The 57,671-nt window shown below is 33.7% G+C and carries 37 protein-coding genes (1 of these 37 running past the window's edge); 13 read left to right on the forward strand and 24 right to left on the reverse strand.

The window, feature by feature from the left end:
• Positions 1-128 precede the first annotated feature (128 nt).
• Together PMI10_RS18420 and thrA are read right to left on the reverse strand one after the other, a co-directional pair.
• Complete coding sequence (locus PMI10_RS18420; protein ID WP_007810727.1) at positions 129-1,049, reverse strand: homoserine kinase; 921 nt, start codon at positions 1,047-1,049, stop codon at positions 129-131.
• Between the two features lie 75 nt (positions 1,050-1,124).
• Positions 1,125-3,572: a bifunctional aspartate kinase/homoserine dehydrogenase I gene (gene thrA, locus PMI10_RS18425; protein ID WP_007810728.1), complete on the reverse strand. Its 2,448-nt coding sequence runs from the start codon at positions 3,570-3,572 to the stop codon at positions 1,125-1,127.
• A 635-nt stretch (positions 3,573-4,207) separates the two neighbouring features.
• Between thrA and hutH the strand changes: the two genes are divergently transcribed.
• The 4 genes from hutH to PMI10_RS18445 all read left to right on the forward strand — a co-directional run bounded on the left by hutH (position 4,208) and on the right by PMI10_RS18445 (position 9,343).
• Positions 4,208-5,722 carry a histidine ammonia-lyase gene (hutH, locus tag PMI10_RS18430; protein ID WP_007810730.1) on the forward strand — a complete coding sequence of 505 codons (1,515 nt, stop codon included), beginning with the start codon at positions 4,208-4,210 and terminating at the stop codon, positions 5,720-5,722.
• 48 nt (positions 5,723-5,770) lie between these two features.
• Positions 5,771-6,415 (forward strand): DUF47 domain-containing protein, encoded by a 645-nt coding sequence (locus PMI10_RS18435; protein WP_007810732.1) that lies wholly within the window; start codon positions 5,771-5,773, stop codon positions 6,413-6,415.
• A 32-nt stretch (positions 6,416-6,447) separates the two neighbouring features.
• Positions 6,448-7,779, forward strand: a complete 1,332-nt coding sequence (locus tag PMI10_RS18440) for an inorganic phosphate transporter (RefSeq protein ID WP_007810734.1) — start codon at positions 6,448-6,450, stop codon at positions 7,777-7,779.
• 172 nt (positions 7,780-7,951) lie between these two features.
• Positions 7,952-9,343, forward strand: a complete 1,392-nt coding sequence (locus tag PMI10_RS18445; protein WP_007810735.1) for an SMI1/KNR4 family protein — start codon at positions 7,952-7,954, stop codon at positions 9,341-9,343.
• Between the two features lie 53 nt (positions 9,344-9,396).
• Here PMI10_RS18445 and PMI10_RS18450 read toward each other — a convergent pair whose 3' ends face one another.
• The 3 genes from PMI10_RS18450 to PMI10_RS18460 form a co-directional block, all read right to left on the reverse strand.
• Complete coding sequence (locus PMI10_RS18450; RefSeq protein ID WP_007810736.1) at positions 9,397-9,915, reverse strand: DUF421 domain-containing protein; 519 nt, start codon at positions 9,913-9,915, stop codon at positions 9,397-9,399.
• A gap of 106 nt (positions 9,916-10,021) precedes the next feature.
• On the reverse strand, positions 10,022-11,389 hold the full coding sequence (gene rimK, locus PMI10_RS18455) for a 30S ribosomal protein S6--L-glutamate ligase (RefSeq protein ID WP_007810737.1): 1,368 nt from the start codon (positions 11,387-11,389) through the stop codon (positions 10,022-10,024).
• A gap of 143 nt (positions 11,390-11,532) precedes the next feature.
• The gene (locus PMI10_RS18460; RefSeq protein ID WP_007810738.1) at positions 11,533-14,079 is read right to left on the reverse strand and encodes an ATP-dependent Clp protease ATP-binding subunit; all 2,547 of its coding nucleotides are present in this window, start codon (positions 14,077-14,079) and stop codon (positions 11,533-11,535) included.
• 258 nt (positions 14,080-14,337) lie between these two features.
• On the opposite strand from PMI10_RS18460, the gene gyrA reads away from it, so the two are divergent.
• On the forward strand, positions 14,338-16,959 hold the full coding sequence (gyrA, locus tag PMI10_RS18465; RefSeq protein ID WP_007810739.1) for a DNA gyrase subunit A: 2,622 nt from the start codon (positions 14,338-14,340) through the stop codon (positions 16,957-16,959).
• Between the two features lie 40 nt (positions 16,960-16,999).
• Positions 17,000-18,268: a tetratricopeptide repeat protein gene (locus tag PMI10_RS18470; RefSeq protein ID WP_007810740.1), complete on the forward strand. Its 1,269-nt coding sequence runs from the start codon at positions 17,000-17,002 to the stop codon at positions 18,266-18,268.
• 194 nt (positions 18,269-18,462) lie between these two features.
• Here the strand turns inward: PMI10_RS18470 and PMI10_RS18475 are convergent, their stop codons facing one another.
• The 8 genes from PMI10_RS18475 to PMI10_RS18510 all read right to left on the reverse strand — a co-directional run bounded on the left by PMI10_RS18475 (position 18,463) and on the right by PMI10_RS18510 (position 25,627).
• Positions 18,463-18,960 (reverse strand): hypothetical protein, encoded by a 498-nt coding sequence (locus tag PMI10_RS18475; protein WP_007810741.1) that lies wholly within the window; start codon positions 18,958-18,960, stop codon positions 18,463-18,465.
• 184 nt (positions 18,961-19,144) lie between these two features.
• A complete protein-coding gene (locus PMI10_RS18480) occupies positions 19,145-20,968 on the reverse strand; it encodes a hypothetical protein (protein ID WP_007810743.1) in 1,824 nt (607 codons plus the stop codon).
• A 60-nt stretch (positions 20,969-21,028) separates the two neighbouring features.
• The gene (locus PMI10_RS18485; protein WP_007810745.1) at positions 21,029-22,129 is read right to left on the reverse strand and encodes an AI-2E family transporter; all 1,101 of its coding nucleotides are present in this window, start codon (positions 22,127-22,129) and stop codon (positions 21,029-21,031) included.
• Between the two features lie 115 nt (positions 22,130-22,244).
• Positions 22,245-22,775: a mechanosensitive ion channel domain-containing protein gene (locus tag PMI10_RS18490; protein WP_007810747.1), complete on the reverse strand. Its 531-nt coding sequence runs from the start codon at positions 22,773-22,775 to the stop codon at positions 22,245-22,247.
• Positions 22,776-22,785: 10 nt separating this feature from the next.
• Complete coding sequence (locus PMI10_RS18495) at positions 22,786-23,370, reverse strand: Maf-like protein (protein WP_007810748.1); 585 nt, start codon at positions 23,368-23,370, stop codon at positions 22,786-22,788.
• The gene (locus PMI10_RS18500) at positions 23,363-24,289 is read right to left on the reverse strand and encodes a geranylgeranylglycerol-phosphate geranylgeranyltransferase (RefSeq protein ID WP_081491472.1); all 927 of its coding nucleotides are present in this window, start codon (positions 24,287-24,289) and stop codon (positions 23,363-23,365) included. The genes PMI10_RS18495 and PMI10_RS18500 overlap by 8 nt, the downstream gene beginning before the upstream one ends.
• Positions 24,290-24,354: 65 nt before the next feature.
• Positions 24,355-24,882 carry a KdsC family phosphatase gene (locus PMI10_RS18505; protein ID WP_035632200.1) on the reverse strand — a complete coding sequence of 176 codons (528 nt, stop codon included), beginning with the start codon at positions 24,880-24,882 and terminating at the stop codon, positions 24,355-24,357.
• Positions 24,866-25,627 (reverse strand): Rossmann-like and DUF2520 domain-containing protein, encoded by a 762-nt coding sequence (locus PMI10_RS18510; RefSeq protein WP_007810751.1) that lies wholly within the window; start codon positions 25,625-25,627, stop codon positions 24,866-24,868. Before PMI10_RS18510 ends, PMI10_RS18505 begins: the two co-directional genes overlap by 17 nt.
• A gap of 257 nt (positions 25,628-25,884) precedes the next feature.
• On the opposite strand from PMI10_RS18510, the gene ccsA reads away from it, so the two are divergent.
• Complete coding sequence (ccsA, locus tag PMI10_RS18515) at positions 25,885-29,163, forward strand: cytochrome c biogenesis protein CcsA (RefSeq protein ID WP_007810752.1); 3,279 nt, start codon at positions 25,885-25,887, stop codon at positions 29,161-29,163.
• A gap of 414 nt (positions 29,164-29,577) precedes the next feature.
• Here the strand turns inward: ccsA and PMI10_RS18520 are convergent, their stop codons facing one another.
• The 7 genes from PMI10_RS18520 to glyA form a co-directional block, all read right to left on the reverse strand.
• On the reverse strand, positions 29,578-29,952 hold the full coding sequence (locus PMI10_RS18520) for a DUF4258 domain-containing protein (RefSeq protein WP_007810753.1): 375 nt from the start codon (positions 29,950-29,952) through the stop codon (positions 29,578-29,580).
• A 36-nt stretch (positions 29,953-29,988) separates the two neighbouring features.
• Positions 29,989-31,188, reverse strand: coding sequence for an alanine dehydrogenase (locus PMI10_RS18525; protein ID WP_007810754.1), 1,200 nt, complete (start codon positions 31,186-31,188; stop codon positions 29,989-29,991).
• Positions 31,189-31,269: 81 nt separating this feature from the next.
• Complete coding sequence (locus tag PMI10_RS18530; protein ID WP_007810755.1) at positions 31,270-31,743, reverse strand: GNAT family N-acetyltransferase; 474 nt, start codon at positions 31,741-31,743, stop codon at positions 31,270-31,272.
• Positions 31,744-31,812: 69 nt separating this feature from the next.
• A complete protein-coding gene (gene tsaE / locus PMI10_RS18535; RefSeq protein WP_007810756.1) occupies positions 31,813-32,220 on the reverse strand; it encodes a tRNA (adenosine(37)-N6)-threonylcarbamoyltransferase complex ATPase subunit type 1 TsaE in 408 nt (135 codons plus the stop codon).
• Positions 32,221-32,298: 78 nt separating this feature from the next.
• Positions 32,299-33,852, reverse strand: a complete 1,554-nt coding sequence (locus tag PMI10_RS18540) for a T9SS response regulator signal transducer PorX (protein WP_007810757.1) — start codon at positions 33,850-33,852, stop codon at positions 32,299-32,301.
• A gap of 192 nt (positions 33,853-34,044) precedes the next feature.
• Complete coding sequence (locus PMI10_RS18545) at positions 34,045-34,638, reverse strand: tRNA-(ms[2]io[6]A)-hydroxylase (RefSeq protein WP_007810758.1); 594 nt, start codon at positions 34,636-34,638, stop codon at positions 34,045-34,047.
• A gap of 135 nt (positions 34,639-34,773) precedes the next feature.
• Positions 34,774-36,048 (reverse strand): serine hydroxymethyltransferase, encoded by a 1,275-nt coding sequence (gene glyA / locus PMI10_RS18550; RefSeq protein ID WP_007810759.1) that lies wholly within the window; start codon positions 36,046-36,048, stop codon positions 34,774-34,776.
• A 108-nt stretch (positions 36,049-36,156) separates the two neighbouring features.
• Here glyA and fahA point away from each other — a divergent pair, with 108 nt between their 5' ends.
• A complete protein-coding gene (fahA, locus tag PMI10_RS18555; RefSeq protein ID WP_007810760.1) occupies positions 36,157-37,440 on the forward strand; it encodes a fumarylacetoacetase in 1,284 nt (427 codons plus the stop codon).
• Between the two features lie 249 nt (positions 37,441-37,689).
• Here fahA and PMI10_RS18560 read toward each other — a convergent pair whose 3' ends face one another.
• The 4 genes from PMI10_RS18560 to PMI10_RS18575 form a co-directional block, all read right to left on the reverse strand.
• Positions 37,690-39,498, reverse strand: coding sequence for an alpha/beta hydrolase fold domain-containing protein (locus PMI10_RS18560; protein ID WP_007810761.1), 1,809 nt, complete (start codon positions 39,496-39,498; stop codon positions 37,690-37,692).
• Entirely contained in the window at positions 39,482-42,448 is a 2,967-nt protein-coding gene (locus PMI10_RS18565) for a glycoside hydrolase family 2 protein (protein WP_007810762.1), read from the reverse strand. Before PMI10_RS18565 ends, PMI10_RS18560 begins: the two co-directional genes overlap by 17 nt.
• A 113-nt stretch (positions 42,449-42,561) precedes the next feature.
• Positions 42,562-43,686 (reverse strand): glycoside hydrolase family 88/105 protein, encoded by a 1,125-nt coding sequence (locus PMI10_RS18570; RefSeq protein WP_007810763.1) that lies wholly within the window; start codon positions 43,684-43,686, stop codon positions 42,562-42,564.
• Positions 43,687-43,713: 27 nt separating this feature from the next.
• Positions 43,714-46,515, reverse strand: a complete 2,802-nt coding sequence (locus tag PMI10_RS18575) for a glycosyl hydrolase (RefSeq protein WP_007810764.1) — start codon at positions 46,513-46,515, stop codon at positions 43,714-43,716.
• A 433-nt stretch (positions 46,516-46,948) separates the two neighbouring features.
• On the opposite strand from PMI10_RS18575, the gene PMI10_RS18580 reads away from it, so the two are divergent.
• From PMI10_RS18580 to PMI10_RS18600, 5 genes are all read left to right on the forward strand, one after another.
• Positions 46,949-50,110 carry a SusC/RagA family TonB-linked outer membrane protein gene (locus PMI10_RS18580; RefSeq protein ID WP_007810765.1) on the forward strand — a complete coding sequence of 1,054 codons (3,162 nt, stop codon included), beginning with the start codon at positions 46,949-46,951 and terminating at the stop codon, positions 50,108-50,110.
• Between the two features lies 1 nt (position 50,111).
• Positions 50,112-51,656 carry a RagB/SusD family nutrient uptake outer membrane protein gene (locus PMI10_RS18585; protein WP_007810766.1) on the forward strand — a complete coding sequence of 515 codons (1,545 nt, stop codon included), beginning with the start codon at positions 50,112-50,114 and terminating at the stop codon, positions 51,654-51,656.
• Between the two features lie 576 nt (positions 51,657-52,232).
• Positions 52,233-55,352 carry a SusC/RagA family TonB-linked outer membrane protein gene (locus tag PMI10_RS18590; protein WP_007810767.1) on the forward strand — a complete coding sequence of 1,040 codons (3,120 nt, stop codon included), beginning with the start codon at positions 52,233-52,235 and terminating at the stop codon, positions 55,350-55,352.
• A 24-nt stretch (positions 55,353-55,376) separates the two neighbouring features.
• A complete protein-coding gene (locus PMI10_RS18595; RefSeq protein ID WP_007810768.1) occupies positions 55,377-57,320 on the forward strand; it encodes a RagB/SusD family nutrient uptake outer membrane protein in 1,944 nt (647 codons plus the stop codon).
• A gap of 266 nt (positions 57,321-57,586) precedes the next feature.
• Positions 57,587-57,671: the 5' portion of a sialate O-acetylesterase gene (locus PMI10_RS18600; protein WP_007810769.1), read on the forward strand. 1,448 nt of this gene lie beyond the right edge of the window; only the first 85 of its 1,533 coding nucleotides appear in the window; its start codon is at positions 57,587-57,589; its stop codon lies beyond the right edge, outside the window.

The raw sequence follows: 57,671 nt of genomic DNA on the forward strand, positions 1-57,671 counted from the left end.
CTTTACAGAAATGACAAACTGTATGGATGTTTGTGTGTCTATACTTTGCGGGACTTCGACTTCGCTCAGTCTGACAAACAATAAGAGAATTTTTAATTCTAAATTTTTAATTTTTAATTCTTTTCCAGTTACAATATCCTAACTCCATCAGGATTGATTTTCGAAACGTGAATTTCATACGGTAAATTCATTTTTTCGTAAACATCACTCATGGCTTTGGCGATTTGGTCTGCGGTATCTTTTCCTCGGCTTAAAGCAAAAATCGACGGGCCTGAACCTGAAATTCCGGAACCTAAAGCACCGTTTTCCAGAGCCGTTTGTTTGATTAAATCGAACCCCGGAATCAAAACGCTTCTTAACGGTTCTACGATTTCGTCATGAAGCGATCTTCCGATCAAATCGTAATCTTTGGTGTATAATCCTGCGATTAATCCGCCTACATTTCCCCATTGCATAATGGCGCTTTTCAGGGAAACGGTTTGTTTCAATACCGAACGCGCATCAGATGTTTTCAATTCAATTTGTGGATGAACTACCGTAGCGAACAATTCCTCAGGACTGTCAATTCTGATAATATCAAGTGGGCTATAACTTCTTACCAATGTAAAACCACCCAAAAGGGCAGGAGCAACGTTATCGGCATGAGCGTTTCCGCTGGCTAATTTTTCGCCCTGCATCGCAAACTGTACCAAATCTTTACGGGAATACGGTCTTCCTAATAATTCATTGATTCCGAAAACCGCTCCGGCAGAACTGGCAGCACTGCTTCCGATTCCGCTTCCGGCTTTGATGTTTTTATAAATTTCGATTTCAAAACCACAATCAACATCCAAAGTTTCCAGCATTGCTAAAGCCGCAACTCCCGAAACGTTTTTCTCGGTTTCCAAAGGCAAATCGGCACCTACAATTTTAGTAATACGAACTCCTTTTTCAGCTGTTTTTCGAACAATCATTTCATCGCCCGCAGTGTCTAAGCAAAGTCCAAGAACGTCAAATCCGCACGAAAGGTTCGCAATAGTTGCCGGGCAAAATAGTTTTATTTCTTCCATTATTTGTTGTTTCAGGTTTCAGGTCTCAAGTTTCAAGTTGTTGGAACGTGAAACTTGAAACTTGAAACAAAAAAATTATATATTCCCAATTCTAATTACATCCGCAAAAATTCCTGAAGCGGTAACGGCTGCACCGGCTCCCGCACCTTTGATCAATAAAGGCTGATCTACGTAACGATCGGTGTAGAACAATACGATATTATCTTTTCCTTCCAGATTGTAAAAAGGATGATCTTTTGGAATGAATTGTAAACCAACGCTGGCTTTTCCGTTTTCGAATTGTGCTACGTATTTCAATCTTGAATCCTTGCTCAGTGCTTCTTCATAAATCTTTTCAAAATGAGCAGCATGTTTAATTAACGATGCAAAAAAGTCTTCGTTATTGGTTGTAGCTAAACATTCGGCAGGCAAAAACGATTCGTTGGCGATGGCGTCAATATCCATTTCGTAACCGCTTTCACGAATTAAGATTAAGATTTTACGTGCAACGTCAATTCCGCTTAAGTCAATTTTCGGATCCGGTTCTGTGAAACCCTGAACTCCGGCTTCTTTCACCACATCGTGAAAAGAATTATTCTTGTCAAAATTATTGAAAATGAAGTTTAAACTTCCCGATAAAACGGCTTGAATTTTATGTACTTTATCACCAGAAGCGATTAAGTTTTTTACAGTATCGATAATTGGTAATCCGGCGCCCACATTTGTTTCAAACAAAAACGGAGCATTATATTGGCGGGATAAGCTTTTTAATTTTTTATAATTATCGTAAGCAGATGAACACGCAATTTTGTTACAAGTTACAACGGCAATACTTTGTTTCAGGAATTGTTCGTAAGTTTCAGAAACACTTGCATTTGCTGTAATATCCACAAAAATACTGTTACGTAAATTCATTTCTTTGGCACGTTCGATAAAAGCTTCCTTGTTAGCTGTTTCTCCTTTATCCAAATCGGTTTGCCAGTCTTTTAGAGAAATTCCGTCTTCATCAAAAAGCATTTTTCTTGAATTTGACAAAGCAATTACACGAACATTGATCTTTAGATTTTCTTTTAGGAATTTCTTTTGGTTGTGAATCTGCTCGATGAATTTTTCACCCACATTTCCAACACCCATTACAAATAAATTCAACTGTTTGGTGTTTTCTTCAAAGAAGTTTTCGTGAAGTGTATTTAATGCTTTCTTAACATCTCTTTCGTTGATTACTGCAGAGATATTTCTTTCGGAAGCTCCTTGTGCAATCGCACGGATGTTCACGTTGTTTTTTCCTAAAGTACTGAACATTCTACCGCTCAGACCCTGGTGATTTTTCATGTTTTCACCCACCAAAGCAATAATGCAAAGGTCTTTTTCTACAATACAAGGATCAATTTTGTTTTGTAAAATCTCAACTTCAAAAGCTTTATTAATCGCAGCTTCGGCATTATCAGCATCAGAATTCAGGATTCCGATACAAATCGAATGTTCAGAAGATGCCTGAGTGATAAAAATAACATTGATTTTTTCGTGTGACAGTACTTCAAACAAACGTTTTGAAGAACCTGAAACTCCAATCATTCCCGGGCCTTCAAGAGTTAATAACGAAATATGATCAATATGACTGATTCCTTTTACAGGCGTAGTTTGTGCTGAAACCTGATCAGAAATTAAAGTTCCTTCTGCTTCCGGTTCAAAAGTATTTTTGATAAGAATCGGAATATTTTTTCTTAAAACTGGCTGAATAGTTGGCGGATACAAAACTTTTGCCCCAAAATGCGACAATTCCATCGCTTCCTGATACGAAATGTTTGCAATTGGGTGAGCCTGTTTCACAATTTTTGGGTTGGCAGTAAACATTCCGTTTACGTCAGTCCAGATTTCCAATTGGTCAGCTTCAAGTGCTCCGGCAATAATAGCTGCAGTATAATCAGAACCGCCACGGCCTAATGTTGTAGTGATTCCATCAAGGGTTAATGCGATGAATCCCGGTAAAATATTGATTTTCGATTGATTTTCGGCGAAATATTCCTGAATCAATTGATTTGAAATTTCAAAATTTACAACCGCTTTTCCAAAGTTATTATTGGTTTTAATTAATTCACGGCTGTCTTTGTAACTTGAATCCTTATCGATTTGCTTGTATGCCTGAGCAATAATATAAGACGAAAGCAATTCACCAAAACTTAAAATAGTATCTTCTGTTCTTGGTGATAATTCGCCCAGTAAAAAGCATCCGTCCAATAATGTTTCTAAATGATTGATGATTCTTTTTATGTGACTCAATAAACTGCTTTGTTCGCTAACCGGAATTAATTCTTTTAGTGTGTCTAGGTGCTTTTTTTCAATTTCTGCTACAATTTCACGGAAACTTTCGTCATTTTCAGCTGCTTTTGCTGCAGCCAGTTGCAGTAAGTCTGTTACTTTGCTTAAAGCTGAAACAACAACGACTAATTTATTTCCTTTAGAATTTTGGCTTATAATTTCGAGAACGAGTTTTATATTTTGTGCATTGGCAACCGAAGTTCCGCCAAATTTTAATACTTTCATTTTGATGTTTTTTTTCTTTTATGCAAATATTTTTATGTATCCAAAGACTTTCTTCTTTTGGGAAAAAAGTATAGATAATCAGGATTATATGTAAAAATGATACCCCTAAGGGGTAGTAGTTGTTGTAGTAGAAATTGTTGTAGCAGCAGTTGCAACTCTTGTTTGAGCTGTCATTGCAGATTGATATTTGTTGCTGTTACTTTTCATTTTTGATTTTCCAAAAGTACTGTTTTTTATAAAAAGTTAAAAACTATAATTTTCTTTTTACGAATATTTTAATAATTTATGACTTGAGAATTTAATATTGAGCATTTGTTAAAATTAAATTCAATAAACTGTCTTATTCGTATTACGAAGACGTTTTTTAGGAATACCCAGCTAATCCATAAAAGTCTTTATAATGTATCGAATCAGTAAAAGACAGTAATTTTAAAGCTATACATGGGTGAATTGTGCTTTTTATTACAGTTTTAAGCAGGTATTATTTGGAATAATGATGTGCTGTTCTTGTCTGATTAGGATTGTCAAATAAATAACAGAGTTGAATTAAAAAGGTTAAAGTTTTTATTATTATGAACAAATGTTGCTTTTTAATATTGATTTGTTGAATTTTGACGTTTTAAATTACAAATAACATGAGTGAAATCCATTATATAAGTACTGAAACCTTAACTTTAGAAGCTTTACAGGAAATAATTGTCAATCAGAAAAAGCTTGAATTATCTGATGAAGCTAAAATTAATGTTCAGAAATGCCGCGATTATCTGGATAAAAAAATGGCTTCACATTCAGAACCTATTTATGGGATCAATACAGGTTTTGGGTCACTTTGTAATGTGAAGATTTCGAATGAAAATTTATCTAAACTTCAGGAAAACCTTGTAAAATCACATGCTTGTGGTACCGGGGAAGAAGTTCCTGCTGAAATTGTAAAATTGATGCTGTTTCTTAAAATTCAATCTTTAAGCTACGGTCATTCAGGAATCCAATTACAAACACTGAATCGTTTGGTAGATTTTTATAACAATGATGTTTTACCAATTATCTTTACGCAGGGCTCACTTGGTGCTTCAGGTGATTTAGCGCCTTTAGCACATTTATCCTTGCCTTTATTAGGAGAAGGAGAAGTTCTTTTTGAAGGTAAAAAAGTGGCTTCAGGCGAAGTTTTAAAACATTTTAACTGGGAACCGATTGTTTTACAATCCAAGGAAGGTCTGGCATTGTTAAACGGAACTCAGTTTATGGGGGCTTATGGTGTACATATTTTAATGAAAGCCTATAAATATTCATATCTGGCAGATTTAATCGGAACTATTTCATTAGAAGGTTTTGATGGTAGAATAGAACCTTTTAATGAGTTGATACATTTTATTCGTCCACACAAAGGACAAATTATTACAGCACAGCGTATCAATGAATTTTTGGAAGGAAGTGAAATTATTGAACAGGAGAAAAAACATGTTCAGGATCCGTATTCTTTCCGTTGTATGCCTCAGGTTCACGGTGCTTCAAAAGATGCTATTGATTATGTTAGAAAAGTATTCAAAACAGAAATTAATTCGGTAACAGATAATCCAAATATATTTATTGAATCCGATCAGATTATTTCAGGCGGAAATTTTCATGGACAGCCTTTGGCATTAGCTTTGGATTTTATGGCAATTGCCTTGGCTGAATTAGGCAGTATTTCTGAAAGAAGAACCTATCAGTTAATTTCAGGATTGCGTAATCTTCCGGCTTTTTTAGTTGATAATCCGGGATTAAATTCCGGTTTTATGATTCCGCAATATACGGCGGCGAGTATTGCAAGCCAGAACAAACAATTGGCAACTCCGGCAAGTGTAGATAGTATTGTATCAAGTAACGGACAGGAAGATCATGTTAGTATGGGAGCAAATGGGGCTACAAAAGCCTTACGTGTTATGGATAATCTGGAACGTATTCTGGCAATCGAATTATTAAATGCTTCGCAGGCTATCGCTTACAGAGAACCTTTGAAATCAAGCGAATTCATCGAAATGTTTCTGAGCAGCTACAGAGAAGTAGTTCCTTTGGTAAAAGAGGACAGGATTTTACATTATGATATCGAAAAGACAGTTTTGTTCCTGAATAGTTTCCAAATTGAAAATGATTTGTTAACAATGGCTTAACATTGCAAAACAATAATGAAGTAATTTTGCACTATCAAAAACATAAAAATGTCAATAAACAGTATTTTCCAATTTTTAGTGCCGAAAGACAAAAAATTCTTTCCACTTTTTGAAGAGGCTTCAAGTAATTTAATTGAATTAGCTTCTAACTTACACGAAGCCGTAAATCTTCCATTGAAAGAAAGAGAAGTTCTTTTTCAGAAAATTGATGAATTAGAGCAAAAAGGAGAAGACATTACACGTCAGACCAATCTGGAGTTGAGCAGAAACTTTATTACTCCGTTTGACAGGGAAGATATTCATACCTTGATTACTTCTATTGATAACGTAGCGGATTATTTACACGGTGCTGCAAGCAGAATGAGATTGTATCAGGTTGATAAGATTACGAAATCAATCAGAAAAATGACAGAAATCAATCTTGAGGCTTGTCAAAACATTGATAGTGCTGTAAAAGAACTAAGAAATTTAAAGAATTTTAAAGTCATTAAAGATGCTTGTGCCAGAATTAATAAACTGGAAAACAAATCTGATAACGTTTATAACAAAGCAGTTTTTGAAATTTTTGAAAACGAAACAGACGCTAAAAATATTATTAAATACAAAGAAGTGTTATCTGTTTTAGAATCTGCAACAGATAAATGTAAGAGTGTTGCCAATATACTGGAATCTATTTCTGTAAAACATTCTTAAATTCAATTTATTTCATTCTGAAGTTATAATTTATGACGCTACTTATAATTATTATAGTATTAGCTTTAATTTTTGATTACATCAATGGTTTTCATGATGCGGCAAATGCTATTGCTACAGTTGTTGCGACAAAGGTATTAACGCCTTTTCAGGCCGTACTTTGGGCAGCATTTTTTAACTTTCTGGCATATTGGGTTTTCGGATTTGGTGTTGCAGATACTGTTGCAAAAACGGCGCACACCATGGAGATTAATCTGGTTGTGATTCTCGCCGGAGTTATTGCAGCAATTTGTTGGAATTTATTGACCTGGTGGCTTGGAATTCCTTCAAGCTCTTCACATACCCTGATTGGTGGTTTTGCAGGAGCAGCAGTTGCTCACGCTATAGCTGTACACGGTTTTTCAGGTTATATAGGCGAAGATGGTGCTACTCATTATTGGTACGAAATCGTAAGCTGGTATAAAGCCGGAAAAGACGGAGGAATGCCTTCAGGAGTTATTATCATTATTGCTTTTATTGTTTTAGCGCCATTATTGGGAGCATTAGTTTCTTATTTAATTTCGATTTGGTTATTAAATGCTTCTCGAAAAATTATCGGCCCTAAAATATTCACAGTTGTTTTAATGATTGCAACGATTTGGGTTGTTAGCAATCTGATGGTGCCTTATGCTGATATTGAAAAGCCTCGTTTTGATTCTCATTTTTGGAGTGTGGCTTTTGATTCGCACAATATAAAATGGTTTTTAGTTGCTTTTATTATCTTAACAGTTAGTACTTTTTGCTTAATATTCAGTAGTCTGAACCTTCATCAGGCTGATGCAGCTTTGAAAAAAATGCAACTACTGTCTTCTGCGGCGTTTAGTTTGGGTCATGGAGGAAATGATTCACAAAAAGTAATGGGTATTATTGCTGCTGCTGTTGCGGTTTATATCAATACAAATCCGGGTGTTCATATGGATTCCTGGTTAGATGTTGTATTGCCAAATGATGATTTAGGTATAAAAGGTGTAATGCCTGGATGGATTCCGTTAGCATGTTATTCTGCCATTGCAGCTGGAACTTTGAGTGGAGGATGGAAAATTGTAAAAACAATGGGTTCTAAAATCACAAAAGTAACTTCGTTTGAAGGTGTTGCTGCTGAAACTGCAGGAGCTTTGACACTTTATTTTACAGAGCATTTAAAAATTCCGGTAAGTACAACACATACCATTACAGGATCTATTATCGGGGTTGGATTAACAAAACGTGTCTCTGCTGTTCGCTGGGGTGTAACCGTAAGTTTGATTTGGGCATGGGTATTAACGATTCCTATTTCAGCTATTTTAGCAGGTGTGGTTTACTTTTTATTGAGTGTTTTTATCTAAAAAATAAAATTGGTAAAATGTGGTGAGATGTAAGTTTCACGCTTTAAAACATACAAAGGATAATTTCGAAAGAAGTTATCCTTTTTTGTTTTGATGTTGTTCTGTTATGTAGATTGTTTATGAAATAAATATATTTGTGATATGATTAAAAATAGCTAAAGGAGATACTATTATGAGTACCCAAATACAGAGAATAAAAGATAAGCTTATCAAGGCAAAATATACTGATGTAAAATTAAAAGTTTTTGGTGCAGAAAGTCATAAATATATTTTAGGGAAACCTTTATATGATGAAGACATTTTAAAATTTGAAAAAGAATATGATTTAAAATTACCGGAATCTTATAAAGCATTTTTACTTCATATTGGTAATGGAGGAATCTCATATTCAGATTCAGGATCCGGACCATTTTATGGTATTTATCCACTTGGAAAAAATGTAGATGAATTAGTTGAAAATACAAAATATTTAAAAAGAGATTGTGTTTTATATCCTGACATGACAGATGAATATTGGAAAGACTTAACAAAAAAAGTTGATGAAAAAGATATTTCTGATGAGGATTATGAAAACGAATTAGGAAAAATCTATTCAGGGATTTTACCACTCGGTTCACAAGGCTGTACTTATATTCATGCACTTGTTTTAAACGGAGAGCATAAAGGAAGGGTTGTTAATATTGATCTTGACCAGCAAAAGCCAAAATTCACCTTTGAATTAAATTTTTTGGATTGGTATGAAAGATGGCTTGATGAAGTAATTTCCGGTGATTTGATAAAAGACACGCCCAGCTGGTTTGGTTATAAAATGGGTGGTTCAGAAGAAAAGATACTAAAACTCTATTTTTCAACTTCAGATAATAAAATAAAAATTGATTGTTTAGAAGGTCTTTTAAATAAACAAAAACTTAGAAGTGAAACGATGCAAATAATTGAAGAGCAATATAAAATAACTTCAATCGATCAAAAGAAGGCTGCATTGCAAATACTGACTAAATTCGATTATGAAAAAGCACAATCATATTTAATTGAGTTCTCAGAAGAAAGCTTGTTAAATGTTTTTCAATTTATATTTTGGTATGCAAAAGATAAAAGCAGGGATTGGCTTTCAATTATTGAATCAAATATCGAAAAAATAAATAATGAAGAAACTTTTAGATTTTGTAGTTATTTGCTAAAAGAGATGAATATAGATTATGGACATTTGATTGTTCCTTTTACCTCTCATGACAATGATAATATTAGAGTCAGTGCTTATTATTCACTTAGTCAATTAAAAAATAAAGAGGAATATCTTGAAACTTTTATTATAGGTTTAAATGATAGGGCAAATAGAGTTATTCATACTGTATTACAAGCTTTAGAAGGAATAAAGGATAAAAGACTTTTAAGGCATTATAAAAATATAGCTGTACGTTTTCCTAAAGAGCAAGATTATATTTTAGTAAATTTAAATCACAGACTTAAATCATTGGGTTTAACAACAACCACAATTAAAAACATAGATATTGAGACTTATGAAATTACAAAAGCTAAGAATAAGTGGTATCAGTTTTGGAAATAAGGTAAATTCAGATTTATAAAATGACCAAAATTAATATTTTAGAAATATAAAATTTACTTTCGAAAGTTTTTATGATTGTGTTTTCGCTTATAATGCGTTTGTTTTAATTTTTTTTGATCTTCTGAAATTACACTGATTGTACCGTCAATTTCTAACATACAAAGCTTTACATCGGTAAAATGTTCTAAGCCATGTTCCCGCATGGCTTCTTTTAGTTCATCGTGCGAAATGTCTAGTTTGCTTAAAGATTTAAAATCCAATTTTCCGTTGTGAATCAGGATTTCAGGTTTGTCTAATAGTAAGTCATTGAGTAATTTATATTTGTGGGTGAGTTTCTTTATTATAAAGTTAATCACAAATAAAACCAAAGCAGCGACCAAACCACCCCAAAGGCTGGTATCCGGGCCAACCATTGCATTCTGAACTGAATTGCTAATCAACAAAATCAGAATGATATCTGCTGTATTAAGCTGTGAAAGTTCTTTTTTGCCGAAAATTCTCAATGCAATCGTCATAAAAAAATAAACGGCAACACTTCTAAAAGCTATATCTAAATAGGGGATTAGTATCATTTTTTATTATTTGAATTAAAAAAACTTTGTCAAAGATTTAAGCCTTTGACAAAGTTGCTAAAATAATTATGTGATATTAAGTTTAAATGAATTTTGAAATGAAAATTTAGAGCTTAAAATTTTTCTCAATTGCTTTAATCATTTCACCGGCAACATCTTTGTTTGTAGCACCTTCGATTCCCTCAAGACCTGGTGATGAATTTACTTCTAGTAATAAAGGTCCTTTTGAGGAACGGATAATATCTACACCTGCTACTTTTAAATCCATTGCTTTTGCAGCTTTTATAGCGATTTTTTTCTCTTCAGAAGTTACTTTTATGACAGAAGCCGTTCCTCCAAGATGGATGTTAGCCCTAAATTCACCGGGCATAGCTTCACGCTGAATCGCTGCAACCACTTTTCCGTCAATAACAAAACAACGAATGTCTTTTCCGTTTGCTTCTTTAATGAATTCCTGAACCAAAATATTGGCATTTAGACTTTTAAAAGCATTGATAACGCTTTCTGCTGCTTTTTTTGTTTCGGCCAAAACGACTCCTTTTCCCTGTGTTCCCTCCAATAATTTTACGATTAACGGAGAACCGCCAACCATTTTAATCAAATTATCTGTATCCAAAGGAGAATTGGCAAAACCGGTTGTTGGAATATCAATTCCGCTATTTAATAGCAATTGTAACGAATATAATTTATCGCGGGATTGTGTTATGGCTGTAGCCGAATTTAAAACGAAAACCTTCAAAGCCTCAAATTGACGTGTTAAAGCGCAACCGTAAAAAGTGATGCTTGGTCGGATTCTTGGAATAATAGCGTCAAACTGATTTAATATTTTTCCGCCACGGTAATGAATTTCAGGAGTTTTTGCATCCAACTTCATATAACATTCTTTGATATTCAAAAAATGCATTTCGTGGCCACGCATTTCGCCCGCTTCCATTATTCTTTTATTGCTGTATAATTCAGGATTACTGGCTAAAAGACCAATTCTCAAACCTGAAGTTGCTTTTTCAGAGTTTTGGTATAATTCCTTAAGTGTTTCAGCTGTTGGCTGTCCTAACATATATTTTTCCTCCGGATCCACCAATACACGTCCGCTCATGGCTTCACGGCCCAAAAGCATTCGGAAACCCATAGAATCCCGATTTGTAAGGGTCATTTCAATTGGCCATTTTACATCACCAATTTTTAGACTGGTTTGAATAACGTAACGATGTTCCCTGAAACCGCTTGAACTTTTTACAATTCTTTTGTCAACCAACGGAGCTTCACAATGAATGATGGTTTTAATATTATTTTGAATTGGATTAATATCAAATTTCACCCAATTAGCATCATTTTTTATAAAAGGAGCAATGTTTATAGCATGCATTGCCGAAGTTTTTGCGCCAGAATCCACACGAGCCTTAATTGTTGGAATTCCTAATTCCGGAAATGCACACCATTCTTCGCTACCTAAAATGACTTTGTTTTGAAGCATACGTTATTATTTATTTTATAGAATTTAATAGCCAAAAGTAGCTATTTGCTTTTACTAAAGATAGTAATTTATCTAAAAAAAATACCCGTTATGTTATGAAAACGTAACGGGTAAATTAAATTTGTTATAAAATTTAAACTCATTTACAGATTAGTCGGTTCTTCGGCTTTGTGTATTTCTACAGAAAGTTCCTGAGAATCATCTTTTAAATCCATTAAGATTTCATCACCTGAATGTATTTTTGAAGTGATAATTTCTTCGGCTAACAAATCTTCAACATATTTCTGAATTGCTCTTTTTAGAGGTCTTGCACCAAATTGTCTGTCAAAACCTTTTTCAGCAATAAAGGCTTTTGCTTTATCAGTAAGACTTAAAGTATATCCTAATTCAGCGATACGAGAATATAGTTTTTTAAGCTCAATTTCTATAATCAAGTCAATATCAGCTTTTTCTAATGCATTAAATACAATCACATCATCAATTCTGTTTAAGAACTCAGGAGCGAAAGTTTTTTTCAATGCATTTTCGATAATACTTTTCGAATTGTCATCGGCCTGAGCTACTTTTGCAGCAGTTCCAAATCCTACACCTTGTCCAAAATCTTTTAATTGACGTGCTCCAACATTAGAAGTCATAATAATGATAGTGTTTTTAAAGTCGATTTTGCGACCTAAACTATCTGTTAAATAACCATCATCTAAAACCTGAAGCATCATATTGAATACATCCGGATGTGCTTTTTCAATTTCATCCAAAAGTACCACACAATACGGTTTTCTGCGAACTTTTTCAGTCAATTGGCCACCTTCTTCGTAACCAACATATCCCGGAGGCGCTCCAACTAAACGTGAAATAGCAAATTTTTCCATGTATTCACTCATGTCAATGCGTACTAATGCATCTTCGGAATCAAATAATTCTTTTGCTAAAACTTTTGCTAATTGCGTTTTACCAACTCCGGTCTGACCTAAGAAAATAAACGAACCAATTGGTTTGTTAGGATCTTTAAGTCCTGCCCTGTTACGTTGAATTGAACGTGCAATTTTTAAAACTGCTTCGTTTTGACCAATTACTTTATTCTGAATTAATTCAGGTAATTTGGCTAATTTATTGCTTTCAGTTTGTGCAATTCTGTTAACAGGAATTCCAGTCATCATCGAAACAACATCGGCTACATTATCTTCTGTAACTTCAATTCTGTTGTTTTTAGAATCTTCCTCCCATTGTTCCTGAGCTATAGCCAGGTCTTTTTCTATGCGTTTCTCATCATCACGAAGTTTGGCAGCTTCTTCATATTTTTGTTTTTTGACTACCATATTTTTGTTTTCGCGAACTTCTTCTAATTGACGTTCCAAATCAAGAATTTGTTTAGGAACATCAATGTTGGTAATGTGTACGCGAGAACCTGCTTCGTCAAGGGCATCAATAGCTTTGTCCGGTAAAAAACGCTCAGACATGTATCTGTTTGTTAATTTAACACAAGCTTCAATTGCTTCCTGAGTATAAGTAACGTTGTGGTGATCTTCGTATTTGTCTTTGATATTATTCAAAATTGCAATTGTTTCCTCAACAGAAGTCGGTTCTACAATTACTTTTTGAAAACGTCTTTCCAAAGCACCATCTTTTTCAATATATTGTCTGTATTCATCAAGAGTTGTTGCACCAATACATTGAATTTCACCTCTTGCTAAAGCAGGCTTAAACATATTTGAAGCATCTAGTGAGCCTGTTGCACCACCAGCACCAACAATGGTATGAATTTCATCAATAAAAAGAATGATATCATCGTTTTTTTCAAGCTCATTCATAACGGCTTTCATTCTTTCTTCAAACTGACCGCGGTATTTTGTTCCGGCTACCAAACTGGCAAGATCAAGTGTAACGACACGTTTGTTAAAAAGGATACGGGATACTTTTTTCTGGATAATACGTAATGCCAATCCTTCTGCTATTGCAGATTTACCAACTCCCGGTTCTCCTATAAGAAGCGGGTTGTTCTTTTTTCTACGGCTCAGGATTTGTGAGACACGTTCAATTTCTTTTTCACGTCCTACAACAGGGTCTAGTTTTCCTTCTTCGGCCATTTCTGTTAAATCTCTCCCAAAATTATCTAAAACCGGAGTTTTGGATTTTTTGTTTGACTTATTGGCGGGATTGTTAAAACTACTTTCTTTAAGACTGTCATCTTGTCCTGAATCATCATTATATGATTCGTTTTTTGGCAAGTTTTCTAAGAATTCTTCTTCGTTTGGAGTCATATTTAAATATTGTTCTTTAGCTATATCATAATCTATTTTCAGCTTATTCAATAACTTGGTTGTTGGATCATTTTCATTTCGTAAGATGCATAAAAGCAAATGTGCTGTGCTAATCGAGGAACTCTGAAATACTTTAGCTTCAAGAAAGGTTGTCTTCAGAGCCCTTTCCGCTTGACGGGTAAGATGAAGATTTTTCTTTTCCGCATTAACTTCCACGCTTTGATTAGCGGGACTCAGTATTTCTACTTTCCTGCGTAAATGGTCTAAATCGACGGCCAGGCTGTTTAATATATGAATGGCTTTTCCGTTTCCATCCCTTAAAATGCCCAGCATTAGATGTTCAGTACCAATAAAGTCGTGGCCAAGACGGAGAGCTTCCTCTTTACTGTATGTAATAACATCTTTTACTCTTGGTGAAAAATTATCATCCATAATATATAATTAGGTATTGTAAATTTAGTGAATTAGTGTTTGAAAAACAAAAACCATACCTTTCAGAAACACCTGTCAGCTAATAGACAAAAAAAAAGGTAATAAAACAGTTAAAAAAGGCTTAATTTATTAACCAAAACCAAAAAAAAAGTTGTTAATAAATCATTGAAATTAGTGTAAGAAATTAGGTTTTAAAATTTCAAAAATCCGTATATTGGCACGTTTTGAAACTAATATAATTATTTAATATAACAACTTATGTCTGAAGGAGAAAAGTTAATTCCTATTAACATTGAAGATGAAATGAAATCAGCTTACATCGATTATTCGATGTCTGTAATTGTATCGAGAGCACTTCCTGATGTTAGAGATGGCTTGAAACCAGTGCATCGAAGAGTGCTATACGGAATGTATGATTTAGGAGTTTTTTCGAATAAAGCCCATAAAAAATCCGCCAGAATTGTCGGTGAAGTTTTAGGTAAGTATCACCCGCACGGAGATACATCAGTTTATGATGCCATGGTACGTATGGCACAAGAGTGGAGCATGCGTTATCTTTTAGTAGACGGGCAGGGTAACTTTGGTTCCGTAGATGGTGACAGCCCTGCAGCAATGCGTTATACTGAGGCGAGAATGAAAAAGATTTCGGAAGAAATCATGGCAGATATAGAAAAAGAAACAGTTGATTTTCAACTTAACTTTGACGATACATTATACGAGCCAAAAGTAATGCCAACAAGAGTTCCTACCTTATTAATTAACGGAGCTACAGGTATCGCAGTAGGTATGGCTACAAATATGCCTCCGCATAACCTGACAGAGGTTATTAATGGAACCCTGGCATATCTCGATAACAACGATATTGAAATAGATGAATTAATAACACATATCAAAGCCCCGGATTTTCCAACAGGAGGTATAATATATGGTTATGAAGGAGTTCGTGAAGCATTTAAAACCGGTAGAGGGCGTATTGTAATGCGTGCAAAAGTTGGTTTTGAAGAAGTAGACGGAAGAGAATCTATCATCGTTACCGAAATTCCATATCAGGTCAATAAAGCTGATATGATTAAGCGTACGGCTGATTTAGTTAACGAGAAAAAGATTGACGGAATTGCTAACATTCGAGATGAATCAGATCGAAATGGTATGCGTATCGTTTATATCCTGAAACGTGATGCTACTCCAAATGTAGTTTTGAATACCTTATATAAGTTCACACAATTACAATCTTCTTTTAGTGTAAATAATATTGCATTAGTAAAAGGCCGCCCACAAATGCTGAATCTGAAAGATATGATTCATTATTTTATTGAGCACCGTCATGATGTTGTGGTTCGAAGAACTCAGTTTGAATTACGAAAAGCAGAAGAAAGAGCCCATATTTTAGAAGGATTAATTATTGCATCAGACAATATTGATGAAGTAATTGCTTTAATCAGAGGTTCAAAAAATACTGAAGAAGCCCGTGAAAAGTTAATTGAAAGATTCAAATTATCAGATATTCAGGCGCGTGCCATTGTAGAAATGCGTTTACGTCAGTTAACAGGTCTGGAACAAGACAAGTTAAGAGCTGAGTACGAAGAATTGATGAAATTAATCGATCATTTGAAAGCCTTATTGGCTGACGTAGATTTAAGAACTGCTTTAATTAAAGAAGAACTTGAAGAAATTCGTGAGAAATATGGTGATGCCCGTCGTTCTCAAATCGAATATTCCGGTGGTGATGTAAGTATCGAAGATTTAATTGCTGATGAAAATGTAGTCATTACAATTTCTCACGCAGGGTATATCAAACGTACAAACCTTACTGAGTACAAAACTCAAAACAGAGGAGGAGTAGGACAAAAAAGTGCAGGAACAAGAGACCAGGATTTCCTTGAACATATGTTTGTTGCTACCAATCATCAATATATGATGTTTTTTACCCAAAAAGGAAAATGTTTCTGGATGCGTGTTTACGAAATTCCTGAAGGAAGTAAAACGGCAAAAGGAAGAGCAATTCAGAACTTAGTAAACATTGAAAGTGATGATAAAGTTAAAGCTTTTATTTGTACACAGGATTTAAAAGATAAAGATTACATCAATAGTCATAATCTTGTTATGGTAACGAAAAAAGGACAGGTTAAGAAAACTTCTTTAGAGAAATATTCTAAACCAAGAGTAAATGGAGTTGCTGCAATTACTATTAAAGAAGGTGATGAATTATTAGAAGCAAAATTGACTAATGGCGAAAGTCAGATTATCTTAGCTGTTAAATCTGGTAAATTAGTTCGTTTTGAAGAAACTAAAACACGTCCGATGGGAAGAACAGCCTCGGGAGTTCGTGGAATTACTTTAAAAGACGATACTGATGAAGTTATTGGTATGGTGACCGTTAATGATATGAACAGTGAGATTCTTGTTGTTGCAGAAAACGGATATGGTAAACGTTCCAGTCTTGACGAATACAGAATCACAAACCGTGGAGGTAAAGGGGTTAAAACCCTTAATATTACTGAGAAAACTGGTAAACTTATTTCTATTAATGCTGTAACTGATGCTGATGATTTAATGATTATCAATAAATCCGGATTAACAATCAGAATGGCTGTTGAAGATTTAAGAGTTATGGGCCGTGCTACACAAGGAGTGAAACTAATCAATATTAAAGGAAAAGATTCTATTGCAGCTGTAACGAAAGTAATGAAAGATGATCCTGCAGAAGTTGTTGTTGACGAAGATGGTAATGTTATCGAGACAGAAACAATCGAGAGAGTTAAACCAGTTTTAGAAGTTCTTGAAGATGATGGTGCCTCAGATGACGATGAGGATGATGATTCTGACGAAGAAGAATTAGACGAAGAGGATGATTCTGAAGAAGAAGAATCTGAGGAATAAATTTAGAATAAATTAAAATTAAATATACAAATTGAATATTATGAAAAGTAAGTATGTAATACTAGCATCAGCATTATTGATTTCGGTAGCTACTTTTGCTCAAAAAGATCAAATAAAAAGTGCAGAAAAAGCATTAAAAAGCGGTGATGCCCAAGGAGCAATTACGATATTAAAAGATGCTGAAAATATGGTAGTAAATGCCAAAGACGTTGAGCAGGCCCAATACTATTTTGTAAAAGGGAATGCTTATTTAGACCTGGCAAATAAAAAAGTAGAAGAAGGTAAAAACTTATCTCTTGCTGCAGAGAGTTATAAAAAATTAATTGACATTGAAAAAGCTTCGGGTAAGGTGAAATATTCTACTCAGGCAGCAACATCAATAACTGAAATTAAAGGAAAATTGATTAATGCAGCCATTGCTGATACTCAATCTAATAAAAGTATTGAAGGGGCAAAAAAATTATATGACGCTTATCAATTAGATAAAAAAGATACAATTAATTTATATTATGCTGCTTCAACATACGTAAATGCTCAGGATTATGACTCAGCACTTGCAGCTTATGAAGAATTAAAAAAATTAAATTATTCAGGAAAAGGAACCAGTTATACTGCTGTAAATAAAGCTTCAGGTAACGAAGATGGTTTTAATACTGCAAACGAAAGAGATTTAGCTGTAAAATTAGGAACACACGAAAAACCTAAAACTGAAGTGATTCCTTCAAAAAGAGGAGAAATCTACAAAAATTTAGCTTTGATCTTAGTTCAGAAAGGACGAATTGAAGATGCTAAAAAAGCAGTAGCAGATGCGAGAAAAACGAATCCGGAAGATACTTCTCTAATTCTTTCAGAGGCTAATTTATATTTAGAAACTAAAGATTTCGAAACATATAAAAAATTAGTTGGAGAAGCTTTACAAAAAGAACCAAACAATGCAGATTTAATTTTTAATTTGGGTGTAATTAGTGCTAATGCTAAAAACCCTGTTGATGCTGAAAAATATTATTTGAAAGCTATTGAAATTAATCCAAATTATTCAAATGCTTATCTGAATCTTGCGGCTTTAAAATTAGAAGCTGAAAAACCAATTATTGACGAAATGAATAAATTGGGAACTTCTGCAAAAGATATGAAACGTTATGATGTATTAAAAGCACAAAGAGAAAGTGTTTTTAGAAGTGTGATTCCATATCTTAAAAAAGCAAATGAGTTAGATCCAAAAAATCAAGATGTTTCTAAAACATTATTGGGTGTTTACAAAGCATTAGAAATGACTGCTGAAGCAAAAGCATTAAAAGCTACAATGTAATACGTATTACCTTGTAAATAAAAAAACCGTCTAAAATATTTTAGACGGTTTTTTTATTTACAAGTTTTTCACTTTTGTATGCATGTTTGGATTTGACAAATTGTGAACAAAAAAAAGACCATCAAAATGACAGTCTTTTATTTATTTAAATTCTTTTAGTATAACAGAAAGAATCGTAAAATTATTTTTTAGTATTAATGTTTTCCGTGACCATGACCGTGACCATTACCATTACCTTTTTTGCCATGACCATTATCATGGCGATCGTTATCATGACGATCATAATCGCGACCATTATCTCCTCTGTCTCCTCTTGGTCTAAAAGGTCTTTGTGGAGCACCATGGTATCCTTTGTAATATTTTGTTCTGTGTTTATTATAGTAAACATAAGGAGTTCTTCCATGGTAATCATTTAAAACAACTTTATAACCTGAATACAAATCGTAGTTTCTGTATTGTCTTGGTAAACGACTTGATCTAATCCATGTTCCGCCACCCAAATAAATAAATTGTGCTGCCCTTACATCATAATACGCTTCGATATCCGGTAAATAATAATATTCCATATTTGTATATCCTACTGGGCCCCATACAGGCGGTGTTCCTATATTGACATTAACAGATACTTGTGCCTGTGTTGTACTTGCAACCAGTAGAAATAATCCGGCGATTGCTATTTTAATTGTTTTCATCTTTTTTTTATTTTATGTTAATCTATATATAGGTATTCATATACTGTGCCAAAGATATAAAAACATATATGTTTTTATATGTAAAATTAATTGTTGTGTAAATATTTTTATTATTATGTTTGTGTTAATAAATTGATATTTAGTTCCTTATGAAACATTTTGAGTTTTTATAAAAAGAATAAAATTATTTGTACTCTACAATTCCTGGCTTAGCCAATTCAAAAGACTGAAGCCCAAAATCCGAAGTTTGAAAAGTATTCGTTTTAAATACTGAATCACCCTGATTAGGAATAGTCGGATAATAAGAAAGTGAAATCTGAAAAGAATTAAACACTAAATAATCATTACTGATCAAAAGTCCGACACTTAGTTTTGAATAATATTTATTTTGAAATAATCCCGAGTCACTATTTCCCAATACAGCTATGGAATAATTAAAATATGGATTTATCCTAAAACCTAAAATCTCTTTAGGTGCATAGGTCTGTGTCTGTAAACTTAACACCATTTTACTTTTGCCATAAACAGCGGCGTTAAAGCCTTGCAGACCATAATTTTCATTTATTGTAAGTTGATCTCCAATAGAATTTGCACGATTTATTCCAACAATTACTTCGGGTTTTATGAATTGTCTCAATTTCCAGGTTCCAATTTCTAATAAATTAGTAAAATAATTAGCTTCAAGTGAAATTGAAGTCTGATAAGTTTTAGACTCGTGAAAAAAAGTACCCATTTCGAAATTAGTACTCAAAAACCCCCATTTATAATAATCCCCAAAAGAAAACTGGGCGCCTAAATATGGCCGCCACATATTATTTTTGAACTGGTAACCAGCTGTAATTCCATATATTCTTCCAATGGGAACATCTTCAGTATTTCCGTTTCTAAAAATATAATTGTCTTTTACGAATTCACGTGTGTTAATTCCAAATCCCATTAAAAACTGTTGTTCATCTGAGAAAAAGTTAATTGAATCATATTCTATCGAAGGTTTTTCAGTATAATCAATATCTAAAAAACGTCCGGATATGACAAGATTGGTGGTCCTGTCATTTTTAGAATTTAAACTGGTAATATTAAATGCTTTACCAAGCCAAAAATCATGTAAATTGTTTTTAAAAGACTGGAACTGGTAATTTAAATTTGCATCTTGTAATGTGTCTTTCCTAAATTGTTGTTCGAGCTTAATCCCTCCAGCCCATTTCGTCAAAGGGGAGTAAAACGGACGTTCGATAGCAATACTTTTATTGTAGTTGTCGTCTAAATCCGTATAATATTTGAATTTTGTAGTGATAAAAGTATTTTTGATATTTGGAATTGTATAAGTTGCATCATGACCATCATGACCGTCTTCAAATCTATTGGTAAATTTATATTCGAGTTGTTGGCCGGTACCTAAAATATTGCGATCATTAAATCCGACTGAAATTTTTGAACTTGATATTGAAAATTTAGGTAATAAGCTCCAGGCATCTAAAACACGGACTGTAATATCTATGGAATCATTTGTTGATGAGATTAGCTCTTCTGAGATTGTAACTCTGCTTACAAACCGTTGTGATCGAATAATACGTTCGGTTTCTTTTATTTTATAGGCGCTATACAAGGAATTTTTCCTAAAAAGCAATAAATTTTGAATGGCAAACTTTTTAGTTTTCAGATGCATCCTGTTTCCTGTTCTTTCTCCCCAATTTTTTGGAACCATCGTAGAATCAGTATCAGAAAGTCCAAACGGATCCAGGGTTATAATTCTGATATTGCGAATAATTTTCCCGTCAATATCCGGCAGGTGTGTTTTTTCAACCAAAGTCTTGTTTTTCTTTTTTATTTTGGAAGGTTTGAAAATTATCCTTTTTATGAAGTTTGTAACTTCTCTTTTTTTACTAATCTTTTTTGTTTCAGAAGAGGTTTCGGTGCTGTCTTTTTTAGTTTTTTTTTCTTGTGAAAAGACTCCCTGAGAACAAATCCAAAGTAAAAGTAAAATTATTATTTTTAGGTTTCGAAACATCTAATAAAGTTAGCTTAATTAAGGAATAAAACGATAAGGATAAAAACATATTGCCGGGTTTTAATTTTCAACTTTTAATCTTCTAATTCTCCATGCAAATTTCTTAGGCATATGATTTCCCATTAAATATCCCCATGGTTCCAAAGGTTCTATTTTGTCAAATATTATTTTTAAAATCGCCAAAAGAGGTATAGCTAAAAACATGCCTGAAATACCGGCTGCAGCACCTCCAATTATAATTCCTAAAATTGAAACAAACGCATTAATTTCAACTTTTGAATTAATTATTAAGGGAACAAGTATATTATTGTCAATTAATTGAACTATTATATTTACAACTAAAATGCCTACTATTATTGATGTCTCCGAGGTTCCGGTAAGCGATGCAAAAAGCGTTATTATACCTGCTGCAAAAATCCCGATATATGGAATAAGGTTTAAAAGACCGGTTATAAGCCCTAATAAAATAAAATATTTTACACCAATAATCCAAAGCCCTAAACTTGTTAAAACTGAAACAACAATCATTTCCAATATTAAGCTTACAATGTAATTATTTATGGAAACTTTTATTTGTGATAAAATATCTTTTAAAGTTGAATGGTTTTCTTTGTTAATTAATTTTACAAGGAAAAGAATAAAATGATCTTTGTATAATAAGAATAAAAAGGTATAGATTGGAATTATGGTACAATCTAAAAGGAGATCACTTATTGAAATTATTGCAGAACCAATAGTAGCTTTTCCGTCTTTAACAGAATCTTTAGTTACATTATCGATATACTTTTTTTGTTCTCCAATACTTATATTAAAATTATCCTTGATGTATTTATGGATGTCAATTATAAAAGAATTGACATTTTTTTTAATAGTTTCTACATCATTAGCCATGTCAGTAACCTGATAGGAAATAAAAACAAGTATGCCAATAATAAACGATGCAAAAAGTAAAACACACATTATTGCAGCAAAATGCCTGGAGAATTTAAATTTTGTATTTAAAAATGTGAAAAGAGGTAATAGTAAAACGGCGAGCAAAAATGCCATAAGTACAGGCGTAATAATATCTTTTCCAATGCAGAATATTACACTAAAAGAAATTAAAATTAATAAAATGCAAGAAAATTTAATGTAAAAAGGGAATGGTAGCTTTTGGTTCATTTCACGAGTTTTAAAACTAAAGAATTGTTAAACAAAGGTTATACTTTATTTAAGTTATAATGTTTTAGTTTTTGAACTTTAGTTTATAAAATTCCCATTCACTTTAAATGTGAGATTAATCAAAAAACTCTTTTTCATCATAATGGGCAGGGATAATCGATATTCCTTTTTGTAGTAAAAGATTATTCGGAAAGATAATTTTCTCGCCGTCTTTAGTTTTTAAATTAACATGAAAAGCACTGATATCTTCGATTTCGGCTTCAATAGGAAAATCTTTATCATGAATTTTTATGGTATCGCCAATTCGAAATGGAAAAGAAAAAAACAAAATCATTCCTGATGTTATGTTGCTCAAAATTGACCATTGTGCAAACATTGCAACGCCAATAACAGTAGTAATCGAAGAGATTGTTATAAAAATATCTTTAGTTTGAACACCCCAAATAACTATCAGGCTGATTATAATAAACAGATTTATGAATATATGGACATACTTAATAACCAGATTAGCCCTGTGTTCAAGGATTTGACTTGTTTTTGCATAACGACGAATCAGTTTGTCGGCAATAATTCTCAGGAATATTAAAACAATTAATAAAATTCCTGTGACAAGTATTTGATGTGTATATTCTTTGAAAAAAAACATAAATTAAATTTTACTCTAAAGTACTCAAATATTTATAAACTTTTGCAGTAGGCAGTCCCATGACATTAGTGTATGAGCCTTCGACTTTGGCAACTGCCATAAAACCGAACCACTCTTGTATGCCATAAGCACCCGCTTTATCGTATGGTTTATAGTTTTCTATATAATACAAAATAGCTTCGTCTGACAGTTCATTAAAAGTAACTTTTGTAATATCATTTAAAAGAACAGAAGCAGAGTTGGTCTTAAAACAAACCGATGTAATTACTTCATGGGTTTTATTTGACATTGATTTTATCATTTCAAAAGCTTCTTGTGCATTTTTAGGTTTCCCCAAAGCTTTGTTTTCATGCCAGACAATTGTGTCACTGGTTACTAAAATTTCATTTGTTTTCAAGTCTCCTTCAAAGGCATTTGCTTTCAGTTTTGCCAGATAATCGGTTATTTCAACTGCTTTTAACTCAGGAGGATATATTTCTTCAATTTCTTTTAAGCGAATTTCGAAATCTAAATCCAGGTCTTTGAAAAATTGTTGTCTTCTTGGCGAACCTGAAGCAAGTATTAAGGTGTATTTTTTTAATTTTTCTTTAAGCATTGTAATGAATATTTAACGTAATAACCACAATTGATAAAATTCCGAAAAGTAAAATCAGTTTTAAAACAGTACTCAAATGATGAAAATCTTTTTTGGTTTTTGCCGTAAAAATTTTTATAATAAAATAAAGTAATGGAGCCAGGACCAAAATAAAAGAATATAAGGTAGCTATAAACAAACCGTTTTCTACAAAATAATTTTTAATGTAAAGTAATAATAAAACAAAAGGAATGACTGAAATTACAAATACTATTTTTGCTGTTCGACTAATACCAATTGCAATAGGCAGGGTGTTCATTCCCTGATTATAATCTCCATCGACATCTTCTATATCTTTAACTATTTCACGTATGAAGTTAATCATAAAAGCAAATAAGGCATAATCTGTTAAAATAGAAAATAAACTAGCCATTTGTGCTTTATTTTCTGCGGCCATTGCCGGAAAAATATCAAAAACACCAATAATAACAACACTTATTGCCAATAAAAATGCTACAACAAGGTTTCCTAAAATCATGATTTGTTTTAAGGTTGTAGAATAAAAATAAAGCAATGAAGCTATAAAAATAAAAATGGTTGCAAATCCCGGTCTCTGAATCACATTTGATAAATAAAACCCAATTGCAACACCTGTAATGTTTAGTGCTATATAGATGTTATAACCATTTGTTTCTGAAATACCTCTGCCTATTATAACATCATTTGGTTTGTTGATTCTATCAGTTTCGACATCGAAAATATTATTAATTACATAACCTGCTGCGGCTATTAAAACGGTACTTAAAACCAATAAACCATATTGCCAGTCTGATAAAGCTAAAGGAATATTTTGTTGTTTTAAAAAAGAATAACGGAATAAAACCTGCATGAAAGCAAGCATCAGTAAGTTTTTATATCGGATGAGTTTGAGGAATTTCATTTTTTAAGATTCTGAGAGGCTAAGTTACTAAGGTTCTAAGGTTTTTTGAAAACTGGTACTGAAAACTAATCATGTTTTCCGTTAAAATATTCCATCCATTTCCCCTGTACTTTCATGACCTGTTCGATTACGTCACGTACAGCGCCTCTTCCGCCTTTGACGTGAGAAACATAACGGCAAATATTCTTAATTTCCGGGCTTGCATCTTGCGGGCAGGTTGGTAAGCCTACCAATTTCATGACATGAAAATCAGGAATATCATCACCCATATACAACACATTTTCAGGTTTTATATTGTTAATATCTGTGTATTCCTTAAAAGTTTCCACTTTATCAGGTGTTCCTAAATGAATGTCAGTTATGCCTAAATTACGCAATCTTACACGAACACCTTCGTTGCTTCCGCCGGAAATAATGCATACGTTAAAACCACTTTCTACAGCTGCTTTCATGGCATAGCCATCGCGAATGTTCATTGTACGAAGCATTTCGCCTTCGTTGGTTACAAAAACGGAACTGTCTGTAAGTACGCCGTCAACATCAAAAATAAATGTTGTTATATCGTTCATTATTTCTTTAAAGTGTTTTGCCATTATTTTGTATAGATTGTGTTAGTATTTTATAGATGTTTTTTTGATTTTCATTGGTTAAATACTCTAAATGAGCTGCAATTGTATTGGAATCATTCCGTTTTGCCGGACCTGTTTGTGCATCAATTGGGTTTAATGTATTTATTTTTTCGGCAGTTTCCTGAATTAAAGGTTTTAGTATTTCGAAAGGAACATGATGTTCTTCACAAATTTCCTGACCAATCTGGTACAAATAATTCGTAAAATTATTAACAAAAACAGCCGAAACGTGCAATGCTTTTCTTTGTTCAGAACTAATTTGGAAAACGGCTTTGGAAATACTTTTGGCAACTGTTTCTAAAATTGCATAATCAGATTGGTTTTCAGCTTCCAGACAAATTGGAATCATCGAAAAATCTACAGCTTTATTTTTAGAAAAAGTTTGTAAAGGATAAAAAACGCCTCTTCGGTTTTTAGAGTCTAAAATATTCAGTGGGGCAGTTCCTGAAGTATGAACTATAAGTTTATCATCAAAAAGAAATTGCTCTGAAACTTCGGCTATTGCATTATCAGAAACAGCTATAATGTATACATCAGATTCTTTTAAAGCAGAATACTCAGTTATGATTTTATCTGAATCGAGCAGATGTTCCAACGCTTCTTTTTTTCTTGAAAATACCTGTGCGATTTCAACAAGATCACTTTTTGAAAAAGCTTTTATCAAATGCTGAGCGACATTTCCGGAACCAATTAGCGTTATTTGAATCATATCGCAAAATTAGCATTTTTTTTAAAGAGATTTACTTTGATTTTATTGGATATATTTTTTATTCCGGATTAAAAGACTGTATTAATTTTTGGCTTCTTTTTCAATTTATTTAAGAGATAAAAATATTTTTTCTGCATTTAAGAATTCGATCTTAAAAAGAACTCTTTTTTGGTTTTAATTAACAAACGCCAAATATTAGAACTCAACATTTTTAAGTACTTTTGTGCCACTTTATATACACTGTAATTTCCTTAAAAATGGATAAAAAAATATTCTCTTTTTTGTTTTCTACACGATTAATGGCTGTTCTTTTTTTAACATTTGCAATAGCAATGGGTGTCGGAACTTTTATAGAAAGCAAATACAATACCGATACTGCCCGAATTCTAATTTATAATACCTGGTGGTTCGAAGCAATAATGGTGTTTTTTATGATAAATTTCTTTGGAAACATCAAGCGTTATCAATTATTGAAAAAAGAAAAATGGGCAACCTTATTACTTCATATTGCCTTTATTTTTATTCTTTTGGGAGCCTTTATTACACGTTATATCAGTTACGAAGGTATGATGCCAATTCGCGAAGGTGCAGCTGAAAACCAAATTTATTCAGATAAAACATTCTTAACCGTTTTTGCAGATGGAGAGTATGAAGGAGAAATGAAGCGCAGGATTTTTGAGAAAGCTCTTTTATTATCTCCTGTGACTAATAATGATTTTACCCTTTCAGGTAAATTTGACCAAACTCCTTTTGAAGTTACCTATTCTAACTACATTATGGGGGCCAAAGAAGTGATAAAACCAAAGGCAAACGGAACTTTATATCTTAAATTAGTGGAAGCCGGTGCCGGTGGTCGTGAAGAACATTTCCTTAAAGAAGGCGAAGTTCAAAATATTCACAATGTTTTATTTGCTTTGAATAAACCAACAAATGGTGCCATAAATATTAATACGACCGGTGAAAAGTATACCATTCAAACCCCTTTTGAAGGTGAGTTTATGCGAATGGCAGATAAACTTCAGGGAAAAGTAACAAAAGATAATGTACAGCCATTGATGATGCGTTCTTTGTACAGTATTGGTGATATCCGAATTGTATTTCCCGATCCTGCTGTAAAAGGAATTGTTGATTATGAATCGAGTAATGATTTTAAAGCTAAATCTCATACTGACGCCTTGATTGTAAAAGTTAAAGCGGAAGGTCAGGAAAAAGAAATTCGTCTGCTAGGTTCTAAAGGAAGTGTGGGAGAACCGCAAACCGTTAAAATTGGTAAAATTGAATATTCTTTATTCTACGGAAGTAAAGCTTATGTTTTACCATTTAAAGTTAAATTAAATGATTTCATAGCGACTAAATATCCAGGAACCGAGAAAAGTTATTCTGCTTTCGAAAGTAAGGTAACTGTTCAGGACTCTGCAGAAATTTTTGATGCCAGGATTTATATGAATCACGTTTTAGATCATAAAGGATACAGATTTTTCCAGTCTTCGTTTGATCCGGACGAAAAAGGAACGGTATTATCTGTAAATCATGATTTCTGGGGAACTTCAATTACTTATTTGGGTTATTTTATGCTGTTCTTCGGTTTAATGGCAATTATGTTTACCAAAGGTTCACGTTTTGCAGATTTAAAACGCAAACTTGAAAAGGTAAAAGAGAAAAAAGCAAAATTAATTACGATTTTGGTTTTAATGTTAAGTTTTAGTGGTTTTTCTCAGGCACCCCATGTTCATGAACACAACCATAATCATACAGAAGATCCTAACGATCACGACAATCACGTAACACGCCCGCCAAGTCAAAAGCAAATAGATTCACTGCTGAATATTTATAAAGCACCGGAAGCTCATGCGGCTAAATTTGGTCGTTTGGTTATTCAGGACGCCGGAGGTAGGATGAAACCTATTAATACTTTTTCGTCAGAATTATTGAGAAAAGTAAGTCATAAAGACACCTATAACGGAATGAATTCTGATCAGGTGTTTTTGTCGATGACACAATATGCCCAGGTTTGGATTCAGGTTCCGATTATTTATATTAAACCTGAGAATGACAGTATTCGCAGAATTATCGGAATTGAGAAAGAAGCTAAATTTGCTCCGTTTATAAAGTTTTTTGATGAAAATGGCAATTATAAACTTTCTCCGTATTTGGATGCAGCCTACAAAGCGGCAAATCCAAATAATTTTGAAAAAGATTTTATCGAAACGGATAAAAAAGTAAACCTGATGGAATCTGCGTTAAGTGGAAGCATACTGAAAATATTCCCGATTCCGAATGACCCGAATAACAAATGGATTTCTTACTTAGAAATAGGCAACGCTGGTCTAAAAGGAATGGATGAGACATATGTAAAGCAAATAATTCCTTTGTATTTTAATGCTTTAAACAATGGTTCTATTTCTAAAGATTTTAAAACTGCCGATGATTTGGTTGAAAGTATTAATGGTTTTCAAAAGAAATTTGGAAGTAAAGTGCGTCCAAGTGAAAGAAAAATCGATCTTGAAATTGCGTACAATGAATACAATATTTTACCAAAAATGTTTTATTGGTATTCGCTTTCCGGGATATTCATGCTGATTTTTACTCTTTTGAGTATTTTCTTCGATAAAAAGTTTTTACGCATTACAGTAAATGGCTTTCATGTTTTAATCGGATTCATATTTACGCTTCACACACTTGCTTTAATTGCGCGTTGGTATATTTCTGGTCACGCACCCTGGAGTAACGCATACGAAGCGATTGTATATGTAGCGTGGGCAACAATGTTCTTTGGATTGGCTTTTGATTTAAAAGTAAAAATTCAAAAGAAATCTTCCCCAATTGGATTTTCCTTAGTTTCTATTTTATATAGATTAGGCTATATTAAATTAGAAAGTTATTCTAAACTTACGGTTTCTTGCTGCGCGTTTGTAACCTCAATGATTTTTATGGCTGCAAATGCAAACTGGATCGATCCTGAAATCGCCAATTTACAGCCAGTTTTGAACTCGTATTGGTTAATGATTCACGTAGCGGTAATCGTAGCAAGTTACGGACCATTTGCCCTCGGAATGATTTTAGGTTTTGTTTCATTAATACTGATTTTCTTTACCAATGATAGAAATAAAGCCAAAATGGATCTGAACATTAAGGAAATCACCTATATCAACGAAATGTCATTGACAATTGGTTTAATCATGTTAACGATAGGAAACTTTCTTGGGGGTCAATGGGCCAATGAAAGTTGGGGACGTTACTGGGGGTGGGATCCTAAAGAAACCTGGGCATTAATATCAATTATGGTTTATGCTTTTATAATCCATGCTCGTTTTGTACCTGCTTTACGTGGAAAATGGACATTTAATTTAATGAGTATGTTTGGTTTTATATCTATTTTGTTTACCTATTACGGTGTAAATTTCCACTTAGTAGGTTTGCACTCATATGCAAGCGGAGAGGCACATTCTCTAAATTGGATTTATTATTCATTAGGAACGATTTCTGTAATTGGAGCTTTAACATATCCGAGTTATCGAAAATACTATAAAAAATAATAGGTATTAATTCATATACAAAAAGGTTCAACTTTACGGTTGAACCTTTTCTTTTTATTAATATTATGTAAAAAGATTTTGGCCCTGGATTTAAATTTTTATCAAACTTTTAAAAAGATAATTAGCGAAGCTTCAATTGTTGTAAGAAAGTTTGAATTGCTTCCTGCTTTAGCCGGAGGTTATAATTTAGATATAGTGAAAGGCTTTAGCCAAATATAGTTGCTGATTTTTTCGGCTAAAGCCAATTTATCTTTTGATTCAGTTTCCTCCAGCTAAAGCAGGAGGCAATTCAAAGCGTTGAGGATTCATATATTTTAAAAATCAATTATATGCAATTAATTTCGCTAAAATTCAATCAAAAAAGCATAAAAAAAGGATAGCTTTTTACTATCCCTATCTTATATTCTTATTTAATCATTTTTTAATGATTTCTTCTAAAACTGCTTTGTTTTCGTAGTTTGTTACTTTAAGGATAATCTCCTGATTTTTGGCTGTTTTTCCTTCAATTATATATAATTTTCCTTTGTTGAACGGAACATTACTTTGATCAAAATCGACATCTCCAAATGTCAATGTATTTTTGACATCAGCTGTATCTACCCATTTTTCATTTAGGGTTTGAATTGCTTTTTCAGAATATTGAAATGGTTTGGTTCTTAAATTATTCAAAACCCTGGCATTCGGAAAGTAATTGCAGCGAGTATCTTTTCCACTAAAAACTAGGGCTACAAAAAAGCATCCCATAACCAGACCAACCAAATAATAAGCAAAACGATGTACGAACTTCATGAATTAAATTTTTTGCAAAGGTAAGCTAAAGTTATTTTAGAAAACAAGTAAATTAATATCGTTATCAGGTAAATCAAACCATTCTCCAATAGCTTTGTTGGTCAGGATCCCGTGGTATAAATAGATTCCATTTTTTAAACCTTTATTACATCTGATGGCACTTTCCAAACCACCATCTTCGGCTATCTGCAGCAGGTAAGGGGTGATTATGTTACTTATTGAAAGTGAGGCAGTTTTAGAATATCTTGATGGAATATTAGGTACACAATAATGTAAAACATTACTTTTTATGAAAGTTGGTTTTTCGTGCGTAGTAACTTCTGAAGTTTCAAAACAACCTCCGGTATCAATACTGACATCAACAATAACGGCTCCTTTTTTCATGTGCTCAACCATAGTTTCTGTCACAACAATCGGACAACGTTCTTTGCCCCGCATTGCGCCAATAGCTACATCACAACGTCTTAAAGCCTTTAATAATGCTTTTTGCTGAATGGTAGAAGTAAAAATACGTTGATTTAAATTATTTTGTAAACGACGCAGTTTAGTAATCGAATTATCAAAGACTTTTACGTTTGCTCCTAAGCCAATAGCAGTTTTGGCAGCGAATTCACCAACAGTTCCAGCTCCTAAAATAACGACATCAGTAGGAGGGACACCTGTAATATTTCCAAATAAAAGCCCTTTACCAAATTCATCCGTAATCATCAGCTCAGCAGCGATCAGGATTGAAGCTGTACCGGCAATTTCACTTAATGATTTTACGGCAGGGTAGGAACCATCTTCATCTTTTATATATTCAAAAGCAAGAGCGGTTATCTTTTTTTGTGTTAAAGCTTCAAAATAAGCTTTCTTTTTTGTTTTTAGCTGAATAGCAGATATGATTATTGTTTCAGGATTAATCATTTCTATTTCTGCCAAAGTAGGAGGTTCGACTTTGAGTAATAATGGACAGCCAAAAACCCTTTTAGTATCTTTTGTCACTTCTGCACCCGCATCACTATATTCCTTATCAGAATAGCTTGAACTTTCTCCGGCCCCGGATTCAATCATAATGCGGTGTCCCTCGTAAGTCAAAGAATTCACTGCGTCCGGAGTCAGGCAAATACGACGCTCCTGATAACTTGTTTCTTTGGGGATACCTATAAAAAGTTCTCTTTTATGTCGGCCAATTTCAAGTTTTTCTTCTTGTGGCAACAATTGCTGTTTCGTAAATGGGGTTAAGGTTATTGACATGAGTTGTGCAAAAATTAAGAGTACAAATTACGTAAAAAGTTTTAAAATCAATGTAAAAATTCTGCTAATACTGTTTAATAATTAAGGCATTATTTTTTCCATTTTAATATCGGCTCTTTCATAAAGTCCTCCTTCAAGCGGAATTTCAGTAAAACCAAATTTTTCATATAAATGAATCGCCGGAAGCAAAATTCGGTTTGAGTATAAAATCAGTCTTTTAATATTCTTTTTTTCTGCAACAGCAATACAATGGGACAGAAGTTTATTTCCGATTCCCAATCCCTGAGCTTTATCAGAAACTGCCATTTTGCTTAATTCGAAAGTAGTATGATTAACTTTCATTAAGGATGCCGTACCTAAAATTTCATCATTATACCTGGCATAAAAAATCATTCCGCCTTTATCAATAATTTCTTCCTGTGGATTAGAAAGGGTTAATTCATCTTTTTCTTCAACCTTAAAATATTTTTGAAGCCATTCTATGTTTAAGGTTTTGATAGGGTCTTTTAAATCAGGTGAGAATGGTATTATTTCTACTGTATTTTGGAGATTCATTATAGATATATTAGTTTCACAGAGATTCGCGAAGTTTTATTAGAATATTTTTTGTGCCTCTCCGTGGAATTAAACCAGTTCTAAATTTCTTTTTCCATTAGCTAACAACTCAATGGTAACAACCGAATGTTCTTCAGGAATTAAATTTATAATTTTTTCTGACCACTCAATAAAACACCAGTTTCCTGAATACAAATAATCATCAACACCCATATCCAGCGCTTCAGTTTCTTTATTCAATCTGTAAAAATCAAAATGGTAAACTATTTTATTGTCAGAAGTATAATATTCGTTGACTAAAGAAAAAGTTGGGCTGCTTGTTGCATCTTCAACTCCTAAACTTTTACATAATTGTTTGATCAAAGTAGTTTTTCCAACACCCATTTCTCCGTTAAAAAGAATAATTTTTTTTGGCTTTTGAGCAATAATTTGTTCTGCTGTTTCCTGAATTTGATCTAATGAAAAAACGATATTCATTGTTATATTTATTTATGTAATAGTCACAGTTTTCGGTTTTAAGTCTCAATTGAAAACTAAAAACTGCGACTGATAACTTTATTTTGGGTTAAATACCAAAAACGGTATAATCATTTCTTCAAGCGAAATTCCACCATGCTGATAGGTGTTTTTGTAATAACTAACGTAATGATTGTAATTGTTTACGTAAGCTAAAAACAAATCATTTTTGGCAAAAATAAACGAACTGCTCATGTTTATCGCCGGCAAACCTATTTTTTTAGGTTCTTTTACTACATAAACATCTTTTTGCTCATATGTCAGGCTACGACCGGTTTTGTATCGTAAATTCAGACTTGTATTTTTGTCTCCAACCACTTTTGATGGGTTTTTTACATTAATTGTCCCGTGATCTGTAGTCAAGATTAATTTGAAACCCAATAGTTGTGCCTGTTGAATAATTTCTAAAAGCGGTGAATTTTTAAACCAGCTTAAAGTCAACGAACGATAGGCTTTGTCATCGGAAGCGAGTTCTTTTACAACTTCCATTTCAGTTTTGGCATGTGACAACATGTCAACAAAATTATAAACGACAGTCACTAAATCATTTCCTTTTAAAGCTTTAAAGTTTTCGGCTAATTTTTTCCCGCCAGAATAATTGGTAATTTTAAAATAATCTTCTTTTAGATTTAATCCTAAACGTTTTAGTTGTGCTGATAAAAATTCGGCTTCATAAAGGTTTTTTCCGCCATCTTCCACGTCATTTTTCCAATATTCAGGAAATTGCTTTTCCATTTCAGTAGGTAATAAACCTGAAAAAATAGCATTTCTGGCATATTGTGTTGCCGTTGGAAGTATTGAGAAATAAGGGACTTCTTTTTCTAATTTGTAGTAATTTGATACTACAGTTTCAAAAGATTTCCATTGATCATAACGCAGATTATCAATGACAACAAATAAAACAGGTTTGTCTTTCTTTTTAAGTTCCGGAACTACCAATTCTTTAAATAAAGTGTGAGATTGAATTGGTTTATCGGCTTTAGGAGCAAACCAATCTTCATAATTACGCTCAATGTATTTTCCGAATTGCGAATTAGCTTCGACTTTTTGCGATTCCAGAATTTCGATCATTCCCTGATCGTTTATGTTTTCCAGTTCTAATTCCCAGAATATCAGTTTTTTGTATAGTTCAACCCAGTCTTCAAAGGAATTAACCATGGCAAGTTCCATTGAGATTTTTCTGAATTCCTTCTGATAATCTAAAGTTGTTTTTTCGGATATTAATCTGGAATGGTCTAAATTTTTCTTTAAACTCAATAAAATCTGATTCGGATTTACGGGTTTTATCAGGTAATCGGCAATTTTAGAACCAATTGCTTCTTCCATGATATATTCCTCTTCACTTTTGGTAATCATAATCATCGGAATAGCTGATTTTTTTTCTTTCATTTCCGAAAGTGTTTCCAATCCGCTCATTCCCGGCATATTTTCATCCAAAAAGACAATGTCAAAATTTTCCTCTTCAAATAAACCAATCGCATCCAATCCGTTATTGGAGGTAGTGACTGCGTAGTTCTTTTTCTCGAGAAATAATATATGTGGTTTCAAAAGATCGATTTCATCATCGACCCAAAGTATTTTTATCTTATCCATAAACAATTTAATTTTAATGCAATTTAAAAGTATAGAACTTAAAAAGTATTAAAAATAGTATAAATTTAACCTGTTTGCAGCAATTTTTTGTACTGTCAAATTAGTACTCAAATATTTTTAAGTTTTTTGGATAATAATTTAGGGTTACCAAATTGTCAATATTAATTTGGCTTTTATAGATTTCAGAGAAAATTATCCATGAATAGTTTCACCTTTTCCGTAATTCGAAATGATTGATTCTTCATAAGCTAACCATTCTCTCCACCGTTTTTCAACATCAATTCCAACGCCGTATTTGCGTGCATATGTGATAAAAGTGGTATAATGTCCGGCTTCACTTTCCATTAATTCCCTGTAAAAAACAGCTAATTCTTCATCCTGAATGTTTTCTGAAAGGACTTTAAAACGTTCACAGCTTCTGGCTTCAATCATTGCCGAAAACAATAATCTTTCTACCAAACCTGAAACACGGCTTCCGTCACCGCTTTTCTTCATATATAAGTATAGTTCGTTTACGTAATCGTCTTTACGTTCGCGTCCTAACTTCAATCCTCTTTTGATGATAATATTATGAACCTGTTCAAAATGATCGATTTCTTCTTTGGCCAGAGCCAATAAATCTTTCACCAAATCCTGATGTTCAGAGTTATTGGTGATAATTGTAATGGCATTTGTTGCTGCTTTTTGCTCGCACCAGGCGTGGTCGGTCAGGATTTCCTCAATGTTTTTCTCAACAATATTTACCCATCTTGGGTCTGTTGGCAATTGTAATCGTAGTACTCCCATGTCTCTTTTTGTTTTTATTATTTGTTTCAAATTTCAGGTTTGAACTGGAACTAAAAAAAGTTTAAAGTTTTGTTATACGTTATTTTCGCAATCACAAAACTTTAAACTTTAAACTTTTAAACTTGAAACTTTTTATTAGTAAACGAAAATTGGTCTTTCACTCATCATTTCGTTTACTTCATTAGCTACTTCTTCGATAAGTGCTTCATTAGTATAATCAACAAGTACTTTATCAATTAAGGCTACGATAGTTTTCATATCTTCTTCAACTAAGCCACGAGTAGTGATAGCAGCTGTTCCAACACGAATTCCTGAAGTTACAAATGGTGATTTATCATCAAACGGAACCATATTTTTATTTACAGTGATTTCTGCTTTTACCAATGCATTTTCAGCATCTTTTCCGGAAATGTTTTTGTTTCTTAAATCAATCAGCATCATGTGGTTGTCAGTTCCTCCAGAGATAATGTTGTACCCTCTTTTTACGAAAGCATCTGCCATTGCGTTTGCATTTTTTTGCAATTGCATTGCATAAGTAAAGAATTCATCTTTAAGAGCTTCACCAAAAGCAATCGCTTTAGCAGCAATAATGTGCATTAAAGGTCCGCCTTGATTTCCTGGGAAAACAGCTAAATCCAATAAAGAAGACATCATTCTGATTTCACCTTTTGGAGTAGTTAAACCCATTGGATTTGGAAAATCTTTCCCCATTAAAATCAAACCTCCTCTTGGTCCACGCAATGTTTTGTGAGTTGTAGTAGTTACAATATGACAATGTGGAATCGGGTCATTTAATAATCCTTTTGCAATTAAACCTGCAGGATGAGAAATATCTGCAATTAAAATAGCTCCAACACTATCAGCGATTTTTCTGAAACGCTCAAAATCCATATCACGTGAATAAGCAGAAGCTCCGGCGATGATTAATTTTGGTTGTTCTTTAGTAGCAATTTCCTGAATTTTATCATAATCTAATCTTCCTGTTTCTTTATCTACACCATAAAAAGTTGGATTGTAAATACGTCCTGAAAAGTTTACAGGAGAACCATGAGTTAAGTGACCACCATGAGATAAATCGAATCCTAATATTTTATCACCCGGTTTCAAACAAGCGTGAAATACAGATGAGTTTGCCTGAGAACCTGAGTGAGGCTGTACGTTTGCATATTCAGCACCAAATAATTCTTTGGCTCTGTCAATCGCAATTTGCTCAATAACGTCAACTACTTCGCAACCGCCGTAGTATCTTTTGCCGGGATATCCTTCAGCATATTTATTAGTTAAAACAGACCCGGCTGCTTCCATTACTTCATCACTCACGAAGTTTTCCGAAGCAATAAGTTCTAATCCGTGAATTTGTCTGTCTTGTTCCTCTAGTATAAGGTCAAAAATTTGTTCGTCGCGTTGCATTTTTTTGTTTTTCGTTAATTTCCTGCAAAAATACAAAAAAACGTTTGTGAAACTGTTAGATTATGATATATTTGACAAGTAATTTTTCAACAAATAATTAACATTCACATGCCAATAACCGCCAACGATACCAAAAGAAAATCATGGTTAGAAGTACCAGAAAATAGTGACTTCCCTATTCAGAATATTCCTTTCGGTGTATTTCTTACCAAAGAAAATGTCGTTACAGTAGGAACCAGAATTGGCGATTATGCTATTGATTTAGGTGCTTTACAACAATTAAACTATTTTGAAGGAATAGATTTAACTGATGATATGTTCATGCAGGATACGCTTAATGATTTTATTTCTGACGGAAAAAAAACATGGCGTTTAGTCCGAAATCGTATTGCCGATATTTTTGACGCAAACAGCTCCCAACTTAGAGATTCAACAAAAGATCGTGACATTGTTATTTTTAAAATAGATGATGTTGAGATGCAATTACCGGTTTTAATTGGCGATTATACCGATTTTTATTCCAGTAAAGAACATGCTACCAATGTAGGAAAAATGTTTCGTGATCCGGAAAATGCTTTATTACCCAACTGGTTACACATACCTGTAGGATATCACGGAAGAAGTTCTACTATTGTTCCGTCCGGAATCCCGGTTCACAGGCCTATGGGACAAACGTTGCCTGCAGGTGAAAAATATCCTGTTTTTGGCCCTTCAAGATTGGTCGATTTTGAATTGGAAACAGCTTTTATTACTACTGATGTAAATGTAATGGGAGAAAATATTCCTACTTACGAAGCCGAAGATTATATCTTTGGAATGGTTTTATTGAATGACTGGAGTGCACGTGACATGCAAAAATGGGAATATGTGCCGCTTGGACCGTTCTTAGCAAAAAGTTTTGCAACTTCTATTTCACCATGGATTGTAACTATGGATGCTTTAGAGCCTTTTAGAACAAAAGGACCAAAACAAGATCCGTCTCCGCTTCCTTATTTGCAGACTAAAGGAAAAAAGACTTTTGATATTAATTTAGAAGTTTCTATTCAGCCTCTGGATCAGGAGGAAACGGTAGTTTCAAAATCAAATTTCAAATATTTGTATTGGTCAATGAGCCAGCAATTAGCACATCATACTTCTAATGGATGCCGTGTAAATTCTGGTGATATGATGGGGTCAGGAACTATTTCAGGTTCAACACCTGATAGTTTTGGTTCGATGTTAGAATTGACTTGGGGAGGAAAAAATCCAATAAAATTAAAGGATGGAAGCGAACGTAAATTTATCGAAGATAACGATACAGTAATTATTAGAGGTTTCTGTGAAACTAATGAAGTCCGTATTGGGTTTGGTGAAGTTGCCAGCCAATTATTGCCTCCTTATGTGAGACAATGAAGAGAAGATAAAAATTGTTTAAAATTAAAAAGCGAAACCTTATAGTTTCGCTTTTTTTGATTATCTGTAGTTATTTATGTCTGGTAGCCAATAATTTTTCCAAAATATCAAATACTAAATTTGTTCTCTCGAATTTAACTTGTGAGATATTTAAAATAAAGTCTAATTCTGATTATGACTGAATGTGGGGCAACATTATGTGTTCACTTCGTTTCGGTGGAATGATAGTATGGAATAGCTTCAGGAAAATTATTCTTTCTTTAGCTGATTAATGATTTCTGAAGAAACCTTGATTACCGTTCCATGACGTGTACCTTCAGGAAAACTAACCTGATCTGAGATATCTTCCCAGCCTTTGGAAGTTTGCTTTATGGCCCCGTATTTTTTCTGAGTGTATTTGTCAAAATAAACTATCCATTCTTTATTTATTTCAATAGCTGTTGGACCTTCTGCCCAATAATTGCCCGTGATAGGTTCGCTTGCTTTTGTATATGGGCCTTCCAGTTTTTTGCTGGTGGCTATTTTTAAATTTTTCTGAACCGGAACTTTTGTTTCATCTTTTAGGTACATCGTAAATCCATTATCAGTTTTTACAATTGTAGCATCGATGACATTAAAACCAGGTTCATAAAGCAATTTGGTTTTGGAGAATTTTTTAAAATCCTTGGTTGTGGTATAGTAAATCCTGTGATTATAACCATTTTCTTCTTCAGATTTGGTCTCTAAAAATCTTCCATCAATGGTAGAAGCCCAATAAATCATATATGTTTTTGATTTTTCATCATATGTAATTTCTGGAGCCCAGGTATTTCTTGTTTTTTCTTCATGTGCCATAACCGGAATGAATTCCTGCTTTGACCAATGAATCAAATCTTTTGAAGAAGCATAACCAATGCCTTTATCCGTCCAGCTAACGGTCCAAACCATGTGATATAATCCATCGCCACCTTTTATTACACAAGGATCACGCATTAATTTATCTTTTCCAACTTCGGGAGTTAAAAAAGAAGTATCATTTTTTAAAGTATTCCATTTATAGCCATCTTCACTGTAAGCTAAATGCAGTCCATCTTCGCCATTACCTTTAAAATAGGTGAATACATAACTGTCTGATTTTAAAATGTAATTGTTGACAGCCAGCCATTTTTCACAGGTTTTTGGCCAAGATGCATTTGTTCCTTTTGTGCCCAAACCAAAACCGTGACCGCCGTTTTCATACAAATGCATTTCTGCCGGAACTTTTTCTTTTTTTAGGGCTAAATAATAATTAATACTATTTTCTACAGGAACAGCTTTATCATCTGTGGCGTGAACTAAAAACGCCTTTGGAGTATCAGCTGTTATTTGTTTTTCATTCGAATATTTTTCGACTGTTTCATTGTTTGCATTTTTTCCTAACAAATTATCTTTGGAACCTTGATGTGTAACTCCTTCCTGCATGGATATTACAGGATAAATTAAAATTGAAAAGTTTGGTTTAGCACTTGTTGTATCCGAAGGAATGTAAACCTTATCGTTGTAATGCGTCGATAAAGTAGCCGCTAAGTGACCACCAGCTGAAAATCCCATAATACCAATTTTGTTAGGATTCAGTTTCCATTTAACAGCATTTCGACGAATTAATCTTACTGCTTCCTGAGCATCTTGCAAAGGAGCAACAGTTTTATTTTTCATAATCAAATCGCTTGGTAATCTGTATTTTAAAACAAAAGCATTGATTCCTAAACTGTTAAGCCATTCTGCAACTTTAAAACCTTCTTTATTGATGGCCAGCATTCCGTAACCACCTCCGGGACAGATTATAACCGAAGTTCCATTTGATTTTTCCACATCTGCAAAGTAGGCTGTAAGAGTAGGTAATGTTACTTTGCGAACATCTTCTGCAATACCATTTTTATCAGTTACTATTTTTTCTGAATATTCTTTGGATGTAATTTCATCAGGAATTTTATCCCATAACGGAATTTCCTTTTTTTGAGAGAAAGCAGAAAGGCTTATCCCTAAAGAAATACAAAATAATACTGCTTTGATTCGGTTTAAATTACTTGATTTTTTCATAAAATTCTATTTCGACAATGCGTAATTGTCCTTTTGCATTTACTGCTGTTGGGTCTTTAAATAAATCTAAATCTTTGTTTGCTTCAACTTCTACAATTTTAGAAAATCCATCTTTTTCTGTATTTGATCCGATGAGCTCAATTGTAATTTTTTCAGCTAAAACCGGTTCTACAGGAATGGTAATATATCCTAAACTTTGAGTTGTATTACCTTTAAAAATTTCTTTTCCATCGGCTAAAATACGAATTGGATAGGTTTTAGACCTCCATCCCGTTAATTTTATTACACATTCGTTCACTATTGAAGGTTTTGACAGCGTATAGGTTATTAAACCGTTTTTTACATTCCCGTCATTTTTCCACTCAGTCAGTTCGTTATCATCATAACTTTTAAAAGTGTCATTATTATTTGATGGGGAAAAGGCACTTATAATAGTTACAGAATTTCTTTTTATCGTGTAAGATGGTGTTGAAGGTGTTGGTCCTCTTTCTAAATTTGAAGCTAAATGAACACCTGGGATTTCCTTCGATAGTCCATTTTGAGTTTTTATTGCTTTGCTTTCAAAAATCAGTTCTGCCGATTTTAATCCTTTGGCTGTAGCCGAAATTTTTATTTTTCCGCCAGTTATCATTGACTGTAACATAACTCTGTTAACACCATTTTCAACAGGAATAGTTTTAGAAAGAATATAATTTTTAGGACCTTGAGCGATTCCGCCTAACCAGGTAACCGGACCATCAACAGAAAATGAAATCATGTCATTACTAATCGGGCAACGGTTTCCTTTTTGGTCAGTTACTTCAACATCAATCAAAGCAACATCAGCACCGTCTGCCAAAAATCCTTGCTCTTGTGTAGTTAATTTTAATTTGATTGCTGCAGGAATTCCGGCAGTTGATTTTGAATCTTCACTTAAAACAACTCCTTTTTCATCATAACCAATCGCTTTTATAGTACCTTCTTTAAATGTAATATTTTCAAAAGTAAATAGAAACTGATTGCTTTGTTTTCCAAAACCCTGCGAGATTCCGTTGATGAAAAATTCTACTTTACTTGCCGTAGAAACCACATAAATGTTTTTGACAACTTTATCAGTGTAATTCCAATGCCCCATAATGTGCGTGCGGTGTTTTTCGATATCAACCCAGCCATCCCACATAACCTGATGTGCCCAAAAACCGTCTTTTGGAATACGCATAGCATCCACTTCGCCACTGGTTCTGTAATTCGATTCGCCTCTGTGATGGGTGTTGGAATCAGAAAAAATAATATTGACTCCACCCGAATTTACTCTTTTTCCGGTGCCGGGCCTTTCTCTATAATAATCATACCAGCGTACAATATTTTCAATCGCATGACGATCCTGATTATGATTGTAATCTTCCGCAGGTTTGTCTCGATATAGAGGGCCAACACCTTCCTTGTGGAAAGGAGGGGAGAATTCATCCCAATATTTGCGCAAGCCTTCATCTCTGGAATATTCGGTTGCCCATAACGGTTTTTGGGCACTTTTATTTATGTAGAGCATTTCTCCGCCATATTCGGCTTCTTTGTTGTCCAGCATTTCACGAGAACCAATTGCACGTCCACCATTCGGATCATAAAGATTTCGAATGTCTTTCATCTCTCGCATATGCTCTTCGCTGATAGACTCATTACCGCTTTCATAAAAAATAATGCTTGGATTATTTCGGTTGTAAATGATAGCATCACGCATCAGGTTAACACGCTGGTTCCATTGTTCTCCTTTCGCGTCTTTTTCGGCATCTCCTGCTGGCATTGCCTGAAGTAATCCGACTCTGTCGCAGGATTCGACATCTTGTTTCCAGGGTGTAACATGCATCCATCGAACTAAATTTCCGTTGCCTTCTACAATCAATTTATTGCTGAAATCACTCAGCCAGGACGGAACAGACATTCCGATAGCAGGCCATTCATTGCTGGTTCTTTGTGCATATCCTTTTACCTGAATAACCCTGTCATTCAACCAGATTTCACCATTTTTGAATGCTGTTTTTCGAAACCCTGTTTTGGTTGAAACTTCATCAATTACTTTTCCATCAACTTTTAAAATGGTTTTTATCGTATACAAATAGCCATATCCCCAACTCCAAAAATGTAAATTATTAACCAATTTACTGGCTTTTATAATTTTAGTTTCGTTGGGTAAAAGAGTCGTTTTTTCACCTGAAAAGGATGCTGTTTTATTTCCATCATTATCTTCAATGATAACATCATATTCTACAGTTTTTGCTGTTTCAAATTCATTACGAACTTCCGTTTCAGTATGAATAACAGCGCTTTGTTCCTGAATATTAATATCGGAAGGATAAATATAAACTCCCGTAGTTTTTAGGTTAGAATAGAGTGGAAGCGTCTGGTATAATTTGCCGGTGATGTGAAGAAACACATTTTTAGGAATCCCGCCATAATTGGCATTAAAATTCATGTTGTTCCATTGATAGGTAACTCCAGTAGCAATTTCCTTGTATTTCCAGTCATTATCAATTCTTAAAGCGATCGTATTTTCTTCAGGAAAAGGCTTGACTATTTTAGAAATATCAAAACCAAAACCCATCACGCCATTTTCATGAAGTCCTGTTTTTTGTCCATTGACATAAATAACACCGCCCTGGCGAATGCCTTCAAATTCCAGAAAAATCTTTTTGTCCTTTATTCCTTTTGAAAGTTTAAATTTTTTTCGGTACCAGACAATTCCTGTGGTATGGTTGTCAATATCTTTTTCAAAAGCTTCTTCCTGATTATATGCATGAGGCAGCGTCACTTTTCTCCATGAGGTATCATCAAAAACAGGAGATTCCGCATTTTGGGAATCTCCTGTTTTTAATTTCCAATCGGAATTGAAATTGTATTTTTCTCTTTTAAATTCTTGTGAAAACAGGCTTGAATTGAGAAATATCAAAACAAGACAAAAGAGTATTTTTCTCATGATGGGTTGTTGGTTAGTTTGCGTGAGGGATGGAAGTGGAGCTCTCCCGATTTTTCATTGGGAAGCGGGAACGTACAGCCCGACCCGACCTTTTCGGAAGGGGCACGCCCAAATTATTTCATTTTATAAATTTCTGATCCGGCCAGCAAAAAACAACCTAATCCGTAATCTTCAAAATCAGGAATTTTATCATATGATAAAGGTTGTCCGTCTTTTGGTTCTTTTCCTGTTGATTGTAAGTAGCCTAAGAATCCATTTTCATGTAAACTTTCTTTGGTTATGGCATTCCATGCTTTTTGAATTACGGGTAAATAAGTTTCTTTTTTCAAAATGCCGCTGTTTATTCCGTAGGTAATTCCATAAACGAATAGTGCTGTTCCTGAAGTTTCTTTTTCTCCAAAATTCGTAGGATCGTGTAAACTTACATTCCAAAATCCGTCAGGTCTTTGAATTGGAACTAAAGCAGCAGCCATCGCTTTTAGATCTTTTACATATTGATCTCTGTGAGGAGCATTTTCCGGAATAATAGTCAATACTTTTGCCAAGGCAGCAATTACCCATCCATTACCACGGCTCCAGTAACAATTTTTGCCATTAGGTTCTTTGTATGGAGGATCAAAATCAGCATCACGCCACCATAAACCATCTTTTGGATTAAAAAGTCCGTGATCACCATGTTTATTTCTCGAATACATATACATTTGGTACATTTTTTCGAAATAACGATTGTCTTTCTCTAAAACTCCCAATTTAGCAAAAACCGGCATTCCCATCTGAATTGCGTCAATCCATGACCAATCATCCAGTTGTGGAGTATTCAGTAGCATGTTTATATTTGCTTTGGTATTTTTCAGTTTTTTAGAATCGGGTTCTAAATTGTACAGATCAATGTACGTTTGAGCTGCACAATAATTATCGGCATTGCGAGTAGTATTGCTACTATTGAAACCCCATTTATGAAATTCTGACCATGAGTAGGCATAATCATAATAAGTATCTTTTGGAAAAATTCCATATAAAGCCATTAATCCTTCATAATAAACACCGCGGGTCCAGATATTACTTGGACGTTCTTTAGTTGTAATTATTGTTTTGCCGGTATCAGGCCATTTTTGCATAAAATAATCATTGGCAAGTATCATTTGTTTTAGTACCAATTTTTTATCAAATGGTTGTTGTGCCTCTGCTGAGCCTGTATATAAAAAGCATATCGTGAAAAATAAAAGGATTTTTTTCATCTTTAATATTCGTTATTTTTTAATAATTTAATTTTGTTGTTTTTGTGGTGTAATGCTAACAGGACCTAATAATCCTGAAGGCATAGGATTCCATTTCGTTGCATCGAATTTTTTATAATCTTTATCAACCATATTTATTTCATAAAAAATCTTCCATTCTTCACCTTTTAATTCTTTATCTCGAATTCGGTTTGCAGAAAGGTTTGTTACCTGTATTTTTAAAGTATTCTTTCCTGATTTTAATTTTCCAATATTCAATTGATATGGAACAGACCAGGCAGTACCAATGAATTCATCATTTACCCATACTTTTGCACTTTCGCGGACGTCTCCTAAATTTAAACTCCAATCTTCTATTTTATTATTTGGATTATCAAATTGCAGCGTATAGGTTCCACTACCGGAAAAAGCTTCGGCTTCCGGACCTAATTTTGTCCAGGATTCCAAATTGGAAATTGTAGCTGTTGGAGGTAATGCTGGTCCGCCTTTGTCAAAATTTATTTTCCAGTTTCCTTTTAGGGCAATTGCATTACCGGCAGGTTCAAAATAATTCCATTTTTTTTGCGAAGCATTATTTTCTGTCTTTAAGAAGTAAGATTGTCCTGGTTCTATTTTTATTTTAACATAAGTAATATTTACTGATTTCTTCACTATTGCATTGCCAAAGTCTTTAGTCAAAGGATCAAATATTACAACTTCTTTATTGCCAATTTGTAACGGAATAAATTCATCTATTGTTTTTGGGGTATGATTTACTAAAAAGTATATTTTTTCATCATCGATAGCTCTTCTGGTATATTTAAGTCCTGTATTTACAAGAGTTTCAGGATTTATTTGAGCATTTTCTAAAGTTTTAAAAATATCTGCAGCAGGTTTTATCAATTCACTATTTGCAGCTAAAATCGCTTTAAGTTCTTTTTCCTGTTCTTTATAATTGTTGAAACCAGGAACAGATTCAGGTAATCCTTCAAAAATAATAGAAGCCCCGGCTTTTTGTAATTCAATTAGTTTTTTTAGAGTTGCAAGCGGCATTTTTTTGCAGGAAGGAACTATTAATGATTTAAAAGTACCACCAGGTAAACTAATTTTTCCGTTTACAACTTTTGCTTCAGCTATAAAATTATCAGATATAAAATCTACACCATATCCTTTTTTTATTAAACTTTTTGTAGTGTCATAAAAAGAGGTTTCATGCAGCCACTCTGATAATGAATGTATTTTGAATTGAAAAAATAAAGTACCTTTTTGGTATTTATCCCAAGCATCAAAAATAGGCCAGTAAAGTAAAATTTCATTATCTGCTTTTCCTTGTTGGAGTAATGATTGACAGTTTGAAATATAAGAAAACAGGGCAGGTGCATCTTCCCAGATACTGTTATTGGCGTTAAAATTTACTGAGGCATAAAACTGCCATCCCGGCCACACGGCTCTTTCCGGGGAATAAGTTGAACCGTGAAGAAAAATATGATTGACTCCATTTAGCATTAAATCCTCAGCTTCCGGTTTGCATTGTGATAAAGCCGTTTTAAAATGTTCACGCAACCAGGTAAAAGTTTCTGAGGAAACCAGTTTTTTACCAGAAATATGAGCAGCAGATGATGAAAATTTAAGCATCACAGGATCGGCATCGCCTTCGCGAATGTCTTCTTTTTCACGTCTGAAACCAGGAATATCAAATGGCATAGAACCGAAAGTTTCACATTCAGGAATATCGGCAGAAGCATATAAATCAATCAGATTTCCAGGAGATCCGTGTGCCTGAAGTTTTGTTTTAAAGTTTTTTGTATGTGCCCATTCTGTCCATGGCTTATCAAATTTATTTAGTAATAAATCGGCTATGGTTTGTCTGTAATCACTTCTTATCCGGTTACTTTCTTCGGTATCTTTTTCATTGAGCAACAGAGGAAGTTCTTTTTTTAAATCATAACCTCTCAGTTTTTTAAATTCTTCGAAAAAGTCAGGGGTAAAATCGGTTCCGTAAACTTCATAACTGTCATTAAAAATGGCCCTTATTTTTCCTTCACGCCCTTTAAAAGCATTATTAAAAGGAACTACGTAAGCGTTTAATGCTTCTTCTGAATAATGATCTAAAGTATACCCTTTACCACCTGGCGCAGCTCTTTTTACCTGTTGTCCGGTTTTACCACTAAAAACAGCATATATGGTATAGTCTGTTTTTTTTGCCTTCCATTTTAATTTATTTGGTTCTAATGTGTTTGGTAATGTGACAGGAGTTCCCTCAATACCTTTATCATTCAACTTTGAATTTTTGTTTTTTAATTGATCTGTGAGGTTTACATAACTGCCATCGCTTCCATACGCCACTACATATAAAAGCTCTGCGGGTATCTTTTCCTTAGTATCTTCCAGTTTAATAGATTTATCTATTGTTTCATTCTTTTTTAGCTGATATTTTTCCACAATCAATTTTGTTGCTGCATGAGGTAAGGTAACATGAGAACCTCCGTATGGCCAGCCTGTTCCCAAAACCATATCTACCTGCATATGAAGACTGTCTGCAGTATGTATTGTGTAATCCAGCATTTCCATCCATTTTGGAGACAGGTAATCGATAAAATTGTTTTCTTCTCCCTTTACTCCATATATCGGAGTAATTTCGACGCCTCCAATTCCGGCTTTATGAAAATCTACAAGACTCTTTTTTAAATTAGGTTTATCCACAGCACTACCCATCCACCACCAACGGGCCCAAGGCTGATTTATATTGCTGGATTTTGGCCATGGCGACATGTGTGTTTCCTGAGAGAAAATATTCAATGTAACTAAAATCAAAAAAAGTAAAGAAAGTTTTGCTTTGGTAAATTTCATTATGATTATTGTATTCAATGGTTGATACGGTTCAGTCTGTTTTATGTTAAATGAAAACCTGAATAATTTTTAAAAAATGTTAAAAGTAAATATAATCCGGTTTTGCGAAATTGCTATCCTGTTCCGTCCTGTTGCCTATTATTTTTAATAATTTGATCAATAAATAGTAAAGAATATTTTTTTTGAATTATTAGTTTTTTGTCAAAATAAATAGAAATGCCTGAAAAAATAATTAATAAAAAATTTTAAAATGACATCTCTTTAAATGAAGATCTGTTGGGTATTGTTAATCAGTAAGTTGTCTTTTCCTGTTAATTAAAAATCAAATGTAAAATATAATATACTGAGAATTAACAGGATACTACAGGATGCTGTGGAGACCTCTTCTAAATAAATTTGAGTAAACTAATTTATTAACGAAATTTAACTTTTTATGAAAAAGAAAATTAATCTTCTGCTCGCTATAGCCATGTTTGTATTATTGCAGGCATCAGGTTATTCGCAGAACAAACAGGTTACGGGGGCAGTTACTGATCCGGCCAAACTCTCTATACCTGGAGTAAACGTATTAGTAAAAGGGACAAATCGAGGAACCAGTACAGATTTTGATGGTCAATATAAAATATCAGCTTCTCCGGGAGAAACTTTAGTTTTTTCTTTTGTAGGATTTGTTTCAAAAGAGGTAAAAATAGGAGCTTCCAATAGTTATAATGTTTCTTTGGAGAATGAAAGCTCCAACTTAAATGAGGTTGTAGTTATTGGTTATGGTACACAAAAGAAAAAATTAACTTCAGGTGCCATTTCTGGTATTAAAACAGAAAATTTTACAGAGAGACCTATTTCAAGAGTTGATCAGGGTATGATTGGTCAGATTGCCGGGGTTCGTGTAAAACAAACTACCGGATTACCAGGTCAGCCTTTTAGTATTGAAATTAGAGGTGCTGGTTCTATTACTGCCGGAAATGAGCCTTTGTATGTGGTAGATGGTTTTCCTATTTCTACAGAAGGAACAAATGTTAATGGAGGGTTTTCAAATGGAAGTCCTTTAGATAATATGAACCCAAACGATATTGCTTCTATTGAGGTATTGAAAGATGCAGCAGCAGCATCTATTTATGGTTCAAGAGCTGCAAATGGTGTTGTTTTGATTACTACCAAAAAAGGAAAAAAAGGAAAAGCAAAATTTACTTTTAATACTTATGGAGGTATAAATAAAGAAGCTAACCGAGTGGATATGTTATCGGCTGAAGGATGGATTAAAAGAGCAAAAACGATGATCGATACGCAATGGGTAGGTTCTGGTATAGCAGGTGCTTCTGCAAGTCAGACAAATGCTGAGCGTATTGCTGCTTATAATTCAATAAATCCAACGGCTCCTCTTAATACAACTAATAACAGGTATTACACCTATTTGTATGATGAAAGATGGGATATTCCCGGGCATCCCGGATTAGATTATATTGACTGGCAGGATAAAGTTTTCCGCACGGGAGAGTTTAGCAATTATCAATTGTCAGCTTCCGGAGCAACTGATGTAGTTAATTACTATGTTTCTGCTAATTATCAAAAAAATACAGGATATATTGTGGGTACAGATTATACTTTATTTTCTGCAAGAGCAAATATTGATTTTAAATTATCTGATAGTTTTAAAATCGGGATTAATTTTGCTCCGTCATATTCTGAAAAAAACGATCCCGGAGTTGAAGGAAAAGACAATACCTTATTTAAAGCCCTTACGGCAACTCCTGTTTTTGAAAGCGCTGTTAATGCTGCAGGTGAAAAATATACAACAAGATATGCATGGGGCAGCAGTACGACTAATATGCTTAATGCTTTGGCCAGGACGGGTAAAAATTCGATGTACAGAAATTTAGTTTCTACTTATGCTGATTATAAATTTGCAAATGCCTTTACATTAAAAAGTACAATTAACTTTGATAATTCTGATAATACATTTGAAAGCTATACACCAAATGATGTTCAGGCAAGTATAAGAGGGGTGTATAATACGTACAGAAGATTAAATATTGTAAATGAGAACACTTTAACTTATAATAAATCTGTAGGTAATCATAATTTTAATGTTCTTTTGGGAGAATCATTCAGCTCTTATAAAATTACGAAATCAAGTCTTTCTTCCGGAGGGCTTTATAATAATTCAACTACTGAAACACTTCCAACAGGCTCATTAGGCTCTACTAATGCAGAAAAAAATACGTTACTGTCTTATTTTAGCAGATTACAATATGATTTTAAAGAAAGATATCTTTTTTCTGCCAGTATTAGAAGTGATGGTTCTTCTAAATTTGGAAGTGAAAAAAGATGGGGAACATTTTATTCTCTATCATTGGGTTGGAGAGTTAAGCAAGAGTCGTTTTTACAAAATGTGGACTGGCTGAACGAATTTAAATTAAGAGCAAGTACAGGAACTAATGGCAGTAATAATATAGGTAGTTATTCATCTTATTCGACATTAGCATCATATAATTATTCAATTGGTGGAGCTGTAGGAATTGGACAAGGTGTGAGTTCTATAGCAAATCCTTCATTACACTGGGAAGAATCTAAAAGTATTGACTTCGGATTGGATCTTTCAATTCTAAAGAACAGAATTTCTGCAACATTCGATGTATATAGAAAAACTAATAGTGATTTATTGCTTAGGCTTCCAGTTCCTGCTGCATCAGGATTTACAAGTTATCTTACTAATGTGGGAGCGGTCCAAAATCAAGGATGGGAGTTTGAATTAAATACATTAAACTTTAAAACTGATAATTTTGAATGGAGAACATCTGCTAATATAAGTCATAATGAAAACAAAGTGACAGCATTAGGACCGGATCAGACTAAAATTGAAATTAATAATGATTTTGCAGCAGGAGTACCGTTTATAAAATTAGAAGTAGGAAAACCGATGTACATGATTTTTGGTTTGCAGCAAAATGGTGTCATAACTCAGGCTGATCTTGATGCAGCAGCTGCTACCACTCCTAATGCTACTACTATTGGCGGCAACAAATTAGTTTTGGGAGATCCAAGATATATTGATCAGAATGGTGATGGAAAAATTAATACAGAAGATCGTGTTGATTTAGGAAATCCAACTCCAAAATATACCTGGGGTATAACAAATACATTTAAATACAAAGATTTGGATTTAAGTGTGTTGGTGCAGGGTCAAAATGGAGGAACAGTTTATGGATTAACAGGCAGAGCCATTAATCGTACCGGAATGGGGTCAGTTGAAAATGCATTAAATGTAGATCCTGCTGTTAGAGGAAACTGGAAAACTTCTTTTGGATATCAGGCAAATTCTGATTGGATGTATAAGTCGGATTATGTTAGTATCAGAAGTATTTCTATTGGATATAATTTAAGAGAGGCTGTTAAAAGTATAAAAAGAATTGATAATATGAGGCTTTATATAACAGGTGAAAACTGGTTTTACTGGAATAAATACAAAGGAGGTTTTAATCCTGAGGCGGTAAATACCTCCGGAAGTTCAAATAATGATTTTGCTGTTCCTGTAGATTACGGAGGAGCTCCTTTAGCAAAATCAATCGTTTTAGGTCTTAACGTTAATTTTAATTAAAATGAAAAAATATATTTATTTACTGGCAGCAAATCTGCTTTTGCTAGGGACAGTTTCCTGTACGGATGAACTTACGCAAGTCCCGTTATCACAAGGTACTGAAGAAAATTTTTATGCTACGCCAGGAGATTTTGTTCAGGCAAGAAACGCAGTATATTCGGTTGCATTTCATGGAACAGGTACTTATGGTTATGCAAATCGAGTGTTGAATTTAAGCGAAACCAGATCAGATAATTTATTAGCATTAACAACAGCTTCCAGGGATTGGGAAGGAATTAATAGTTTTTATACTTCTATCAGCTCTAATGCCTATGTAAAAGAAGCTTATGTGAGTAATTTTAATGCAATCTATAAAGCGAACCAATTATTAGAAAAAATTGCTGAAAAAGGAGATGCTATTTTTACAAATCCGGCAGATAAGGCATCAATGGCCGCTGAAGCACGATTTTTAAGAGCATTTTGTTATTTTGATTTAATCAGATGGTTTGGAAGAGTTCCGTTAATAGACAGAACAATGACAGCACAGGAAGCGTCTAAAATTGGAAGAAGTCCGGTTGTGAATATATACAATCTGATTATTTCAGATTTAGAATTAGCAATTCCGGATCTTACAGCTTCAACTACTGATGCTGCCTATGTTGGTCGTGTTACTAAATATGGGGCAAAAGCTTTATTAGGTTTAGTATATATGACCCGTTCCAGTCCTACTTACGGTATTGATGGAGCTATGCTTGGTTTAAATGAATGGGATAAGGCATACCAACAATTAAATGATATTAAGTCGAGCGGTTTATTTGTGTTTGGTGCAGACTACGCAAACATATTTAAAATAGAAGGAACTGCAAATAAAGAAAATGTATTAACTATTCCATATACACAAAGTTTGGCAAGTTCTATTGGTGGAAATTTTATGGTTGAAGTTGGTTATGAACCATATTTTGCATCAGTAGGTATAACAACACAACAAGGTTCTTTGGAAGGCAGACCTATTTCAACAGGTTTTTTAAATATGTTTGCTGCAAATGACAATAGAAAAACGGCTGGTATTGCCACAAGTTATACGGTAGCTTCAGGTACTTACAAAGGAAGTTATACATTTCCGGTTTACAAAAAATACATTGATCCAACAAGATACGGAACCGGTGGACGTGAAGACTGGGGTGTAGATTTTATGGTAATCAGATATACGGATGTATTGATGATGATGGCTGAATGTACACTTCATGGCGGGGGAGGAACCCAAGCTGATGTTGATGGAATTGTAAATCAGGTAAGAACAAGAGCTGGTGTACCTGCAAATGCTTCTAATATTACATTGGATCAATTATTTGATGAGAGAAGAAAAGAATTCTTTTCAGAAGGTACAAGATGGTTTGATTTAATCAGGTCAGGTAATGCTATAACTATTATGAATGCCTGGAAAGCTGCGGAAGATACTGGTAATAAGATTAGAACAATTGATAAGAATTCATTGTTATATCCAATTCCGTTATCAGAAATTTTAGCAGTACCGGGTTTATATGATCAAAATCCTGGTTATGATTAATAATTAATTTTGATAATTAATAAAATTTTGCCCCCAATTTTTTTTTGTTTTTTTGAAGAAAACCGTCTTTGTGACGGTTTTTTTGTTTGTAAGGTATTTACGAGATTATTAAAGGTGTTATTTTTAATGTCATCGATTACAATTATATGAAAATAATAGTCTTTTTCTGTGAATTATGAATATAATATTTATATTTAATGTAATTATGTTGTCAATTTATTATTTATTTAAAATGTTTTTAACGTTTTATTTTTTATTATGAAAATAATAATACATTTGTGTAATCGATTGCATTATTGTTTGTTTTTAAATAATTAATCAATAGAAAATTTTTAAATGAAACAATCAGCCCCCGAACTGATTAGTATTTATCTCGTTTTTTGCTTTTTTTATAGTATGAGTCTGATAAGATTAAAAATTTCAAAAAAAATTAAATGACTATATGACCAATACTTTAACAAAATGAAAACTAATGAGATAATGTAGGTAGTACAGGATACTACAGGATACTGCGAAAGCAGTTTGTGAATAAATTTGAAATAACTAACTAATTAATTAACCAAAATTTAACTTTTTATGAAAAACAAATTCAGTCTTCTGCTGGCTATAGCGATGATTGCATTACTAAATGCATCCGTTTATGCACAGAGCAAAGTGATTAAAGGCGTCATTAAAGACGCTACAGGATTGCCAATACCAGGTGTTAATGTACTTATTAAGGGAACTCAAAAGGGAACCAGTTCTGATATGGATGGTAGTTATACTATCAATGTTTCTTCGGGAACAACCCTTGTTTTTAGCTTTATAGGTTACAAAACAGAAGAAAAAACTGTTAATGAAACAGGAGTTTATAATATTGTATTAAAAGAAGTTGATAATTCCCTTGAGGAAGTCGTAGTAGTAGGTTACGGTGTAAAAAAGAAAAAAGACCTTACCGGATCTATTGTAAGTATAGGTGCTGAAGAAATCGCTTCAAGGCCGGTACAAAATGCGATGCAGGCGATGCAGGGAAAAGCGGCCGGGGTAGATATTGGAACTAGTGAGCGTCCCGGCACATTAGGAAGTGTGACTATTCGTGGAGCCCGATCCATTTCGGCTTCCAATTCACCACTTTATATAGTAGATGGAATTCCTTTAAACTCAAGACTTACAACAGATTCTTCAACAGGGAAAATTAGTGTTGATCCAAATTCAGGAGGAATTGATTTTATAAATCCTAATGACATTGAGACAATTGATGTACTAAAAGATGCTTCTGCTACAGCAATTTATGGTTCCAGAGGTGCTAATGGGGTTGTAATTGTAACAACTAAAAAAGGTAAAAACGGAAAGTTTACCATAAATTATGATACTTCTGTCACTACAGAAACAATTCATGAAAATGCCCGAATGATGAGTTCTGCAGAGTATATCGAGTTTAGACGTTGGGGAAGATATTACTCTAATCCAACAGCTTTTCCTAAAGGAGATGCTCCAACTATTGCAAATGATAAAACTATTTTCTTAGCTTCTGCAGATCCATCTGCATGGGCAAATATTGAAAAAGGATGGGCATCAGGAACTTGGGATGGCTCAAAGGTAGGTTCTACTGATTGGACTAAGTTTGTAACCCGTACAGGAATTACGCAACAGCACACAGTAGGTGTTAGTGGTGGTACTGAAAAAATGAAAGCATATGGTTCTTTTGGATATTTAGACAATACCGGAACCCTAAAAGGACAAAGTTACAAACGTTACAATGGTACTGCTAATGTGGATATTACACCTACAAAATGGTTTTCTATGGGGGTAAATCTTAACACTAGTTATGGAATCAATGAATATGGGCAATCAAACGTAGGAAGGACTGCTGTTACAAGTTCCGGTGGAATATATGCTACAGCACGTACTAATCTGCCATATGCAGTTCCTTACGATAGCAATGGAGTACGTATTGATAATCCGGGAGGAGATTCTACGATTAGAACTCCGGTTGATGAAGACCAATATTCTCAGGATCAACGTATCACATTACGTGCTTTTGGTAGTATTAATGCTCAGTTAGATTTAGGGGCAATTTCATCGGTACTTAAAGGTTTGAAATTCCGCGTTAATTTTGGTCCGGATATTACATCTTACCGTGATGGTGTATTTTTGAATGGTAAATCTGCTATTCGTTCAGGAACAAGTTTTGCCTCTTTGAAAAAAGAACAAACGATTTCTTATACATTGGATAATTTAATTTTTTACAATAGAACTATAGGAAATCATGATTTTGGTGTGACCTTATTGCAAAGTCAAACAGAATATCATAACGAAGAAAGTTCTATGTCTGCCAATGATATAAAAAATGTGGCAAACAAATGGAATGCCTTAACTCCTTCGAATGTAACACTTGCCGGGTATTCTTCCGGTATAACAGATACCGGGTTGTATTCGTATATGGCCAGGATAAATTATGGTTATGCTGATAAATATTTACTTACGGCGTCAATCCGTGAGGATAAAGCTTCCCAGTTGGCTGAATCAAACAGATCGTCAGTTTTTCCAAGTGCTTCTTTGGCATGGCGTATTGATAAAGAGTCATTTTTGCAAAACTCATCGTGGCTTAATCAATTAAAATTGAGAGCAGGTTATGGAGTTACAGGAAATGCAGCGGTACCTGCTTATTCTACAACACCTCCGTTAGTAGGAGTAGTGTATCCAACAGGTTCCGGTGTAATTAATAACTCCTCTTTAGGTAATTTAGCTTTAGGTTGGGAACAAACAACACAGTTTAACTATGGTATTGATTTCGCGATGTTTAATAGCAGAATATCTGGTGCTTTAGAATATTATGAAAGTAAAACAACTGATTTATTACTAAAAAGAAGTGTACCTACAGTTATTGGAGTTAAAGATACGTATCAAAACGTGGGAGAAACAGAAGGGAATGGATTAGAACTTACATTGAATACTATTAATGTGAAAGGAAAAGATTTTGAATGGAGTTCCAGTTTTAGTGGTTCATACCAAAAAAGCCACATTGTTGCTTTACAAAACGGAAAATTTGATGATATCAACAACAACTTATTTATCGGACAATCACAAAATGTGATCTATGGTTTTGAGTCAAACGGAATTTGGAAACCTGAAGATGCCGTTGAAATGGCAAAATTTAATACAGCTGCAGGCTCTAATATTTTTTCATTTGGTAATGCAAGACCGGTTGATCAAAATGGTGATTATAAAATTGATGCCAATAACGATCGTGTGATAATAGGCAGTAAAGATCCAAAATATATAGTTGGATTAACGAACACTTTTAGTTATAAAAATCTGGAGTTATCGGTTTTTGTATATGGCCGTATGGGGTATCTTTATGACACAGGTGGAGAAAATGAAGGTGCAAAAGGAAGCCAGAGAGCAATTGACTATTATACAGATAATAATACTAATGCTGAATATCAAAAACCAATTTACTCAGCAGGTACCGGAGATTCCTATTACCCTATATTAGGGTATCGTAATGGTTCGTTCTTAAAAATAAGAAACATTTCCTTAGGATATAATTTTCCTGAAGACTTGACACAGAAAATTGGACTGTCTAAAATGAGATTATATCTTCAGGCAACTAATCCGGGTATGATTTTTTCTAAAGTGAAGTGGACAGATTTGGATACACAAACAACAGCTTCGAACAGAGGATTCACCATGGGCTTAAATGTTCAATTCTAATTAAATTTTTAATGTAAACTTATTATGAAAAATTATAAAAAACTATATATAAATTTGATACTGGGAGCTGCATTGGTTCTTAGTACTTCTTGTAACCAGGATTTCCTGGATGAGGAACTGACTACTGCTTATAGTAGTGAGTATTACAAAACTGAAGAAGGAATTCAGGCTTTGGCTGTTGGAACTTATTATCAGGTATTTGCTTTGGAAATGGATAGCGAAGTACCGCTTGCCTCTACAGAATCAGGAACTGATGAATTTCATGCCGGGGGAGATCCTTCAAACTGGATTTGGAATTCCTATTCTACAGGTTTTAAAGCTTTTGTAACAGTATCAAATGCCAACACAGTTGCTGCAAATACTAATTGGGACAATTTGTACATTGGAATTGGTAATGCAAATCAATTGATTGAGTCGGCTACAGCAATCGTTTCAACCAATGATGCTATCAAAAAAACAGCGTTGGGTGAGGGGTATTTTCTAAGAGCTTTTAACTATTTGAAACTTGTAAGCCAATACGGTGGCGTACCATTAAAATTGAAAACTAGTTCTACTGTAGAATTAGAATTTACAAAAGCGACTCCACAACAAGTTTTGGATCAGGTAATTGCCGATTTTACTCAAGCCTATACGTTATTGAGTAACGCAGGGGCTCCGGCTAAAATTACTAAAGACGCCGCTGCTCATTATTTGGCAAAGGCATATTTAACACGTGCCAGCGAAATTAATGACGGTTGGAACTCAGCTACAAAATCAACAGATTTACAGCAAGTAGTTACTTTATCTGACCAGGTTATTGCCAATCACCCATTGGCTTCTAACTATGTTGATTTATGGAACTACACTGTTACTGATGGAGCAAATGAAAAATTGCCGGAATTAATTTTATCTGCTCAATTTAATGCCAATCAATTGACTTCAGGAGGAAATAGACAGCACTTGTATTTTCTTTCTACTTACGATCAGTTAGCTCAGATGAAACGTAACCTTGCAGGAGGAAGACCTTTCAGTCGTTTGGCCCCAACTTATTTTACTTATGATGTATTTGATAAAGTTAAAGATTCTCGTTTTTGGAAAAGTTTTCAAACAAAAAGCATTGTTAATAATAAATCAGGAAGCTATTATGTAAATGGCGATTTAGGTATTATGTATATTGTCAATACTGCTGCAGATACTCGTTTTGCGAAAACTAAAAATACAGATGCTATTGTTTATTCAAAAACCGGAAAAACAATTCCAAGCGTGTATGTAGCGTATGCAGCAGATAATGTTGGTTTGATGGCAGATGTTAGATTCCCATCTTTGAGTAAATATATGGATGGTAACAGACTGGATTTATCAAGTATCAAAGGCTCTCGTGATGTAATTTTAGCCCGTTCGGCAGAAACTTATTTGATGGCGGCTGAAGCAAAAGTACGTTTAGCTAAAATAGGAGGAGCTTCCTTTAGTGATGCTTTGTCTTATATCAATACAGTTCGTACGCGTGCTAATTACAAAGCTGGAGAAGATCGTGCTGCCTATACAGATGGGTCTGCCGCATATACAACTACTGGGCAGGCGGGTATTCCTATTTCTTTTATTAAAGAGAATTCATATTACGAATCTAATAATATTGCAGTTTCAACAGCAGCAACAAACTTAACTATCTCCAGTATTAGTTCCTTGCCTGCAGAAGATGAAGCAGTCATTTCAAAGTTGGGATACGGTAGCGATTATGACCGAATGCTGTGTTTAATACTGAATGAACGCACGAGAGAACTTTGTGGAGAATTTCATCGTTGGGATGATTTAAGTCGAACCAAAACTTTAGTTGCCAGAGCAAAAGCTTATAATATTGAAGCTGCTGCAAATATTCAGGATTATCATACCTTACGTCCTATTCCACAGACTTTCTTAGACGCGGTATATTCAAATGGAAAACCATTGACACCTGCTGAAAAACAAGCAATGCAAAATCCTGGTTATTAATTTCCTTTTTACTCTGTAAAGCAGGGCACAACAGGATAGTTATCAATTAGTTAATAATTAAATTTAAATGTTTAATTTTTAGAATATTAGTTTACAATTTAAATCGTAATTTTTAAAATTAGATAGTTTTAGTTTAGTTTAAAAGGCAGTAATTGAAAAATTACTGCCTTTTTTTATATAATTAATCCAATAAACAGGGCAGCACAGGATACCTATATCGTTTTAGTCTGGTAATTTTAATATTCTGGTTTTAATTTTTAAGATTTATGATTTACATAAGAAATCTTTTTTTGGTTTTAATTGCTTTAAATGTACAATTATCTATACAGGCACAGGTTAAATTACCTGCTC

This window comes from Flavobacterium sp. CF136 (assembly GCF_000282055.1).
Lineage (GTDB): Bacteria > Bacteroidota > Bacteroidia > Flavobacteriales > Flavobacteriaceae > Flavobacterium.

Excerpts from the sequence above, each read along its gene's own strand:
- PMI10_RS18560 (WP_007810761.1), bottom strand. The coding sequence starts at position 39,498 with ATGAAAAAATCAAGTAATTTAAACCGAATCAAAGCAGTATTATTTTGT.
- PMI10_RS18525 (WP_007810754.1), bottom strand. The coding sequence starts at position 31,188 with ATGTCAATAACCTTAACCCCATTTACGAAACAGCAATTGTTGCCACAA.
- rimK (WP_007810737.1), bottom strand. The coding sequence starts at position 11,389 with ATGCTTCAAAACAAAGTCATTTTAGGTAGCGAAGAATGGTGTGCATTT.
- PMI10_RS18570 (WP_007810763.1), bottom strand. The coding sequence starts at position 43,686 with ATGAAAAAAATCCTTTTATTTTTCACGATATGCTTTTTATATACAGGC.
- PMI10_RS18460 (WP_007810738.1), bottom strand. The coding sequence starts at position 14,079 with ATGGATGATAATTTTTCACCAAGAGTAAAAGATGTTATTACATACAGT.
- glyA (WP_007810759.1), bottom strand. The coding sequence starts at position 36,048 with ATGCAACGCGACGAACAAATTTTTGACCTTATACTAGAGGAACAAGAC.
- PMI10_RS18500 (WP_081491472.1), bottom strand. The coding sequence starts at position 24,289 with ATGAAATTCCTCAAACTCATCCGATATAAAAACTTACTGATGCTTGCT.
- PMI10_RS18495 (WP_007810748.1), bottom strand. The coding sequence starts at position 23,370 with ATGCTTAAAGAAAAATTAAAAAAATACACCTTAATACTTGCTTCAGGT.
- fahA (WP_007810760.1), top strand. The coding sequence starts at position 36,157 with ATGCCAATAACCGCCAACGATACCAAAAGAAAATCATGGTTAGAAGTA.
- PMI10_RS18580 (WP_007810765.1), top strand. The coding sequence starts at position 46,949 with ATGAAAAAGAAAATTAATCTTCTGCTCGCTATAGCCATGTTTGTATTA.
- PMI10_RS18510 (WP_007810751.1), bottom strand. The coding sequence starts at position 25,627 with ATGATTCAAATAACGCTAATTGGTTCCGGAAATGTCGCTCAGCATTTG.
- thrA (WP_007810728.1), bottom strand. The coding sequence starts at position 3,572 with ATGAAAGTATTAAAATTTGGCGGAACTTCGGTTGCCAATGCACAAAAT.
- PMI10_RS18435 (WP_007810732.1), top strand. The coding sequence starts at position 5,771 with ATGTCAATAAACAGTATTTTCCAATTTTTAGTGCCGAAAGACAAAAAA.
- PMI10_RS18585 (WP_007810766.1), top strand. The coding sequence starts at position 50,112 with ATGAAAAAATATATTTATTTACTGGCAGCAAATCTGCTTTTGCTAGGG.
- PMI10_RS18445 (WP_007810735.1), top strand. The coding sequence starts at position 7,952 with ATGAGTACCCAAATACAGAGAATAAAAGATAAGCTTATCAAGGCAAAA.
- gyrA (WP_007810739.1), top strand. The coding sequence starts at position 14,338 with ATGTCTGAAGGAGAAAAGTTAATTCCTATTAACATTGAAGATGAAATG.
- PMI10_RS18575 (WP_007810764.1), bottom strand. The coding sequence starts at position 46,515 with ATGAAATTTACCAAAGCAAAACTTTCTTTACTTTTTTTGATTTTAGTT.
- PMI10_RS18530 (WP_007810755.1), bottom strand. The coding sequence starts at position 31,743 with ATGAATCTCCAAAATACAGTAGAAATAATACCATTCTCACCTGATTTA.
- hutH (WP_007810730.1), top strand. The coding sequence starts at position 4,208 with ATGAGTGAAATCCATTATATAAGTACTGAAACCTTAACTTTAGAAGCT.
- PMI10_RS18545 (WP_007810758.1), bottom strand. The coding sequence starts at position 34,638 with ATGGGAGTACTACGATTACAATTGCCAACAGACCCAAGATGGGTAAAT.
- PMI10_RS18480 (WP_007810743.1), bottom strand. The coding sequence starts at position 20,968 with ATGTTTCGAAACCTAAAAATAATAATTTTACTTTTACTTTGGATTTGT.
- PMI10_RS18565 (WP_007810762.1), bottom strand. The coding sequence starts at position 42,448 with ATGAGAAAAATACTCTTTTGTCTTGTTTTGATATTTCTCAATTCAAGC.
- tsaE (WP_007810756.1), bottom strand. The coding sequence starts at position 32,220 with ATGAATATCGTTTTTTCATTAGATCAAATTCAGGAAACAGCAGAACAA.
- PMI10_RS18440 (WP_007810734.1), top strand. The coding sequence starts at position 6,448 with ATGACGCTACTTATAATTATTATAGTATTAGCTTTAATTTTTGATTAC.
- PMI10_RS18590 (WP_007810767.1), top strand. The coding sequence starts at position 52,233 with ATGAAAAACAAATTCAGTCTTCTGCTGGCTATAGCGATGATTGCATTA.
- PMI10_RS18505 (WP_035632200.1), bottom strand. The coding sequence starts at position 24,882 with ATGGCAAAACACTTTAAAGAAATAATGAACGATATAACAACATTTATT.
- PMI10_RS18470 (WP_007810740.1), top strand. The coding sequence starts at position 17,000 with ATGAAAAGTAAGTATGTAATACTAGCATCAGCATTATTGATTTCGGTA.
- ccsA (WP_007810752.1), top strand. The coding sequence starts at position 25,885 with ATGGATAAAAAAATATTCTCTTTTTTGTTTTCTACACGATTAATGGCT.
- PMI10_RS18485 (WP_007810745.1), bottom strand. The coding sequence starts at position 22,129 with ATGAACCAAAAGCTACCATTCCCTTTTTACATTAAATTTTCTTGCATT.
- PMI10_RS18475 (WP_007810741.1), bottom strand. The coding sequence starts at position 18,960 with ATGAAAACAATTAAAATAGCAATCGCCGGATTATTTCTACTGGTTGCA.
- PMI10_RS18420 (WP_007810727.1), bottom strand. The coding sequence starts at position 1,049 with ATGGAAGAAATAAAACTATTTTGCCCGGCAACTATTGCGAACCTTTCG.
- PMI10_RS18450 (WP_007810736.1), bottom strand. The coding sequence starts at position 9,915 with ATGATACTAATCCCCTATTTAGATATAGCTTTTAGAAGTGTTGCCGTT.
- PMI10_RS18595 (WP_007810768.1), top strand. The coding sequence starts at position 55,377 with ATGAAAAATTATAAAAAACTATATATAAATTTGATACTGGGAGCTGCA.
- PMI10_RS18520 (WP_007810753.1), bottom strand. The coding sequence starts at position 29,952 with ATGAAGTTCGTACATCGTTTTGCTTATTATTTGGTTGGTCTGGTTATG.
- PMI10_RS18540 (WP_007810757.1), bottom strand. The coding sequence starts at position 33,852 with ATGGATAAGATAAAAATACTTTGGGTCGATGATGAAATCGATCTTTTG.
- PMI10_RS18490 (WP_007810747.1), bottom strand. The coding sequence starts at position 22,775 with ATGTTTTTTTTCAAAGAATATACACATCAAATACTTGTCACAGGAATT.